Origin of the sequence: Aequorivita sinensis (assembly GCF_006346335.1) — a bacterium.
GTDB lineage: Bacteria > Bacteroidota > Bacteroidia > Flavobacteriales > Flavobacteriaceae > Aequorivita > Aequorivita sinensis.
Genome location: NZ_VDMC01000001.1, coordinates 634,385 through 675,784, shown reverse-complemented (window position 1 = coordinate 675,784; position 41,400 = coordinate 634,385). Strand labels below are relative to the sequence as shown.

Annotated in this window: 34 protein-coding genes and 1 tRNA gene (1 of these 35 running past the window's edge); 14 read left to right on the top strand and 21 right to left on the bottom strand. The window is 34.9% G+C overall.

From position 1 onward, the window contains the following. Positions 1–208 precede the first annotated feature (208 nt). The 3 genes from FHP04_RS03010 to FHP04_RS03000 form a co-directional block, all read right to left on the bottom strand. Positions 209–282: transfer RNA gene (locus FHP04_RS03010), tRNA-Asn, on the bottom strand. A 161-nt stretch (positions 283–443) separates the two neighbouring features. Then, positions 444–1,775 carry an RIP metalloprotease RseP gene (rseP, locus tag FHP04_RS03005; RefSeq protein WP_139854394.1) on the bottom strand — a complete coding sequence of 444 codons (1,332 nt, stop codon included), beginning with the start codon at positions 1,773–1,775 and terminating at the stop codon, positions 444–446. 228 nt (positions 1,776–2,003) lie between these two features. Then, positions 2,004–3,935, bottom strand: a complete 1,932-nt coding sequence (locus tag FHP04_RS03000; RefSeq protein WP_139854392.1) for a M1 family aminopeptidase — start codon at positions 3,933–3,935, stop codon at positions 2,004–2,006. 123 nt (positions 3,936–4,058) lie between these two features. Here FHP04_RS03000 and FHP04_RS02995 point away from each other — a divergent pair, with 123 nt between their 5' ends. From FHP04_RS02995 to FHP04_RS14495, 4 genes are all read left to right on the top strand, one after another. Further along, positions 4,059–4,733, top strand: coding sequence for an SCO family protein (locus tag FHP04_RS02995; protein ID WP_139854390.1), 675 nt, complete (start codon positions 4,059–4,061; stop codon positions 4,731–4,733). A gap of 174 nt (positions 4,734–4,907) precedes the next feature. Next, a complete protein-coding gene (locus FHP04_RS02990) occupies positions 4,908–5,132 on the top strand; it encodes a FeoA family protein (RefSeq protein WP_139854388.1) in 225 nt (74 codons plus the stop codon). Positions 5,133–5,172: 40 nt separating this feature from the next. Next, positions 5,173–7,272 (top strand): ferrous iron transport protein B, encoded by a 2,100-nt coding sequence (gene feoB / locus FHP04_RS02985; RefSeq protein WP_139854386.1) that lies wholly within the window; start codon positions 5,173–5,175, stop codon positions 7,270–7,272. Positions 7,273–7,379: 107 nt separating this feature from the next. Continuing rightward, a complete protein-coding gene (locus tag FHP04_RS14495; protein WP_158319109.1) occupies positions 7,380–7,526 on the top strand; it encodes a hypothetical protein in 147 nt (48 codons plus the stop codon). A 215-nt stretch (positions 7,527–7,741) separates the two neighbouring features. Here the strand turns inward: FHP04_RS14495 and FHP04_RS02980 are convergent, their stop codons facing one another. The 7 genes from FHP04_RS02980 to FHP04_RS02950 all read right to left on the bottom strand — a co-directional run bounded on the left by FHP04_RS02980 (position 7,742) and on the right by FHP04_RS02950 (position 13,581). Continuing rightward, positions 7,742–8,155 (bottom strand): hypothetical protein, encoded by a 414-nt coding sequence (locus tag FHP04_RS02980; RefSeq protein WP_139854384.1) that lies wholly within the window; start codon positions 8,153–8,155, stop codon positions 7,742–7,744. Positions 8,156–8,294: 139 nt separating this feature from the next. Then, positions 8,295–9,455, bottom strand: coding sequence for a metal ABC transporter permease (locus FHP04_RS02975; RefSeq protein ID WP_139854382.1), 1,161 nt, complete (start codon positions 9,453–9,455; stop codon positions 8,295–8,297). Then, positions 9,448–10,572 carry a metal ABC transporter permease gene (locus FHP04_RS02970; protein WP_139854380.1) on the bottom strand — a complete coding sequence of 375 codons (1,125 nt, stop codon included), beginning with the start codon at positions 10,570–10,572 and terminating at the stop codon, positions 9,448–9,450. Before FHP04_RS02970 ends, FHP04_RS02975 begins: the two co-directional genes overlap by 8 nt. 48 nt (positions 10,573–10,620) lie before the next feature. Then, positions 10,621–10,980, bottom strand: coding sequence for a four helix bundle protein (locus tag FHP04_RS02965; RefSeq protein ID WP_139854378.1), 360 nt, complete (start codon positions 10,978–10,980; stop codon positions 10,621–10,623). A 116-nt stretch (positions 10,981–11,096) separates the two neighbouring features. Further along, a complete protein-coding gene (locus tag FHP04_RS02960; RefSeq protein ID WP_139854376.1) occupies positions 11,097–11,834 on the bottom strand; it encodes a metal ABC transporter ATP-binding protein in 738 nt (245 codons plus the stop codon). Positions 11,835–11,975: 141 nt separating this feature from the next. Continuing rightward, the gene (locus FHP04_RS02955) at positions 11,976–12,884 is read right to left on the bottom strand and encodes a metal ABC transporter solute-binding protein, Zn/Mn family (RefSeq protein ID WP_139854374.1); all 909 of its coding nucleotides are present in this window, start codon (positions 12,882–12,884) and stop codon (positions 11,976–11,978) included. 43 nt (positions 12,885–12,927) lie between these two features. Continuing rightward, complete coding sequence (locus tag FHP04_RS02950; RefSeq protein WP_139854442.1) at positions 12,928–13,581, bottom strand: metal-dependent transcriptional regulator; 654 nt, start codon at positions 13,579–13,581, stop codon at positions 12,928–12,930. A 196-nt stretch (positions 13,582–13,777) separates the two neighbouring features. Between FHP04_RS02950 and FHP04_RS02945 the strand changes: the two genes are divergently transcribed. Together FHP04_RS02945 and FHP04_RS02940 are read left to right on the top strand one after the other, a co-directional pair. Beyond that, positions 13,778–15,223 (top strand): leucyl aminopeptidase family protein, encoded by a 1,446-nt coding sequence (locus tag FHP04_RS02945; protein WP_139854372.1) that lies wholly within the window; start codon positions 13,778–13,780, stop codon positions 15,221–15,223. Positions 15,224–15,279: 56 nt separating this feature from the next. Beyond that, positions 15,280–15,597: a hypothetical protein gene (locus tag FHP04_RS02940; protein WP_139854370.1), complete on the top strand. Its 318-nt coding sequence runs from the start codon at positions 15,280–15,282 to the stop codon at positions 15,595–15,597. Between the two features lie 17 nt (positions 15,598–15,614). Here the strand turns inward: FHP04_RS02940 and FHP04_RS02935 are convergent, their stop codons facing one another. From FHP04_RS02935 to FHP04_RS02920, 4 genes are all read right to left on the bottom strand, one after another. Then, entirely contained in the window at positions 15,615–18,293 is a 2,679-nt protein-coding gene (locus tag FHP04_RS02935) for a carboxypeptidase-like regulatory domain-containing protein (RefSeq protein ID WP_158319108.1), read from the bottom strand. Next, positions 18,278–19,063: a GLPGLI family protein gene (locus tag FHP04_RS02930; protein WP_139854366.1), complete on the bottom strand. Its 786-nt coding sequence runs from the start codon at positions 19,061–19,063 to the stop codon at positions 18,278–18,280. The genes FHP04_RS02935 and FHP04_RS02930 overlap by 16 nt, the downstream gene beginning before the upstream one ends. A 9-nt stretch (positions 19,064–19,072) precedes the next feature. Next, the gene (locus FHP04_RS02925) at positions 19,073–19,300 is read right to left on the bottom strand and encodes a hypothetical protein (protein ID WP_139854364.1); all 228 of its coding nucleotides are present in this window, start codon (positions 19,298–19,300) and stop codon (positions 19,073–19,075) included. Between the two features lie 105 nt (positions 19,301–19,405). After that, a complete protein-coding gene (locus tag FHP04_RS02920; RefSeq protein ID WP_139854362.1) occupies positions 19,406–20,137 on the bottom strand; it encodes a TerB family tellurite resistance protein in 732 nt (243 codons plus the stop codon). 275 nt (positions 20,138–20,412) lie between these two features. Between FHP04_RS02920 and FHP04_RS02915 the strand changes: the two genes are divergently transcribed. The 3 genes from FHP04_RS02915 to FHP04_RS02905 all read left to right on the top strand — a co-directional run bounded on the left by FHP04_RS02915 (position 20,413) and on the right by FHP04_RS02905 (position 22,738). Then, on the top strand, positions 20,413–20,823 hold the full coding sequence (locus tag FHP04_RS02915; protein WP_139854360.1) for a BrxA/BrxB family bacilliredoxin: 411 nt from the start codon (positions 20,413–20,415) through the stop codon (positions 20,821–20,823). 321 nt (positions 20,824–21,144) lie between these two features. Then, positions 21,145–21,888 (top strand): lysophospholipid acyltransferase family protein, encoded by a 744-nt coding sequence (locus FHP04_RS02910; RefSeq protein ID WP_139854358.1) that lies wholly within the window; start codon positions 21,145–21,147, stop codon positions 21,886–21,888. A 169-nt stretch (positions 21,889–22,057) separates the two neighbouring features. After that, the gene (locus tag FHP04_RS02905) at positions 22,058–22,738 is read left to right on the top strand and encodes an HD domain-containing protein (RefSeq protein ID WP_139854356.1); all 681 of its coding nucleotides are present in this window, start codon (positions 22,058–22,060) and stop codon (positions 22,736–22,738) included. A gap of 162 nt (positions 22,739–22,900) precedes the next feature. Here FHP04_RS02905 and FHP04_RS02900 read toward each other — a convergent pair whose 3' ends face one another. The 3 genes from FHP04_RS02900 to FHP04_RS02890 form a co-directional block, all read right to left on the bottom strand. Next, entirely contained in the window at positions 22,901–25,171 is a 2,271-nt protein-coding gene (locus tag FHP04_RS02900; protein WP_139854354.1) for a S9 family peptidase, read from the bottom strand. A gap of 440 nt (positions 25,172–25,611) precedes the next feature. After that, a complete protein-coding gene (locus tag FHP04_RS02895; RefSeq protein ID WP_139854352.1) occupies positions 25,612–27,327 on the bottom strand; it encodes a helix-turn-helix domain-containing protein in 1,716 nt (571 codons plus the stop codon). 142 nt (positions 27,328–27,469) lie between these two features. Continuing rightward, entirely contained in the window at positions 27,470–28,540 is a 1,071-nt protein-coding gene (locus FHP04_RS02890) for a PA0069 family radical SAM protein (RefSeq protein WP_139854350.1), read from the bottom strand. Positions 28,541–28,851: 311 nt separating this feature from the next. Between FHP04_RS02890 and FHP04_RS02885 the strand changes: the two genes are divergently transcribed. From FHP04_RS02885 to FHP04_RS02875, 3 genes are all read left to right on the top strand, one after another. Then, positions 28,852–30,018 carry a T9SS type A sorting domain-containing protein gene (locus FHP04_RS02885; RefSeq protein ID WP_139854348.1) on the top strand — a complete coding sequence of 389 codons (1,167 nt, stop codon included), beginning with the start codon at positions 28,852–28,854 and terminating at the stop codon, positions 30,016–30,018. A gap of 335 nt (positions 30,019–30,353) precedes the next feature. Then, complete coding sequence (locus FHP04_RS02880; protein WP_139854346.1) at positions 30,354–31,628, top strand: ribonucleotide-diphosphate reductase subunit beta; 1,275 nt, start codon at positions 30,354–30,356, stop codon at positions 31,626–31,628. Next, a complete protein-coding gene (locus FHP04_RS02875) occupies positions 31,629–33,416 on the top strand; it encodes a ribonucleoside-diphosphate reductase subunit alpha (RefSeq protein WP_139854345.1) in 1,788 nt (595 codons plus the stop codon). It begins immediately after the preceding gene. Positions 33,417–33,519: 103 nt separating this feature from the next. Here FHP04_RS02875 and FHP04_RS02870 read toward each other — a convergent pair whose 3' ends face one another. Continuing rightward, positions 33,520–34,467, bottom strand: coding sequence for an NAD-dependent epimerase/dehydratase family protein (locus tag FHP04_RS02870; RefSeq protein ID WP_139854343.1), 948 nt, complete (start codon positions 34,465–34,467; stop codon positions 33,520–33,522). 117 nt (positions 34,468–34,584) lie between these two features. On the opposite strand from FHP04_RS02870, the gene FHP04_RS02865 reads away from it, so the two are divergent. Further along, complete coding sequence (locus FHP04_RS02865; protein ID WP_139854341.1) at positions 34,585–35,166, top strand: hypothetical protein; 582 nt, start codon at positions 34,585–34,587, stop codon at positions 35,164–35,166. A 151-nt stretch (positions 35,167–35,317) separates the two neighbouring features. Continuing rightward, positions 35,318–37,384, top strand: a complete 2,067-nt coding sequence (locus FHP04_RS02860; protein WP_139854339.1) for a M13 family metallopeptidase — start codon at positions 35,318–35,320, stop codon at positions 37,382–37,384. A 72-nt stretch (positions 37,385–37,456) separates the two neighbouring features. On the opposite strand, the gene FHP04_RS02855 is transcribed toward FHP04_RS02860, so the two are convergent. The 3 genes from FHP04_RS02855 to FHP04_RS02845 all read right to left on the bottom strand — a co-directional run. Further along, positions 37,457–38,263 carry an NAD(P)H-binding protein gene (locus FHP04_RS02855; RefSeq protein WP_139854337.1) on the bottom strand — a complete coding sequence of 269 codons (807 nt, stop codon included), beginning with the start codon at positions 38,261–38,263 and terminating at the stop codon, positions 37,457–37,459. Further along, positions 38,256–40,625: a M20/M25/M40 family metallo-hydrolase gene (locus FHP04_RS02850; protein WP_139854335.1), complete on the bottom strand. Its 2,370-nt coding sequence runs from the start codon at positions 40,623–40,625 to the stop codon at positions 38,256–38,258. The genes FHP04_RS02855 and FHP04_RS02850 overlap by 8 nt, the downstream gene beginning before the upstream one ends. A 197-nt stretch (positions 40,626–40,822) precedes the next feature. Next, positions 40,823–41,400 carry the final stretch of an outer membrane beta-barrel protein gene (locus FHP04_RS02845; RefSeq protein WP_246051384.1) on the bottom strand. 601 nt of this gene lie beyond the right edge of the window, so only the last 578 of its 1,179 coding nucleotides appear in the window; its start codon lies beyond the right edge, outside the window; its stop codon occupies positions 40,823–40,825.

The window sequence follows — 41,400 nt, the reverse complement described above, 5'->3', positions numbered from 1 at the left end:
ATGCAAAGATAAAAGCATTTAGGGCACAATTTAGAGGAGTGAAAAACGTAGAATTCTTTCTGTATAGATTAACAACGATTTTTGCATAAACACAACAATTGTTCTTGATCCCGTAAAACCTTGAAAAACTATCTGAATGCAAGATGTAAACACAATATTCCATAATACTATAAAACAAAAAACCCAGACGGTTGTCTGGGTTTGTTTGCTCCTCTTCTTGGGCTCGAACCAAGGACCCTCTGATTAACAGTCAGATGCTCTAACCAACTGAGCTAAAGAGGAATTTATGTCTTGCCTTTGCTAGCTTTTGCTTGCTATTACAATCTCTTAGATTGCGTAGGCGGGTGCAAATATAAGCCTTTTTTACATTCATCAAAATAAAAAATATAAAAATTTAAAAATTTTAACTTTTTTATCTTTCTGTTTAAACTTGCAGATTTCTATTATTCAAATAACCAGCGATATATGTCATTTCCATTGGCGAAAAGAACCAAAGCAATTAATATGAAAAATCCAACCATTTGAGCATACTCCATAAACTTATCGTTAGGTTTTCTGCCTGAAATCATTTCATATAATAAAAACATTACGTGACCTCCATCCAAAGCAGGAATAGGCAGAATGTTCATGAAAGCTAATATAATAGATATAAGCGCGGTTGTTTCCCAAAACCTCACCCAATCCCAAGCTTCTGGGAAAAGGTTACCAATGGCTCCAAAACCTCCAACCTTAGTAGCTCCTTTCTTAGTGAATACATATTTAAATTGCGATGCATAATCCTTCAGCGTATTGTAACCATAACCAAAACCGCCAACAATACTTTCACCTAGAGTATATTCCACCTTAGTCTGTCCCACTTGTGAAATAACTTCTTTCCTAGAAAACGTTACGCCAAAAGTCCCTTTGTCATTAGGTATAACTCTTAAAGTGTCTAACTTATTAGCTCGTTCTACAACCAATATGTTTTCATTTCCTTTGTTGGCTTCAGCTAAACGCTCAAATTCATCGTGATAAACAATATCTTGACCGTTAAGTGAAATAATTTTATCAGAGGTAAGTAAACCTGCATTTTGAGCTGGATAACCATCCCAAATTGAATCTAAAACAATTTTTTGTCTTGGTAAAAACGGAAAGTGCGTGTCATTCTGAAACATTTTTGTTCCAGCGTCATCAGGTACTGATATTGTTTCAATAGTTCCATCTGCATGTTTTACCTCAACCGAGGAAACATCGCGTAAAAACATATACTTGTTGATTTTCATTACATCTTCAAACGGCTCTCCATTCACTTTTAAGATATGATCTCCATTTCGGAAACCGTATTCTTCAAATTGCTCTGTAACTGCAAAACCTTGAGGAATATCTTCGTTGGTAGTAATACTACTTCCGTTGAAATACAGAAGACTCATATAAATAACAAAACCAACAATAATATTAACTGTAACCCCACCAAGCATAATAATTAGTCGCTGCCAAGTTGGTTTACTTCGAAACTCCCATGGTTGTGGCGGTTGTGCCATCTGTTCCTTGTCCATACTCTCGTCAATCATTCCGGATATTTTCACATAACCTCCTAAGGGCAACCAACCGATTCCGTAAACGGTTTCGCCTATTTTCTTTTTGAAAAGTGAAAATTTCACATCAAAGAAAAGATAGAATTTTTCAACTCTAGTTTTAAAAAGTTTTGCGGGAATAAAATGCCCTAACTCGTGAAGGACAATTAACAATGAAAGACTTAAAAGTAATTGTATAGCTTTAACAGCAAATGGACTCATAATTTCTTGAATAGATATTTATATAAAATAGTCGCGATTTTAAATAGGACACTTAGTCAAAAATCGAACCAATTCTTCAATTTTTCTAAGCAGTACAAATATAGCTCCATTGAAAAATCGCACAAAAGTAATCTTTTAGAGCTTGCAAAAAAAATAAGCGGATGTGTTACTTCTTATTAATTAATGAAATATACCTGTATAACTTCAATCGCTTTTGGAAGAAACAAACTACTCTTTTACTATGGTTTTATTGATAACCCCTTCGGATGTTTCTATCTGAAAAAATAAAATTCCACTTGATAAGTCTGAAACATTGATACTTTCTGAAAAAGCTTCAGCATAAAGTAATTGACCTAAGGCGCTAAATATTCTAACTTGAGAAACATTTAATGATTCAGATTTACTCAATTTGATTTCGATTGATGTGGGGTTTGGATACAATACAATTTGATTTTCTAAATTGAATTCATTAATCCCTAAAATTACTTGGTCATTTCTTGAAATAATATCATTTTCAGGATCGAATTGAACGTTTTGTACGGTAAAATTTACAGCCGGCTGAAAGTTTTGCCCATTAAAAGTATTATCAAGAACAATGTCTAATGTTTCACCTTGCGTCCCTGTCAATCGCAAAGGCACAGGTACTTCAAAATAAGATACTGAGGAATGACTTTGCGACTGATTTATTCTCACATTAATACTCCCTGTAGTTGTTTGATTCCAACTGATATTGAAACTTGGATACCCTTCGCCATAAACCCAATCATTAAAAAATTCGGAAAGGTTTTCACCACTTGCATTTTCTAAGTTTCTAATTAAATCAGGCGTTTTTGCGTATCCATAAGAAAGTAATGGATCTGACAAATAATCTTGTAAGCCTTGAAAAAATACTGCATCTCCTAATTTCTTCCGAAGCATATGAATTACCATTGCCCCCTTACTATAAGAAAGCCTGCTGTTAAAAATTCGCCCCACAGTAGTGGTGTCTTGAGCAGGAATGTAAACCGACCCATTTGGAGCATCGGTAATGTAGGAGGTTTGGTCTTGTTTCCAACTATTAAAAGCACCTGAGCCGTCAAGACTTTCTACAACCATTCCCGACATATATGTAGCAAAACCTTCATTTAACCAGATATCCTGCCAGCTTCCACAAGTAACTTTATTTCCAAACCATTGATGACCTAATTCGTGAGCTATCAATCCACGAGAAAATCCACCCATAAAAGAAACAGTGGTATGTTCCATACCTCCGCCCCAACCAAATTGAGCGTGACCATATTTTTCTTCAGCATATGGATACGGCTCAAACTTGTCGGCAAAAAGATTCATGATATCAACCGTTACAGGAGTTTGGGTTTGCACATAACTTAAATCTTCTGGATAAACATAATTGACTATTTCAAATGGATTTCCATTGTTATCAACAGTATGCGAATACACCGAGTAGTTTGTTACTGCAATGGCAACCAAATATGCTGGAATTGGATATTGATGACGAAAATGAGTGGTTTTATTATTTCCATTTACCGTCTGATTTATTTCTAAACCATTGGAAACAGCAATATATTCCTCATTTGAAGGATTATATCGTGGTGTAGTGAGATATACATCAAGTAATTCTATTTTGTCTATTAAGTCTTGCTTACAAGGCCACCAAGCTTTTGCTCCAAAAGGTTCCGATAAAGTCCATAAAACAGGATCGCCTTGATGAGTTGCTATCTCAAAAGATCCAAAGCCAGAACTTATCGGGTTACCAGAATAACTTATAGACAGTGAATCTAAAACACCTTGATTTTGAATCTGTGGTAGTGTAATTACAACCTCATCATTACTGTTTTGGGTGAATGAAAGCGAAACTCCTCTTTGTTTTACTTCTGAAACGGTCATATTATCGACCAATTCAAAAACAATAGAACTCATATTTTCTTTTGCTTCAAAATGTGAAGTTACTTTTCCACTTATATAAGCTTGAGTAGGATTTACATTTAATTCTAAGCGCGCGTATTTTAAATCGTAATTGCCTGTATTCATATTGCGTTGTGGAGCAAAATGACCACTTGCCGATTTTGCTTCAGCTTCACTAATTTCGTCCAAATAATGATTTTGTGAAAATGCGATGAAGGATATAAATAGGAAAAACGGAAGAACTAAATGTTTCATTTCTGTGATATTAAAAGCGGTGACTGAATACCGCTAAATTAAGGTGTTAAATGTATTCATTTTGATAGTTTTAGGGCTTATTTTTGCGGTTTAATATAAATCATCAGTCTAAAATCTTACAATATGCTTACTTTTTTTAAGAAGTATAAATTCTTTGGAATTGTTTTTCTTATCATTTCAATTATCATAATTACCATTATATATTCTGTAATGAAACCGAAAGAAGTGCTACGCGTTTATCAACCTGCCGATGTAACAGCAGAATTAGTAGACACGACAATGCAATACGTAAAAAAATACCACACTATCGCCGATTTTAGCCTTCTAAACCAAAATGGAAAAACGGTAACACAAGATGATTATGCCGATAAAATTTATGTGGCCGATTTCTTTTTTACTACGTGCCAAACCATCTGCCCTATTATGACAGACCATATGGTAAAAATTCAAGAGGAATTAAAAGACGACGATGAAATTTTACTACTATCTCACACCGTTACTCCCGAAATAGATAGCGTGCCTCAACTTAAAAAATATGCCGTTGAAAAAGGGGTTAATGATGCTAAGTGGAATTTGGTTACAGGGGATAAAAAAGAAATTTACGACCTCGCTCGAAAATCATACCTCGCTGCAAAAGACGTTCCTTATGAGGAGTACGATTTAATTCACACCGAAAACTTCGTACTTGTTGATAAAAAGAAACGCATTCGTGGGTTTTATGACGGTACAGACCCGCAAGCTATCGAAACACTTCTTCACGATATTGAAGTTCTAAAAAAGGAAGATTCAGAAAGATAGTATTGTAGCTTTTCAATTGAATAATCTAAAAGCTTTCCCTTTCTGGGTGCAAGTGAATACAATAAAGGAGAGAAATCTTAAAAAAGAGGTCAAAATTTTCTGATTCGTGAGTTCTGAATTCTGAATTAAAAAACTTACTTTTGCCTTGTTTAAATTCAATCTAAATAAATAGAAGTGCTAACAATCGCATCTTTAAAGAAAGGACAACGCGGAATTATCAAAGAATTTTCTGTTGATGTAGTTCCGTTGAAGCTACTAGAAATGGGCTGCCTTCCGGGCAATGAAGTCACTTTGGTTCAAATTGCTCCATTTAGAGATCCATTGTATTTAAACATAAATGGAAGTCATTTAGCTATCCGTTTAGAAATGGCTTCTAAAATTGAGATTGACCTGATATAACAACAAAACTGCATTCGCACCAAGTTAATGGAGCTGAAATATGGCAAAACAAATTAACGTAGCACTTATTGGAAACCCAAATACCGGAAAAACCTCTGTTTTTAATAGGTTGACTGGAATGAACCAAAAAGTGGGAAACTACCCTGGAATTACTGTTGAAAAGAAAGAAGGTACATGCAAATTTGGACGTAATTGTAAAGTTCATATTCTAGATTTGCCCGGAACTTACAGCTTAAACGCTTCTTCTTTAGATGAAAATGTTGTTATTGAGCTTCTTTTAAACAAAAATGATAAAGATTTCCCTGATGTAGCTGTGGTAGTTGCCGATGTTGAAAACCTGAAGCGAAACCTTTTACTTTTCACCCAGATAAAAGACTTAGGAATCCCTACCATTCTAGCCATTAATATGTCGGATAGGATGAAACGTAAAGCAATTACGCTTGATGTTCCCTTACTTGAGAAGAAACTAAACACTAAAATTGCACTTATCAGTTCAAGAAAAAACCTTGGATTTGATTACTTAAAAGAACTGATTGAAAACTACAATCAGCTTCCTACTAAACCTTGCTTGAATGCATCTAATATTGCCCCTGAGTATTTCGATAGATTGCAAAAAGCTTTTCCTAATCAGGACCTTTACAAACTGTGGCTTGTAATTACGCAAGATGTAAACTTTGGAAAATTAGACCGAAACGAGCTGCAAGGGGTAGCATCCTTTAAAACAGAATCAACAAGTAATCTTAAACGCCTTCAGCAAAAAGAAACTATCGCGCGGTATAAGTTTATTAATGAAACTTTAAAAGAAACGCTACATGTAGACACTGCTAAAGCGAAGGATTTAAGAAGTAGATTAGACCGAGTTTTAACCCATAAAGTTTGGGGATATGTCATTTTCTTCGGAATTCTTCTGCTCATTTTTCAAGCAATTTTTGATTGGAGTGCGTACCCAATGGACTTTATAGACAGTTCGTTTGCTTCGTTAAGTGAGTGGGCAAAAAACACATTACCTCCGGGCGATTTTTCAAGTTTAATTGCAGAAGGAATTATCCCTGGCTTGGGAGGAATTGTAATATTTATCCCACAGATAGCCTTTCTTTTTCTGTTTATTTCAATTTTAGAAGAAACAGGATATATGAGTCGTGTGGTTTTTCTTATGGACAAACTTATGCGACGTTTTGGTCTTAGCGGGAAAAGTGTGGTACCCCTAGTAGCTGGTACTGCTTGTGCTATTCCTGCAATAATGGCCACGCGAAATATTGAAAATTGGAAGGAACGACTAATCACTATTTTAGTTACGCCTTTTACAACTTGTTCTGCTCGACTTCCTGTTTATTTAATAATCATCTCTTTGGTGATTCCCGATACAAGGGTTCTCGGTATTTTCAGCTTACAAGGTCTAACCTTAATGTTTATGTATATTTTAGGGTTTGGCGCGGCAATTTTATCGGCCTATATCCTAGATAAAATTTTGAAAGTTAGAAGCAAGAGTTTCTTTGTAGTAGAAATGCCTAACTATAAAGTGCCATTAGCGAAAAATGTAATAATCACAGTAATTGAAAAAACCAAAGCTTTTGTTTTTGGAGCTGGTAAAATTATTTTGGCTATCTCCATTATTCTTTGGGTTTTAGCTTCATATGGCCCAGGAGATTTTAACGATGCAGAGGAAATTGTAAAAAGTGAATACGCTTCTCAAAATCTATCGGATGATGATTTAGAAATGCATATAAATTCTTTCAAACTTGAGCATTCCTATATCGGTCATGTTGGCCAATTTATAGAACCAGCCGTAAGGCCTTTAGGCTACGATTGGAAAATAGGGATTGCCTTAGTGAGCTCATTTGCTGCAAGAGAAGTATTTGTAGGAACGCTAGCTACAATTTACAGCGTGGGTAGTGATGACGAACAAACTATAAAAAGCAGAATGGCAGCCGAAGTAAACCCAGTATTAGGCGGGCCATTATTCAATTTTGCTAGCGGAATTTCGTTGCTTTTATTTTATGCTTTTGCAATGCAATGTATGAGTACACTTGCCATTGTAAAAAAAGAAACTAACAGTTGGAAATGGCCTATGTGGCAGTTAGTTGTAATGACCGTTATTGCTTATGTGGTGTCTCTAGCTGCTTACCAGTTCTTGAGGTAATTTCCCTGCTAGCACCTTCCCCTATTTCAGGGGAAGGTGGCATCTATTCTGCGAAGCAGAAATAGATGGTGGAAGGGGTAAAGTAATAATTTTAAAAATAAAATATTATGCAAACAATACTAGTAATAATAGCATTTTTACTTGCAGTTGGATTTTTAATTACAACATTCATCTGGAATCCTTTTAAAACAAGTAAAACTTCAAAAAATAAAATTGGAGATCATTCCGACTGCAGTAAATGTAGTTTTCATTAATTTTTATTGAACAAGTGCTATTATGATACTTATAGGACTTTCCGTATCTTTGTACTATGCAAACAATCTTAGTTTTAATCACCTTTTCTTTAGCCGCAGGCTTTTTACTTAAAAAGTTTGTCTGGAACCCTATTTTTGAATCCCGCCAAAACTCTAGCAACACCTTAGATGGAGGAAAAATTAAGTGTGGAAAGAAGGACTGTGGGTGCCACTAATTAGCTATTTTTCTCCTCACAAATCAACAATACATAACCAGTATCTTTTCCAGTACTTTCAGATGTTGGATAAGGATTTAGCGTTAAACCATTAATTACAAATTTATCTGAAGTAAAGAGATTTGTGTTCTTTTCTTCTCCAGGTCTTGTTTCACCAAAAATCAAGGTTACTTCCTCGGTTTTCCCATTTGAAGTTACTTCAGCTTTTACAATAGCTCTTCCTGCCCACATACAGTTCACACCTTCAGGACAACGAGAATCTTCAATCACTTCTAGAAATTTTACTGAAACACCTTTTAAAACTACCGTTTCACCTTCTGGTATCTTTACCCCTATTTTAGGAGTTTTAGGTGAATCTTGTCCAAAAGAAAGACTTGAAATAAGAATTAATATAGCAAATAGTGAGTTTTTCATAGTTGTGAAATTTATAATTTTTAAAGATAATTAAAAATATTCTACTTTTTGTTTTTAAAAGAATACCAATAATTACGAAGTTTTATCAACTTCCAGCCTTTTCCTATAGCCATTGAAAGCACTCGTACTTTCAAAATGCTTAGCCTCTAAACAAAAAGAAATCATCCTTTATGTTTTCAATTTTATCGTCTCTGTTAGTAAGGATATAATCTAAGGCCTTACCGGTAAACTCCTTTCCTTTTTCAGTAAGGGAAACAATGTGGTTGTCAATGGTGATCATATTATTTTTTAACGCCAGATCCACCACAGATTTCGATCTAACTTTTTGCCAATTTATGTGCTCTTGCAAGTGATTTATATGACGTTCGCTCTTTTCTGTATGATTATTTAAATGCAGTAAAAAAGTAATTAACGAAACTTCTGTTCGCTGTTGTTTTTGTCTGTATAAAACTGAAATCAAACCTTTTTTAGGTGCGAATAAATAAACAAGTAGGAAAACAATTCCTAATACAGTTGTCATAGAACCCGATATAGAAGCATCCAATAAATGTGCCAACCAATATCCAGCTATTGCAGAAAACACTCCAAACACAACAGATAAAACCAACATTCTTTTTAAATCGTTGGTAAGTAAATAGGCAGTTGCTGCGGGTGCAATCATTAAGGCTACTACCAAAATAGCTCCTACTGCATCAAAGGCACCAACTATGGTTACTGAAGAAACAGACATAAGTCCATAGTGCAATACAACCGGTGAAAACCCTAAGGCTGACGACAATCCTACGTCAAAAGTGCTCACTTTTAATTCTTTAAAAAACAGAATTAGAAGTGTTATAGAAACTAGTAAAACTCCGCCCATCACCCAAAGTGATTTTGGCCCCATATCCATTCCTGAAATAAACATTCTATCGAAAGGCGCAAAGGCAAGTTCTCCTAATAGAACAGCATCTACATCTAAGTGTATATCGTTGGCGTTCTTGGCGATTAAAATAACCCCAATACTAAACATAGTAGGAAAAACTAAGCCTATGGCCGTATCTTCCTTCACTAAGCCCGTTTTTTGAATTACCTCAACAAGAATCACAGTTATGACTCCTGTAAGCGCAGCGAATAATATAAGTAAAGGCGAGTTTAAATCTTGAGTGATGAAAAATCCAATTACAATTCCAGGTAAAATTGAGTGACTAATAGCATCGCTTATTAATGCCATTTTCCTAAGAACTAGAAAAACTCCAGGTATAGCACATGCAACTGCGACAATAGCTGCGATTAGTTGTATTTCCAGCTGTGGATTACTCATCTTTTAATTGTTGGTTATATAAGTTTTTAGCTTCTTCAAATCCAATATTGGTCAAAGACCACTCTTGGCCTTTTAATGTTATCCATTCTTTTTCTTCCATTTTACGAAGGGAATTTTTAGAAAATCCTTGGAAATTATTTAAAATACGAATGGCGTGTGGATGTGAAATATTTTGATGCGTTTTTGCAATATCGTACATAAACTGAAGTGTTTTCTTCAATTGTAAGTCATTTCTGTTTTGTCTAAATCGGATTTCTCTAAATACAATTCCTCTACCTGGTGAGAAGATAAATGAAAACAATACGAATACTGCGGCTACTAATACAATTACTGGTCCTGTGGATAGGTTGTTTTGAGTTGCGCTAATTGCAGTTCCGAATATCCCTGCTAAAGCGCCAATTATAGCCGCTAAAATTACCATAGTGCCTAGACTATTTGTCCATTGTCTAGCAGCAGCAGCAGGCGCCAATAGCATTGCGCTCATTAATACCACTCCTACTGTTTGAAGTCCGAGAACAATAGCCAAAACAATGAAAAACGTAATAAGTGAATCGATAAATCGCACATTAAACCCTAGGGTTTTAGTGTAATCCATATCAAAAAGCATTATTTTAAATTCTTTCCAGAAAAGCAGAAGTATTATTAAACACACTCCTGTAACACCAATCATTATGAACACATCACTTTCAACTAGTGTAGCTGCTTGTCCAAATAAATATTTATCTAATCCTGCTTGATTGGCATTAGATTGTTTTTGAATATAAGTAAGCAACAACATTCCAAAACCAAAAAACAACGACAACACCAATCCCAGGGCAGTATCACTCTTTAAGTGGGTTTTTGTTGTGATACCTCGTATCCAGAAAGCTCCAATCAACCCACAAATTAATGCTCCCATTAATAAAATGTAAGTGTCCTTTGAACCCGTAATTAAAAAAGCAATTGCGATTCCTGGTAAGGCTGCGTGCGAAATTGCATCTCCTAACAGACTTTGCTTTCGAAGCACTGCAAAACTCCCTAACATCCCGCAAATAGCCCCCAACACCGCAGTCCCCAACGTAATAGTTCGCAGGGTATAATCGGTCCAGAGTAGATTAAAATATTCACTTATTGACATTGGTCTTTGGTCTTTGGTCTTTGGTCTTGTAATTTGAAAAATTAAAATTTACTTCAAATATTTTTGAAGATTTGTAGTCATTTTTGCTATTTGCGAAAGTGTTAATCGAGTCTCATTATTAGTTTCAGTAGTAATAAATTTTTGTCTGGTTGCAATTGTTGAACATACAACACATTCTTTAATGGAGCCTTGAGCGACATTTAAAAACCTATTAAACTGTGCATCTGTATCTCCTGCTCCTTCTGCAATATTTAACGCAATAGACTGTGCTGCTCTTCGATATTGAGTTGTTAAACCAAAACGTTCGTCGTTAGGAAATTCCTTGGTAATTTTATAAACTTCATCAACAAAATCTAATGACTTTTGATAAACTCGCAATTCCTCAAAACTAAATTTTACTTCTTCCATAGTGAATTAATTAAAATTATCCTGATCACTAATATACATTCAACATTAAACTAACGACTAAAGACTAACGACTAAAGACTAACGACTAAAGACTACCGACTAAAGACCCTTATCCTCTATTTATTAACCGCCACCTTGTAATTAATCCCGTAGGTTTTTGTCAGGTTATCATCATTAAAAATATCTTTCACGGGGCCTGTTGCAATTTTCTTCACGTTTAAAAAAGTCACCCAATCAAAATATTCTGGAACGGTCTGGAGATCGTGATGAACTACAACGAGAGTTTTACCGGCTTTTCGTAATTCTTTTAAAATATTGATAATTGCAATTTCCGTTGTGGCATCCACACCTTGAAAAGGTTCGTCCATAAAGTATATAGAAGCGTTTTGAACTAAAGCTCGTGCCAAGAATATTCGCTGTTGCTGTCCTCCACTTAACTGACTAATTTGCCTACTTTTAAATGAAAGCATGCCCACCTTTTCCAAGGCTTCCAGAGCAGCTTTCTTTTCTTTTTGTCCAGGGCGTTTTATCCAACCTAAACTGCCATAGGTACCCATTAGCACTACATCTAAGGCTGTTGTAGGAAAATCCCAATCTACACTTCCTTTTTGAGGCACATAAGCTACAAGCTTACGTTGCTTATCGTAAGGTTTTCCAAAAATTGAAATACTCCCTGCAATGGGCTTTATTATCCCTAAAATAGATTTAATTAAAGTGGATTTTCCCGCACCATTAGGGCCTACTATAGCCATTAGCACACCTTCGGGTACCTCCAGATCTATATCCCATAGTACAGGTTTATAGTTGTAAGCAACCGTGAGGTCGTCAACACTTATCGCTAATTTTTCATTCATATTATTTAAATATTTAGGCCAATTCTTCAGCAAGATCAGAACATCGCAAGAAGGCCCGCGACGAAGTCTTGAACTACTTTTCTATACTTAAAGAATCCATTTTCATTGATTTCGTTTTCGTTTTCGATTTCGATTTCAAAACTATCGCAGCGCTTCCACTATTGTATTCACATTGTACTTAAACATTCCAATATAAGTTCCTTCTTCGGTCCCTGGATTTCCAAGAGCATCACTATATAAAGACCCTCCAATAGTGACATCGTGATTTTTTGAAAGAACGGCTTCACGAAGGGCTTCTATAGTACGACGCGGAACAGAACTTTCTATGAAAATCGCTTTAACTTTATTGTTGATAATAAAATCTGATAGTCTTTGAACATCTTGCACTCCAGCTTCTGTAGCTGTAGAAAGTCCTTGAAGACCTACCACTTCAAAGCCGTATTTATTTCCGAAGTAATTAAAAGCGTCGTGAGCCGTCACTAATATTCTTTTCTCCTTCGGAAGGGTTTCAATCTTGTCTTTGACTTCAATTTCTAACGCATCGAGTTTTTCTTGATAAACCCGATTGTTTTCACTGAAATAATCTAATTTTTCTGGATGTGCTTCAGATAATACGTCAGTTACTTTATTCGCAAACTGCTTAAAAAACTGAATATTAAACCAAACGTGTGGATCGTAATTGGAAGCAAATAATTTGGAGGAAATCAATTCGTCTTTATTAATGAACTCCCCCAACCCGATAGTTTTTTTACCACTAGCTTCCATTCGCTCAAATACATCTACTAGTTTTCCTTCTAAATGCAAACCGCTGTAAAATATTATCTCGGCATTGTAGAGTTTTGAAACATCGCCTTCACTTGCTTTATATAAATGCGGATCTACTCCAGCGCCCATCAAACCCTCCACCTGAACGGCATCACCACCAATATTTTTCACTAAATCGGTAAGCATAGTTGTAGTAGTTACCACTTTAATTTTACCATTATCCTCCGCAGCATTTTTGCAGCCAAAGAGAAGTATAGCTAAACCGATTATTAAAATTTTCTTCATTATTTATAATATTTTTTGAGCTATTTTATATAGTAAACAAACCTTAACTTGTCTGTACGTACAGGTTATCGGCAATTGTTTTTGATATAAAGAAGTTTTCATTTTGAACTTCAATAACCATTGAGCCATCAAAAAATTCTTTCCCCATTACCGTAATTCTTGTGCCTATACTGATATTTTTTTTATCTAAGTATTGCAAAAACTCCCCTGAGCTTTCTTTAACACCAACACAAATACCTATTTGATTTTTCTTTAATTCGGAAAGCAGCTTTTTCTCTGTTCGCTTCATTACTCCCTGCTCGTTTGGAATAGGATCCCCGTGAGGATCGAAGTCTGGGTTCCCCAAAAAATCGTCTAAACGATTAATTAATTCCTCACTTTTAATATGCTCTAATTGTTCAGCAATGTCGTGAACTTCATCCCAATGAAAATTGAGCTTTTCAACTAAAAAAACCTCCCAAAGTCGATGTTTTCTAATTACATCTGCAGCAATTTTTCTACCTTTTTCAGTTAGCTGAGCTCCTTTATATCGTTTGTAAACAAGCATTTTCTTTTCAGCCAGTTTTTGAACCATATCAGTCACCGACGAAGGTTTTGTTTCCATACTCTCTGCAATAGCATTAGTACTAACTTCTCCTTGGCTTTCTAGTTCTAAATGAAAAATCGCCTTTAAATAGTTTTCTTCCGCAAAAGTCATAACAAAATTAAGTTTATGCAAAGATATAATTTTTTTGGTTTAAAAAATATATTTAGATTAATCTAAAAGTTGTAGTCTAATGATGCTCATTTGCTTCTATTACACAGTAAATTCAAGTTCAAAATACTCACTGTATTCACTATCCAAAACATCAAAAATGTGTATATTGATTTTTTAATTTAAAAACTTGATCGACTTGAAAAACTCTTATTTAAACCTTGAATTAATCTCTTATAATTCAACTAATAATACCTCTAAGGACGCAGCAAAGGTTGTTTTCATTTCTGAAGAAAAACAATTGGAGAAGCACAATCTAAATTCTTCGTTATCGAAAAAGATTACTTCAATTTTCAAAAATGAAAAAGATGAAATTATTACCACATTTGAAGATTCACAAAGCTTTTGGGTGATTGCTACCACTGACGATGCTGAAAAAAATAGAAAACTCGGAATTTCTCTTTACAAAGCATTAGCAAAAGAAAATTCTGAAATTTCTATTCTGGAAGGCTTAAACAGTTTGACAGATAAGTCAAAAAACTCCTTTTTAGAAGGTCTACTTATGGGGAGTTATAAATTCAACCCTTACCTTAAAAAGAAAGAAAACAAAGAATTGAAAGTTTATGTTTCAAATGACGAATTTTCCGAAACCTCTCTCACTCAAGTAACTAATTTAATTAACGGGGTTGCATTAACTCGAACATTAGTAAATGAGCCGCCAAATAAATTGGATTCGGTTATGTTTTCTGAAAGAATAGCTGAAGCAGGAAAAAAGTACGGTTTTGACGTTGAAGTTCTTCAAAAGGATAAAATAGTGGAATTAGGTATGGGCGGACTTTTGGGTGTAAACCAAGGTTCGGAAGTTCCTCCTACTTTTAACATTATGACCTATAAACCTAAGAATGCAAGTAATAAGCAACCGCTTGTTCTGGTAGGTAAAGGTGTGACTTTCGACACTGGAGGGTATTCCTTAAAAACGGGAGGACATATGTCTACTATGAAATCGGATATGGGTGGAGCAGCAACTGTGGCTGGAATAATGGCAGCTGTAGCTAAAAATGAACTTCCATATTATGTAATTGGACTTGTACCTGCTACTGATAATAAAATCGATGGAAAAGCGCTTTTAGTGGATGATGTTATCACAATGATGGATGGCACCACGGTAGAAATTCAAAACACAGATGCTGAAGGTAGACTTATTTTAGCAGACGCTTTATCTTATGCCAAACAATATAAACCTGAACTTGTAGTGGATATGGCAACCTTAACCGGTGCAGCTGCGGCCATTACTGGACCTTTTGGAATAGCCATGGCTGGAAATAAGCAGGAGAAAATGGATGAATTAAAACAAGCCGGAGAAAACACCTACGAACGTCTTATTCAGCTACCGTTTTGGAAAGAGTTTGAAGAACTTCTTAAGAGTGATGTTGCCGATTTAAAAAACATTGGAGGTCCAGTAGGGGGTGCTAGTACAGCGGGGAAATTTCTAGAGCACTTTACTGATTACGATTGGATACACTTAGACATCGCTGGTCCTGCATTCTTAAAAGATGCGCAAGGTTCTAATCCTTCGGGAGGAACTGGAGTTGGTGTTCGACTTTTATACGATTTTATAAAGTTGAGAGCTAAAGAAGGTAATTAAGATGAAGTTTTAATTTTTGATTTCTGACTCTTTAGGAATTATAAAACTTTGGTGGTTTGAAAAAAGATGATGATAAAATAAAAGCTTTGCGATGGAGCTATGAAATAGTTGCCTCAGAGAAACTTGGTTCCATTAAAGATCGATCGTATGAAGAGCTAAAAGAAAAATTAGCTGGTTATTTGAACTCTTTAATGTTAAGCGATTATAATAAACTAATAGCTATTTTATATCGAATTGATATTTCACAAGAAAAAGCTGTGGCCGCACTTGCCGAAAATGCAGAAAAAGAATCTGCCGGAGAAACTTTGGCGCGTTTGATAATTGAAAGACAACTGGAAAAAGAAAAAACGAGGAGGAAATATAGAAGTTTTTAATTGTAGAGAATTAATTTCTATAAGCGAATGTTCGCTTTTAATAGAAGAAATCTCGGCAAAAGTTGATATTCGGATTTAAAAATTCCTGTATCGTCAATATTGATGTTTCTAAAAGTTTTGGTGTTCAACAGGTTTTTTCCAACCAATGATAAAGAAAGTCTGTTTTTTATGATTTGATACTTCCCTTCAAAGTCCATAAAGTAATAGGTATTATTATCTTTATCCAAATTTGAAAAATAATTCCTAGACGAATTCAAAGAGAGATTTAGCTTTTCCAATGGCTGGTACACTATATCCAAAAAGGTTCGGTTTGTAATATTTTTCTGTTTTATGGTGGTTTTGTATTCGCTATTAAACCATTCTGTTCCAATATGGAAATTGAGTGGCCCTATAAAAGCAGATCTTAATTCGCCGCCATAATTAAAGGTTGAAGAGCTTACCTTTCGCAAATTACCATTTACGCTATTCTGAAAATTCTGTTTGTTATATCCCAATTTCAGTTTTATGTTTGAAGCTAACCACTGGAGATAAATATTGGAATCTGTCTGGAAACTTATAAAATCCTTATCCTTTAAACGTATTAATTCATTTAAAGTGTAGTCTGGCGTAATCACCGATTTAGAACCGAGGTAATCATAATTTTTCACATAGATAAATGAAGTGTTCGCATAAAAAACACTTAATATAGTGCCTAAGGTATAATTTAAATAGAAGGTACTGGATCTTAAAGGTTCAATATTTTCCAAGCCCTTTGAAAATCGATTGTATTGGATAAGTACATATCCATTCTGAACACTTCTTAAGGAGGGGTTTTTGCTTTCATATTTAAAAAAGGAAAGAATGCGGTTGGTTTTGTTCAATTCCCAGTCTACAGTTATTTTTGGATTGATAAAGAATGGTGATGAATCAAGGTTTTGATCCTCAGCTTCTAGATGGTTAAAGTGCTTTGCGAAATGTACATTCCCCGTAAGCGCCACCGAACCCAATTTTAATCGATACGACGGTTCAAAAAAGATATTGAATTCTTTATATTTTGAATTATTCTGAAACTCTTCGGGTTTTTTATCAATACCGTCAAGCTTAAAAACAGAGTTATAGTCGTTATAAGTATAATCCAAGCCAACTTTTGCTTCCCACAAATCATTATTTGTTCTTCTAGTAAATAAACCGGCATCAAAACCGGCAGTATTTAAAGCCTGCCTACTTTCTTGGAAAACGCCGATAATTTGATTGTCATTCTGAAATAAATCCTCAAACAAAAATCGATTGTTCCCATAGTTTTGCGGATTATCCGAATGAACATAATATCCATTTATAAGCAGGGCTTGATTCGCTTTTAATTTGTTGATGTATTTAAATCTTTGATCTATTGTAAATGGATCTTCGTTTAAGTTTTCATTGGAAAGATCTGAGTTAAACTGGAGCGAAGTATTGGTTCGAGTACGATTGCCACTGTATTTTCCAGAATATTCTATTATTTCGGTTTTGGATTTGTCATAGGTTAATTGTGTGTTTGCAAATCCTGAGAATGTTTTTCCGTAAAGTCTATAATCTTCTGTGGTAGTAAAATCTCCTGTCGGTAAAAAATAGGTATCCGTAGATTTTCGGAAGAAATCGTTTTCGTCCCAATTTAAGAACCCGATGGTCTTTAATTTTAATTTTGGGCTTATGGTATAAATATCGCTTAGGGAGGCCATTTCGGCATTGTTGAAATTGGTACGCTCCTCGCCAACATCTGGTTTGTGATTTATCAAGTTAATAAATGATGCTGCTGTTTGAGTCTTCGCTGTACTGCCAAGTTCATTTCCTTCTCCCGAATCCATCATTTCCGAAAGGGCTGCCGTGGTCTCTAAACCAACATTGTTGAAATTGGTAAAGCCATAAAATTTATCTTTTTTTCTAAAGGAAATAATATTTGCACTGGCATCATACCTATTTTCGGAAGCAAGACCATAACCAGGTTTTAAGGAACCGAACAACTTATTTTTCACATTGTTCTTTAAGGTAAGATTAAGCGCCACTCGGTCGCTATCCTCAATCCCTTTTAATAATCGGTTATTAGAATATTTTTCATAAACCTCAACTTTATTAATTACCGTCGCATCTAGGTTTTTGGTAAGCAGTTTATATCCTTTTTCAAAAAGATCGTCGCCCTCAATCATCACTTTTTCAACTTCCTTGCCTCCTATTTTTATTTTACCATCACCATCCACATTAATTCCAGGGATGTTTTTTAGTAAATCTTCCACCGTTTCTTCATTTCCTTTTTTAAAGGCGTCTGCCTTAAAAATAATAGTGTCTTTTTTTATGGTTATTGCCTTTTCAGAATTTATTATTACCTCGTCCAGTGAAAAGGTCTCTTCTTTTAAAACCACGTTGAGATTGTAGTTTTTACCTTTTTCTAAGGAGAGCACTTCTGTCTTTTTTTGAAACGAAATGGAACTAAATGTCAGTTCAAAATTGCCAACTTTATCCGTTATTAGTTCATAGCTACCATTTTCTTGTGTAGTGGTAAAAGCAATTATGCCATCCTCATTTTGAGCTTTTAAAAAAACATTTACATAGGGAATGGGTTTTTGTAAAGTATCTGAAACCGTTCCAGAAACAAGGCTTTGGGAATAAGCAAAATTGCCCGATAACGAAAGTACCAGGCAATTTATAATCAATATGAAATATTTCTTTATTCTGTGTCCCACTCGTATTCTAATTCAATACCATTTCTTTTGATTTCAGATGAAACAAGTTTTGCACCTTTAGGTAAGCGTGCACGCATCGCCTGTATAACAGTAGATGATGCCTTGTTAGATTTTTCAATAAACTCTCGATGTTCAAGAATAGTATCAACAGAAGGTTTTTGAACTTTACTCTCTGCATTTTTAAATGGTATTTGTATATGTTCTGAGCTAAAATATACTTCGCCTGTTAAATCATAAACTTCCAGAATCAAGCCTGGTAACCCACTAAATTTCCACGGACCGAAAGAGAGCGGTATTTCACTTGTAAACCAAGCTTCATAATTTCTGCCTCTGAAAGTTGTAGTAGCTTTTTGACAATTATAGCCAGATATACCTTTAAATTCATCGAGCAATACCCACTTTATAGAAGCGTTGTCATCATAAAGATAGTACTTTAGAACACTGTTATTATATATTGGTTCTCTACATGTTATTGTACGACTATGTAAATTATTATAATATAAATTTCCAATTTCATCCGTCCCTACTTTAATGTTTATTTCAACATTTCTATTATTTCCTGCATCTTCTTTTGTATTTTGATCTTTCTCGGTTTTATTATTACGTTTTAGCTGAGGTTGATAAATAGAAGCATCTTTAGTAAAAAAAAGATTATTCTTAGTTTTGTTAACTTGACCTCCACCAAAATTCAATACCGATGAATAGACAATTTTTCCTGTTTGTGCATAAGAAACCGAAACGATTAAAAAAAATAATAAAAAATATTTCATACTAGATATTTAGCATGGAAGTGTAAAAGTTTCTACAATCACTTCTATCCAAGTACCGTGATTAATTGTCGTAATAACGGTTACTAAAATTTCACAATTATCGGAAATTAAATTTTCTGTTTCTGTAATTAATTCAATCCGATCAGTTTTTTCATTGTTTTCTATTAAAGTACTATTTGCTGCAAATGCTCCCAATGAAAACAAACAAAATGCTAATGTAAAAAATAATTTTTTCATAATGTTTAAAACTAAAGATTTATATTCAGTTATGTTGCAACTGTGTAAACATATCCTTTTTTTTTTACAAAAACAAAAATTTTTAACACTTTTTTATGATTTATTTTAAAACCCGCGCTCCTTCTGAATCTGCTCGTAAGCCTCCTGCACTTTCCTAAATTTTTCTTCACCCCCTTTTCGGTGGGCTTCATCCAAATGTGTAAGTTTATCGGGATGATATTTTTTCACCATGGTGCGGTAGGCCGTTTTAATTTCGGCAGCGGTTGCATTTCGGTCTATTTCTAGAATTTTATAGGCGCTGTCCGGATTTTTAAAGAACATCGCTTTTATACTTTCAAAATCACGTGCATGGACTCCTAAAAAACCAGCAATCCTATTTATTTCATTAACCTCAGCAGTAGAAACAGTGCCGTCTGCATTGGCAATACTGAACAAAAAATGAAGAATCTGCAATCTACTTTCATAACGCGTCCGTTGGCGTAGAAGCGTGCCGATAGTTTGGGCAGAAATCTCTCTGTTTTTAATTACTTCGTTAAAAACTCTAAAAGTGGCATTTGCCCGATCTTTCCCGTAAGCTTGAACAAAATACTGCCTTACAAAGTCTAACTCTGTCTGACTCACTTTCCCGTCGGCCTTAATCACTAATGAAGCTAAGGAAAGTAAGTTTAACTCAAAATCGGCTGGCGTAACTTGTTGGCGTGTAGATCCAAAAGAAGTTTGAAAAGTTTTACCTCTTACGCTTATGTTATCCAAGAGACTTCCAATAAAAAATCCTGCAATTGCACCTGGAAAACGGTATAAAAAATAACCTAAAACGGCTAATAACCAACGAAGCATAAACGTGAATTTTGTTTTTTTGAAGCGACAAAAGTACTGAATTAAAAAAACAAAACTCAAATTTCAAATAAAGGAAAACCACCAAACTTCAAAACCCAAAATCTAAATAAGTATAAGATTCTAAAAATATCACTATTTAAGATTTTCTAGACCTTTAAAGTTTCGAGCTTACAATTTGGGATTTTTTGGGATTTGGATTTTGTTATTTGGAACTTTTCTAGATAAGAATTAGTATCTTTGCATCAAAAATTTAATACACTTAAAAAAGAAATATTATGTACCCAGCAGAACTAGTAAAACCAATGCGTGAGGACCTAACTAAAGTAGGTTTTTCCGAATTATATACAGCAAACGACGTTGAAGAAGCACTAAAAAAAGAAGGAACTACTTTAGTAGTTGTTAACTCTGTTTGCGGATGTGCAGCTGCTAATGCTCGTCCAGGTGCTGCTATGTCTCTTCAAAACGATAAAAAACCAGATAACCTTGTAACTGTATTTGCAGGAGTTGACCGTGAAGCTGTAGATGCTGCAAGAGCACAAATGGTTCCTTTCCCTCCTAGCTCACCATCTATGGCATTATTCAAAAATGGTGAATTAGTACATATGTTAGAGCGTCATCACATTGAAGGGAGACCAGCTGATATGATTGCTGAAAACCTTAAAAATGCATATAACGAATATTGCTAAACAGAAATACATCCGGTGATTAAGCTGAACAAACCCTTAACCATAGTTATAGGCATTTTAGCTTTGGGAGCAATAGCTTACAACTTGTATGAAAACCCTAGTGTTTCGTATTTGTTAGGGAAGGAAGTAAATAACTGGCTTTATAGAGGCTTTTGGCTACTAATTGTTATCGTTAGCGTTTATAATTATATTTATATAGACCGAAATACACTAAAGAACAAGTCGAAGTCCAAAAAATAAAGTTTTTCAAAAAGGAGAACTGAAAATAAGCGAATACAAAAACCGTCTTAATTAAGGCGGTTTTCTTACTTTTGACAACCAATGAAAACACTTTTAAAAATTATTAGTTATCCTTTTACAGTATTGTTTTACCTGCTTTTCGGCATTACAATATTGATTTTTCACCCTATTCAATGGGTTGCTTTTAATTGGTTTGGATACTCAGCACATAAAAAAACTGTCGATATTTTTAACTGGACAATCCTGCGTTGTCTGCACGCTGTTGGAACTAGATTTCACGTTGAGATAAGTAATAATATTCCTATTAACGTACCTATTATAATTGTTTCCAATCATCAAAGTATGTGGGATATTTCGCCGATAAGTTGGTACTTGCGAAGGTATCACCCTAAGTTTATTTCAAAAATAGAATTGGGTAAAGGAATCCCTTCTATTTCCTACAATTTGCGTCATGGGGGCTCGATTTTAATTGACAGAAAAAATCCGAGACAAGCTATTGTTGAAATGGTTAAGTTTTCAAAATATCTTCAACAGCACAATAGAAGTGGAGTTATATTTCCTGAAGGAACACGAAGTAAAACCGGAGTTCCAAAGCCATTTAGAAGAACTGGATTGCAAACCCTTTTCAAAAAAATCCCTGAAGGATATGTAGTTCCCGTTACTATCAATAATTCTTGGAAATTACAGCGCAACGGGATGTTCCCAATTCAAATGGGGGTTTGTTTAGAGCTAATTGCCCACCCAGCATTAAAAATTTCGGATTATGAAGTTGAGGCCCTAATCGACCAGGTGGAAGAGACTGTGGTGTCAAAGATTCATAAATAAATGCTAGTGTTTTTTGAAAAGAAGCTAGACTCGCTCTGCCGCTAGAGCCTAGAAATTAAACTTAGAAACACTTAAATTATCGTATTTAAATGATGAATACGAAGAAAACCTACAAACTCCTTCCCAAGATTGCTACCTATTGTTTACACTTTGATTAATTCTTAAAATAATGACTTCAACATCCATTTTCGACGACGCTTCAGTAGAAGAAATAATCCGCAATACAATTGCATTTGTTAAGGATGAATTGAAAGATGCAGAAGGCGGACACGATTGGTTTCATATTGAAAGGGTTTACAAAAATTCAATACATATTTCCGAAGGCGAAAAAGTTGATAAAATTGTAGTTGCCTTAGGAGCTTTGCTTCACGATATAGCCGACTCAAAATTTCACAATGGAGATGATACTGTTGGGCCAAAAAAAGCGAGAGAGTTTTTAAAAACCCAAAACGTTGGCGAAGAAATCATCGAGCACGTGGTGAAAATCATAGAAAATGTTTCATTTAGTGGAGGTAATAAAACTCAGAAATTCACTTCCCTAGAACTCGAAGTTGTACAAGATGCAGATAGATTAGACGCCCTAGGAGCAATTGGAATCGCTCGTACTTTTAATTACGGAGGTTTCAAGAATAGAAAACTCTACGACCCCGAAATAACACCAAAATTAAATATGTCTCCTTCGGAATACAAAGCCTCTAACGCTCCCACTATTAACCATTTCTACGAAAAACTTTTGCTTCTAAAAGATAGAATGAACACCGAAACCGGACGTAAAATTGCGATAGAAAGACATGTGTTTATGGAAACATTTCTGGCACAATTCTACGCAGAATGGAATGGTAAAAAATAAAACTATGCGTCCTCTGTGTCTCTGCGGTGAAATAATTACCGCAAAGGCGTGAAGAGCGCAAACAAATGAAAAAACCTATCAAACTTGACGTCCAATAGGTTTTATAATTTCAGGATTTTTTTAGTCTTAAGTCCTACGTCTTATAGCGCAGCGGTCTTAAGTCTACTTCAAGTGCTGAGCAAAAAAGCCCATCATCGCCTTATAAAAATCCAAGCGGTTCTCTTCTTTAGCAAAACCATGTCCCTCATCGTATTTTACCATATAAGGCACTTCCACACCTTTACTGCGTAAACTCTCAACAATTTGGTCGGCTTCATCGATGTTTACTCTTGGGTCGTTAGCTCCTTGGACAACGAAAAGTGGTTTCGTAATTTTATCTACGTGCAAAGCTGGAGAGATTTCATCCATAATAGCTTTTTCTTCTGGGATTTCTGGGTTGTACCAGATTTTGTATAACAACTCGCGATATTTTTCCCAGTATGGAGGGATAGTGCCCATAAAAGTATGAAGGTTACTAACTCCAACATAGTCAACTCCACAAGCATATTTTTCTGGAGTTTTTGTCATTCCTCTTAATACTGCATACCCACCGTGACTTCCGCCGTAAATTGCAACGCGATCTTTATCTACCCAGCCTTGAGCAATTGCGTAATCTACACCGTCTTCTACATCGTCCATTGCCTTACGTCCTATCTGACCAAAACCAGCTTTTAGGAATTCTTTTCCATATCCACCCGAAACTCTAAAATTAACGTGTAATGTGGCATAACCCCTGCTTGCAAATAATTGTGCTTCTGGATTAAAGCCCCAGTAATCTCTAATGCCTTGTGGTCCGCCGTGAGGATTTACTATTAATGGCAATTTTTGACCTTTTTTATAATCTGCAGGTAAAGTGATGTAGCCATACAAAGTAAGTCCATCGCGACTTTGAAATTTAATTGGCTTCATAGTAGCCATATCTTCAGCTTTAAGATGTGGTAAAAGCTTGTATAATAGTGTTACTGTATCCTTTTCAACATCATAAATATAGTACTCCCCTACAATTTTATCACTTGTTACAGCAATCATATATTGAGATTCATCATCTGTTTTTCCTATGGTGAAAAATTGCTTTTCTCCAAATTCCTTTTTTAAACGAGCATATATCTTTTTATAGGTTTCGCTCACTGGTTTAACAACTGTTTTCTCCCCCGTGTAGCTGAAGTAATCTATTTCATAGTTTCTCTTTCTTGAAAGTGAAACACCCGAAACATCAAATGTATCGTTACTGAAAAGTGTTTTAAGCTTCTTATTTGCTTTTAAGTCGTAAAGTTGGATTTCAATTTTATCGCCATCTAGGTTTGAAATTACATAAGCGTCATCAGGATTTTCGGTAGCTGGGTTAAATGAGATAATTCCAAATGTATCTCCAAACTCTGTAAGCTTTACACGTTTAAATTCTCCGTCAATTTTATAAAGTAATTCCATATTAATACCATCTACAATTCTATTGATGGCGCGTAGGTTTCCTTTTCTATCAAAATCGTAAGAACTTACAGGTGGATCACCGGCTTTTACGGTATATAGCTTCGTAACTTCACCTGTATTAATATTAAGACGGTAAGGCTCCTCTTGCTGCGGATTGTCTTTATTCATCTGAACAATCACGTGATCTTCATCTTCTTTCAAGGATTCAATAATATTTACCTTTACCCCTTCAAAAGGTGTTAATTCACTTTTATTCTCTCCCGTTACATCCACTCCATAAACGTGGTGGTTTTCATCTCCACCTTTATCCTGCATGTATAGAATTCTGTTATTATTTGCCCAGAAAAAGCCACGAATTACATCTTCATCTTGCTTAATAAGTAACGTTTCTTTTTGGGTAGCGGTTTCTTTTAAATACAAATCTCGTTCTCCAGTTTCTCTTCGCTTTAAGTAGCTAATAAACTTGCCGTCTGGTGAAAGTTGAAAAGAATAAGCTTCAGGAGTTTTAAAATAATCTTCAACAGAATATTTAAAATTTCCTTTAGACTTTGCCGCTAGTTTCGCCAATTCCTCATCGGTTGATGGGAGCGCTGTATTTCCTGGTTTTGTTTTTACTGTTTTCTTCAAGGTTAATGGATATTTTTGTCCCATTTGTTCAAAAGTTCCTTCAATAGTTTCTCCAGAAACTGCACCAGTATAGGTCAGACCCATTTTGGCGGAAGTAATGGTAACATTTTCGTCTTGCAAAACTACAGAATCAAGTTCTATTCCGCTTGCTCCTTGCATAGGAACATCCAGGGTTGCCCTATGCCCATCATCTGTAGGAGAAATGTTGAAAATAAGCTCCATCTGCATTCCCTGAACTTCAAGAGTTCCGCTGTATGCTCCGTCTAATTTTTGCGCATTTACAGTTCCTACTAAAAATAGCATTGTAAGTGCGATTGAAAACTTCAATATTGTTGTCATAAGTGTTTGGTTTAAAATATTAGTTTGATTGAAAGGTAAATAGTTACGCCTAGTATGACGCCAATGGCAAATTTTATTATTTGAATTCGCCTTGCGGTCTTGTTCTTCATCATAATTTATTTTTAATGATATAGTCGCCTTGCCAATGCTTCACAATCGAAATTGACCTACCATTGGTTTTAATTATTACTTGTGATGAGATTTCAGTTTTAGGGTTTTGTGAGTTCATATTACGAAGTTTTAATTGTGGATTTCTAAAACAAAGCTGCATCACAAAACACTATAATAAAAGAGAAGCATCCCGAGATTTAGGAAAATAGGGATACACTTAAAACGTGGGAGACACTTAAAATACTAGCGCCACGGTTTATTTCTGTTATTCTGAAGTGATAGGAATTCCCCAACCCTATATTTATAAATTTCGGGTTGAAATGGGGTTTTTAGGCGATATTCTTGATTTCTTTAATATAAAAAGAAGGGTTTAATCCTGTATCTTTTTTGAAGTATTTAGTAAATGAGTCTGCCGATTTATAACCTACTTCTTCAGCGATAGATTGAATAGAATACGACCTGAAAATTACATCATTTTTAAGACGAAGTATGGCGTAATTGATACGAAGATCATTGATATATGTATTGAAGTTTTTTCCGTAGTGCGAATTGATAACCTTGGAAAGATAAGAAGTATTTGTGCCTATTTTCTTGGCAACATTATAGGAGCTACATTCTTGCTTTAAGAAATATTCCTGCTTTTCAAGTTTTTTAAGACCATCTAAAATTTGTTGCTTAATGTCTTCGGGTACATCATTACTGTTTTTTTCTTCTAAATCCTCATCCTTCGTATCTATAATTTCATCTGATTGCTTGGCAGCTTCAATTTTGGCCAGTAATTGCTCGAATTTAAACTCATTTGCCTTTTTGTTTTTATAAAAGCGAAGTAAAACGAATAGTAGAATTAGGATTACAAGGGATGCGCTTAACATTAAATAGTTAAGGTAAGATTGCTTCTTTTCTTTTTCGGTTACAAGCGAATTGACTTCATTTCTAAAAGCTTCTCTTTCATTCTCTAATAGTGATTTTTTGGCACTGTCCTTGAGTTCAGTCTGTTTTTCTTTTGAAGTAAGGTATTTTTCAAAATAGAAACTCGCTCTTTCAAAATTTCCTGTTTGTTTATAGGCTTCCGCAAGTTTCTCATAATAATCTTTCATAAAGCCTTCTTCAACAGAAGTAACATTATAATCATCTAAACCTTTCTGTAAAATTTCGCTAGCTAAGTGATAATTACCTTCTGCCAATTCAATTTTACCTATAAGATAGGCGTAGTTTATTTTTATAAGATCGTATTCGGTTGGGCAAACATCAAAATATTTGTGATAGAGTTTTTTAGCCTCTTTAAAACGTTTTTCTGTATAAGCAATCTCAGCTTCTGCAGCATACGAAAAAGCCATATAGCATGTATCTAAATCCTTTTCAGAAAATTGTTTTATTTTATCGACATATAATTTTGCCGAATCTACTTTTTCCAGCTCGAGGTAAGAATTTGATAAGTAAAAACTTATCATGGCTATTTTGGAGTTTATAGATTTTTGTGTGAAAGTTGAATCTACCGTTTTATTTTCAAAGAAATCAAGCGATTTTTTACGAATATTTATTGCCTTTCTAGTATCGCCACTAACATCAAGAACGGAAGCAATTTTATTATAGGCTATCTGTTTATAAAAATCACTCTTATACGTTTCAGCCAACTGAAGAAGATCTTCATAATACTCCAATTGTGTTGAGACATCACTAACTACCAATTGCAAATCCGACAAATATGCCAGTGACTCCATTTCTTGTTCACGCAAGTTATGTTTTTGGGCAAAATGCATATTTTTTTCAGACTGTTCGCTAGACTCTTTAAACATCCTATTATGGTAATAGGAAACGGCAATAGCGTTTAGACCAACCCATTCATTTATTAAGTCATTCTCTCGTTGACTTTTTAAAATATAAGCATTTGCAGCAGTGATGGTTCTATCTACGTCGGTATATGAATATTTCTGTATTGTATCGTTAATACCATCGAAAGATAGATGTGAAAATTCACCTTCCGATTGAGAAAGTGAAGTTGATATTGAAAGTACTATTAAAATAGCAGAACAGAAAAATTTCATTTTTGCTGAAAGTAAGTCGTAAATATACTAAAGCAAACAGAAAACATTTGTAATAATGTTACGGATTACACAGTTTATAAAATAACAATTAAAGAATATTGTAATAAAACGTTTATCTATTAAGATTAAGATGAACACAAAATTAGAACAATTTCAACTGTGGATTTTTAAGTTCTAAAAAGTGAGATGTATCTAACTTCTTTTTCGATTTACCTTTTAGATATCGATTTTTAGCTATTGCCATAGTGTTTTTAACTTGTTCGCTAATAGTTCCTTCTCCTTTAATACGTCTTCCCCAATTACTGTCGTTTAGACTTCCTCCGTGACATTCAGCAATTTGATTCAAAATGCGTTCTGCTTTATCGGGGATAGTTTTATACGCCCAGTCTTTAAAAATTTCAGCAATTTGTCCGTTCAATCTTACAATAGTATAATTCACATCAACCGCTCCAAGTTCTGCTACTTTCTTAACTAGTGGTAGAATTTCATGACTGTTTAATGAAGGGATTATCGGGGCCATCATTACCCTTACTGGAATGCCATTTTCAGATAAAACTTTAACTGCTTTTAACCGTTGTTTGATACAGGCCGTGCGAGGTTCCAATAATCTTCTAGTGTCTTCGGAAAGCGACGTAATAGAAATATTAACTTGAATTATATTCAGTTTTGCCATTTCCTTCAGTATGTCTAAATCACGAAGAATCAATGAATTTTTAGTGATTATTCCTGTAGGATGTTTCCATTTCAACATTATTTCTAAACACTTTCTTGTTATTTCGAGTTTGCGTTCAAGAGGCTGATAACAATCGGTATTTCCAGAGAAAACAATAGTATCACCTTCCCAATTTTTGGAAGTTATTTTCTCTTCTAAAAGTTGCGGTGCATTTTTTTTAAAAAGAATTTTTCGTTCAAAATCCAACCCAGCACCATAACCCCAATATTCGTGACTATTTCTTGCATAGCAATAAACACAACCGTGTTCGCAACCTTGGTAAGGGTTTGCAGAAAACCCCATTCCAACATCGGGACTATTTACTTTGTTAACAAACGTCTTTGGGAATACCCCAATATAGTTAGTTTTATTTCTATCGGCCTCCTCTCCTTCTACTTCACAGAAATTTAAATATTCATCTAAAATTTCGTGCTTATTTTCGAAAAATCTATTTTGAATATTTTTCTGAGCTCCGCGACCATTTAAAGTTTTTTTAGACATACTGAAGTTGAATTATTAATTTCAAAGTTAAACACTATGTTGGAATTTATCCTTTTTATCTTGGATTATTTCCATAGATATATTTATTCAAATTCCAATAACTAGCAGTTTATTCTTGAATATTCAACCTTAGAAACAACAGAGTTACATTGATATCCAAGGCTTTAATAGTAAAAAGGAAATTCAGTTAATGTCAATTATTACAAGGGTTTAGCTCAATTTTAAATTTTATGAAATCCATTTGCGTTTTATTAAAATCGATGTAAGTTTGTTAGCAAAACCCTAATTCTCTAATTAAATAAACATCTTTTATGAAAAAAATTTTACTTGTTTGCATGTCTTTTGCTTGCACAGCAATAGGTTTTACTCAGAACATCGAAAAGGAATTCTTACTTTCTGAATATCGATCTTCAGACGGATTTGAGTATGAAAAATACACTTATAACTCAGATATGTTATTGAGTTCTACAGACGCACTTCTTATAGATGACAACGTTAGATATAGAGATACTTTAACTTACGATGTAGCAAACAATGTGATTAAACTAGATGGATATCAACAAATAAACGGCAACTGGACCCACGTTTATTATTTGGACTACGAATACGACCAAGATGGAAATCTTACCACCCGAAAAAATTACAATAGTTTTGGAGGCTCGACTTTTGAGCTAGGAGGAATTTATAAATATTTTTATAACAGCAACAACCAACTTGAGTCTTGGGAGCTATACTTTAATGAAACAGATTTGATTGAAGTTGGCACCGTTACCTATAATGCCGAGGGTAAAAAATTAGAAGAATTTGTAAAAGACACTTGGCAAACGGGAACTTTGAGCGACTCTTGGAAAATCGAATACACTTACAATTCTGATGGTACATTATTAAGCTCAAAACCGTCAATTTGGGATGGAACAGCGTGGTATGTTCCTGGAGTAGAATGGTTTTACTACGACGACAATAAAAACTGCATTAAGTGGGAACACAAAACCCCAAGCGGAAGTAGAGTTACAAATAAACATTTATATGAATACGACACCGATTACATAGTTGAACAACTAGTGTTACCTGTAAATCCAGAGGACGGTGCAAAAACAAAAAGTTTAGTTGAAATGGTTAACAAACCAATACTTGAACACTGGTACACCGAGAATGATTTAGGTGAGTTAATTTATGTTTGTGATTATATCTATGATTATGAAGAACTTGGAACAATGGGCGTTTCAAATCAAAATTTATTTGCAAACAATTTACGTATGTTCCCTAATCCTGCTACAGACCAATTTACAATTTCAAGCGATAAAAATATAATTACCGCCATTGACATTGTAGACACAACTGGAAAAGTGATTTTAAAAGAAACTAATTTAAATAAGAAGGAAGCAAATTTGAACATCGCTAATCTTCAGTCTGGTGTTTACTACATTAGATCAACAACTACAAAAGGAATTAACACTCAAAAATTAGTAGTTCAATAAGTTAGAAACATTAACAAATGTTATTTATAAGTTGGGTTTTGCTTTGTGCATTTCCCAACTTATTTTTTTATTTCGAAACCAGATTGTTGTTATTTAAATCACTCCAGCATGCTTTTTGAAAATAGGATTTCATTAAAATCTAACACAAATTCAAACAACATTCATTACCATTTTCACGCTAAGCTTTGAAATGTTCAGGCTCCAAAAGATTTCCTCAACTTTAAATAATTGTTAATAACCATTTGACAACAAATTGACGAATCAATCAAATCACATCGATATAATTTTCATCTTTATACTTTGAATACTATTTATAATTTTTAGTACGCATTCTTATGGAAATTACCCACGTTATTAAAAGAGATTTTACCACCAAACTCTTTCATTTACAAAAGATTACAGATGCAATTTTAAAAGCAATGACCGCTGCAAATCACGGTGGACCTGAGGATGCAAAGCGCATATCTGAGATGGTTTATGAAGCTTTGCTAGAAAGAAAAAGCATGGATGGGAAATATATCCCAACTGTAGAAGAAGTTCAAGATTTTGTGGAAACGAAATTGATGGAAAGTGGATTTTTCGATCTAGCAAAAGGGTATATCCTTTACAGAAATCAACAGACCCAAAAACGAAAGCTAAACATATTCGAGAAACGAATAAATTTAAAGCCATACGAATATCCAGCGCTTTATGAATATGTTCCAGCTATTCGTCATTCATATTGGATTCACACCGAATTCAACTTTACTAGCGACATCCAAGATTTTAAAACTCGTCTTACCGACGTAGAACGCAACGCTATTAAAAATACAATGCTGGCTATTTCTCAAATTGAAGTAGCAGTGAAAAACTTCTGGGGCGATTTATACCATAGAATGCCAAAACCAGAAATCGGATCGGTAGGATCGACCTTCGCAGAAAGTGAAGTTAGACACCACGATGCATATTCACACCTTCTTGAAATATTAGGCTTAAACGAGGAGTTTAAAAACCTAAAGAAGAAGCCAGTAATTATGATGCGTGTTCACTATTTAGAAACCGCACTTAAAAATGCAAAAAGTGAAGATAATAAGGACTACGCCGAATCTGTTTTACTTTTCTCCCTCTTTATCGAGCACGTTTCATTGTTTTCGCAATTCTTGATTATCATGGCTTTTAACAAGCATAAAAACATGTTGAAAGGTATTTCAAACGTGGTCGAGGCTACTTCAAAAGAAGAGCAAATTCACGGCGACTTTGGAATTGACTTAATAAAAATCATTAAAGAAGAGAATCCAGATTGGTTTGACGAAGGCTATCACAATATGATTCAAGAAATGTGTAGAGAAGCTTTTATCGCCGAGAGCAGAATAATCGATTGGATTTTTGAAGATGGCGAATTAGACTTCTTGCCAAAAAATGTTGTAAACGAGTTTATCAAAAATCGTTTCAACAAGTCGCTTGAAAGTATCGGAATTGAAAAAATATTTGACATAGACGAAAGTTTATTAGCGGAAACTGAATGGTTTGACGATGAGATTATCGGTACCAAGCACGGAGATTTCTTCGTAAAACGCTCAATAAACTACAGCAAAAGAACCCAAAGTATAACCAGTGATGACCTTTTTTAAATGAACGAACTAAACACCAACCTCGACACACAGACCACAACGTCAAATTCAGAAACTGACCACTTAGTAAACGCTAGAAAAGAAGCACTACACAATACAAGTGAAGAAAAACAAGGCTTTGAATGGCTTACAGAACACAGTCGTAACTTTTTAGCTTCTGGCTACCTTACACCAGGGGTAACTCCAGAAGAACGCATTAGAGAAATTGCAGATAGAGCGGAACAAATTTTAGAAATACCAGGTTATGCTGATAAATTTTACCATTATATGTCTGAAGGGTTTTTCTCTTTAGCATCACCTGTTTGGTCTAACTTTGGAAAAGAACGAGGACTTCCTATCAGCTGTTTTGGATCGCACGTTAGCGATGATATGGGGAATATACTTTACACCCAATCTGAAGTTGGTATGATGTCTAAACTTGGAGGAGGAACTTCAGGGTACTTTGGAAAAATTCGTCATCGTGGAGCTGAAGTAAAAAATAATGGTCAAGCCTCAGGCGCTGTTCATATTATGCAGCTTTTTGAATCTATGGTTGATGTTGTAAGCCAAGGTTCGGTTAGAAGAGGTCGTTTTTCACCATACCTACCAGTTGAGCATCCAGACATTATGGAGTTCTTAGAAATTGGTACTGAAGGGAATCCTATACAAGAATTAACGCACGGTGTGACTGTAACCAACCAATGGATGCAGGAAATGATTGATGGAGACGAAGCTAAGCGTACTATTTGGGCAAAAGTATTGCAAAGAAGAGGTGAAATGGGCTACCCTTATATCTTCTTTAAAGACAACGCAAACAATTCGGCTGCAGATGTTTATAAAGATAAAAACCTACCTATTTACGCTAGTAATTTGTGTACTGAAATAATGCTACCATCTAACGATAATTGGTCGTTTGTATGTGTACTATCTTCAGTAAACTTATTACACTACGACAAATGGAAAGATACCGATGCCGTTGAAACTATGGTATATTTCTTAGATGCTGTAATTACCGAATTCATTGAAAAACTAGAAGTTTACCGTGACTCTGATAGTCGCGAAGACAAACAAACCTTCCTATTTATGGAGCGCGCGTATAATTTCGCTAAGGATAACCGCTCTTTAGGACTTGGAGTTTTAGGATGGCACTCGTTATTACAATCTAAAATGCTTCCGTTAAATAGCCAAGAAACTTATAACTTAAACAGTGAGATATTTAGAGTTATTAAAGAGAAGTCGTACAAAGCTTCGGAAGAATTAGCTGAAAAATTTGGGGAACCAGAAGTACTTAAAGGTTACGGAAGACGTAATGCTACTTTAAATGCTATTGCACCAACAACTTCCTCCGCCTTTATTTTAGGACAAGTGTCACAAGGTATCGAACCTATCTGGTCTAATATTTATGTAAAAGATATCGCCAAGATAAAAACTACAATTAAAAATCCATTCTTAGAGAAATTACTAGAAGAGAAAGGTATGAATACTCTTGAAGTTTGGAGGAATATTCGCGATTACGACGGTTCTGTACAGCACTTAGACTTTCTAACCGATGAAGAAAAAGATGTGTTTAAAACTTATTCTGAAATCGATCAAATGGATTTAATTTATCAAGCTGCTAACCGTCAAAACCACATTGACCAAGGTCAGTCTTTAAACATTATTATTCATCCAGAAATGCCAGTTAAGGAGATTAATAAAATTCACGTAACTGCTTGGAAACTTGGTTTGAAATCACTGTACTACCAACACAGTATGAATGCTGCACAAAAGTTTGCTCAGAAAAAAGATTGCGCAAGTTGTGAAGCGTAAACTTCTTGATTAGCCAACTATTTTATATAAAAAAACAGGTTCAATTAATTTTGAACCTGTTTTTGTTTTTATTGATAACTTCAGCAAATGCCGATTAAAGGCATTAGTACTTATCCTTCAAATTTGTAAGCATAATCTCTGTCATTTCATCCAATGAAATTTTGCTTTCCCAACCCCAATCTTTTCTAGCTTCGCTATCGTCTATACTTTGTGGCCAACTATCGGCAATATCTTGTCTAAAATCTGGTTCGTAAGAAATTTTAAATTCTGGAATGTACTTTTTGATACTTGCAGTAACATCCTCAGGATCAAAACTCATCCCAGCAAGATTATACGAACTTCTAATTTTAATATCTTCCTTATCGGCTTCCATAATGTTCACAGTCGCTCGAATAGCGTCATCCATAAACATCATTGGTAACGTTGTTTCAGCATTTAAAAAGCAAACATACTGTTTGTGCTTAAGTGCCTTGTGGTAAATATCTACTGCATAATCGGTAGTACCACCACCAGGTAAGGTCTTGTAGCTAATTAAACCGGGGTAACGGATACTTCTAACATCTACCCCATAACGCTTATTGTAATATTCGCACCAGCGCTCGCCAGTTTGTTTACTAATTCCATAAACCGTACTTGGCTCCATAATAGTGTGCTGTGGGGTATCATTTTTTGGAGTTGTAGGTCCAAAAACAGCAATACTAGATGGCCAAAATACCTTTTCTACTTTTTTATCTTTAGCTAAGTTTAAAACGTGAAAAAGTGAATCCATATTTAAGTTCCACCCACGCATAGGGAATTTCTCTGCAGTAGCCGAAAGCATAGCTGCCATTAAATAAACTTCAGTTATTTCGTAACGAATTACAACCTCTTGTATGGCTTCATAATTGGTAGCGTCCAATATTTCGAATGGACCACTATTCATAAGCTCTTCATCGCCTTCACGGATATCACTTGCAATAACTTTATGTGACCCAAATTTCTGTCTTAAATACATTGTTAGCTCTGTTCCTATTTGTCCACAGGCCCCAATAATCAGAATCCTCTTTTTCATCAATTTTCTTTTTATCAAAATGAGGTGCAAATATACGGATAATCAACTCTTTCCCTTTAAAAAAATTAACGTGTCATTTCGTTAATAACCAGTATATTTGTGGTTCTTTAATTTTTTATGAAGTTTATAATTCCTATTTTAATAGCTATTAGTTTCTTTTTTTCCTGTGGAAATAATTCTGAAGAACAAAAAGTAGAATTGCCAAATACCAATATGTCTATAATTTTTGGCGATACAACCTATACATATCCTCAACTTTCAGAACCTGCAAAAGAACAAGCTGTAAAATGGGGAGTTTTGGAAGATCTTATTCAAGAAGCAAAAAGCGCTAACGGAAGTAACTACCGCGACTTACGAGAACATGCAGTGAGGCTTAGAGAAATTTCAGATTCTCTATTTAAAAAAATTCCAGATACGCTTAATACAAATCCTATAAACAGCAGGTTGTTAGTTCTAAAAACTAGATCAGAATTATTATACCAAACATCACATCAAGACAATATAGACTCTTTAAATATCCAAGAATCTGTAAAAGAACTAAACATTGCAGTGGAGAATTTAATCATTCACTTAAATGAGAAGTTTTTAAAAGACAAAATAGATTATCAAAGAAAAGAAGACGAAGAAAATGAATTAAAAAAGCAAGAGCGTTTTCGAGATTCTATATTTGAACTAGAGTTACAAGATAAAAAGAACTAGAAGTGTAACAATAATTCCGAATGAGCAACTTATTGCTTAGAAAAAATAAAATAGCCCAATACTAATAATTTCAATTGAAGATGAAAACAATGGGCAGTTCTTGCTTAACATGCAAGTAAGCATCTTCCGCTAAAAACAAAAATCAATATAAATGAAAACAAAATTTTTAAAACCCGTTGTAGCTTTCGCGGTAATCGCAGCTGCTACAACCGCTTGTAAAGAAAAAACCGAAGTGGCGGTAACTGATACTGAGCCACACGGAATTATCTTAGCAAACATGGACACTACCGTGAACCCAAAAGATGATTTTTACAACTACGTGAACGGAAACTGGATGAAGAACAACGAAATTCCAGACGATGAAACTAGTTGGGCTGGATTTACAATTCTTCGTAAAAAGACAAGTAAAGACATGCTTAACATCTTGGAAAAAGCAAGAAAGAGCGGAAAATATGCTCCAAAAACCGACCAAGCAAAAGCTTTAATGATTTACGAAACAAAGCTTGACACTGTGGCAAGAGACAAAGCTGGAATCGAACCATTAAAACCGGCACTTGAAAAAATTGCTTCTATAAATACTATTGAAGACTTTCAAAGAGTAATGAGTGAAAATGCTGTAGAAGTTTCACAACCATTTTTAGGACTTGCAGCTTTTTCAAACCCAAGCAACAGTTCGATGAACTCTGCATATATCACTCCAGGTAGTTTAGGGCTTCCAGATCGTGATTTCTACACCAATACCGATCCTGCTTCTGTAAAAATTAGAGAGCAGTATGTAGATCACATTACAAGAATGCTTCAGTTTTTAGGTGATTCAGAAGAATCTGCCCGTAAACAAGCCGAAACTATTCTTGCTTTTGAAACAAAACTTGCTACGCCAAGATTGGATAAAGTTGCAAGCCGTGATTTTAGAAATTTCAACAATCCACGTAGTATAGACGAACTTCAAAAAATGCTTCCGCAGCTTCAGTGGAAAGAAGCCTTTAAAGGAATGGGCATTACAAAGGAAATGGATACTGTTATCGTAATGCAACCGAAGTATATGGAAACATTGAAACAAATGTTTGCTAAACCAGACTTTGATACTTGGAAAACGGTAATGCGTTGGTCTACTTTAAACAACGCTACAGGAATGTTAACCACAGAAATTGAAAAAGCTAACTTCGATTTCTATGCTACTACTTTAAACGGAACTAAAACACAAAAGCCAGCAGATGAACGTGCACTTTCAACTGTTAATGGAAGTGTTGGAGAAGCTTTAGGAAAGCTTTACGTAGATGAAATGTTTCCACCGGAAGCTAAAGAGAAAGCTGAAAAAATGATTGCAAATGTAATTGCAGCGTATAAAGACCGTATTAATGCTTTAACTTGGATGAGCGATAGCACTAAGGTAAAAGCAAACGAAAAGCTTGACAAATTCACTGTAAAAGTTGGATATCCAGACAAATGGAAGGATTATTCAGACATGCAAGTAAAAGAAGGCAATACCTATTACGACAATATGATTGCAGTACAAGCTTGGGGATTAAAAGATAATCTTTCTAAAATTGACGAGCCTGTAGATCGTACCGAATGGGGAATGAGCCCGCAAACTGTAAATGCTTATTTCAATCCATTCAACAACGAAATCGTTTTCCCAGCTGCAATCCTTCAGCCACCTTTCTACGATTACAAGGCAGATGAAGCTGTTAATTACGGTGGAATTGGTGCCGTAATTGGTCACGAAATTTCCCACGCTTTTGACGATAGCGGATCGCGATTTGATGCTAATGGAAACTTAGCAAACTGGTGGACAGAAACAGATCTTAAAAACTTTACTGAGCGCGGCGATAAACTTGCTGAGCAGTACAGTAAAATTGAAGTTCTTGACAGTGTTTACATCAACGGAAAGTTTACCTTAGGCGAAAACATTGGGGATTTAGGAGGTGTGTTAGGCGCTTACGACGGATTACAGCGTTTCTTTAAAGAAAATGGACGTCCTGATAACATCGACGGATTTACTCCAGAACAACGTTTCTTTATGAGTTGGGCTACTGTTTGGCGCACCATGTCTCGAGACGAGGCGCTACGCAACCAAGTAAAAACAGATCCACACTCTCCAGGAATGGTAAGAGCTACACAACCTTTATTAAACATCGATGCTTTTTACGAAGCCTTTGATATTAAAGAAGGAGATGGCATGTACCTTGCACCAGAAGATAGAGTGCGTATTTGGTAGTTAATAAACTGTCTCATTGAGCGCAGTCGAAATATTTTGAATTGAAAAAAGGAGCTTTAATGGCTCCTTTTTTTATATGGAAGTTTTAAAAGCATAATCCAAAACTTTTTTCAAATTCTCAGAATCGACCTGTTTAAATTTTTCATCCACATTGCTTTCGGCAAATGTAGGTGGCTCCAAACTTAGCTCTTTTGCTTTCTGTATATAATATTCAGATTTTTTGGGATGGTATGGATTTACAGCATTAAAAACAGTTCCAAAAGCGTCTTGCTTAATAATGTTTACTAAGATATTAATGCAGTCGTCACGATGAATTAAATTAACCGGGGCATCTCCATCATTCAAATCTTTACGACCTGCCAGATATTTTGCGGGCTGTCTACTACCACCTATCAAACCACCAAAACGAACAATAGTAGTTTTTAATCCCTTAGAATTTGCAAATAATTGCTCCACCTGCCTTAATTGCTTGCCCGATATAGTTTCTGGTTGTGGCTCGTCCTTTTCAGTTACTTTTCCTTGGCTATCATCATAAACCGAAGTACTACTCACCAAGATTATTTTTTCAACCTCAGTTTGTTTTATCTCTTCTAGAAAATGCACCATTTTAAGTACATAGTCGGCGCCAGTGTTGCGTCTTAATCCAGGAGGTATCATAATTATTAAATAATCGGAATTCTTCAGTAATGCTTTAACAGACCCCTGCACTCCTCTATCTGTAATTTCAACAGGATAGGCCTCTACTCCATTCTTCTGTAATAAAGTAGCTTTTTCCATAGTTGTAACAGAGCCTTTCACCTTATAACCTAATAAGTGTAAACGATAAGCTAAAGGCTGACCTAACCAACCAAGACCCGCTATGGCAATTGTCTTACTCATTATTTAAAATAATTTCAGGATTTATAAAAAGCGAATCTACAGTTTTCTTTTTTAATGAATCTACATTAAAAGTTCGCTTTACCACAACCGCATCTGTAATCACGAAAGGTTTAGGCATAGCATAATCAGGACGTTTGGTTATGTCGAATTTTGGGTTATCCATTAAATCGAATGAATATTCCATTACCTTAAAACCAACAGAAACATCCTTTTCAACAGAAAATTCAACTTTTAATGAATCATTTGGAGAAACATAGTAATTGATAAGGGCAGGGTTTTTGGTTCCTCTATAGTCTTTTGATAAACTAGATACAGGCATTTCTTTTCCATTAAATTCTAGTGAATTAAATGATGTACTTTCTTCACTATACAAATCTATTTTATTGACATTTCGTTTAGGGACAATTACGAGCGTAACATTTCTAAGGTTATTTATTAAAGTGTCATTTTCTAAAACAACCTCAAAATCTGCAATATTTTTCTTTGGAGCTTCAGCTGCGTAACTGTAATTAAAACCATATTTACTATAGGGAACCTCAGCTAAATTTAAAGTATTATTACTAGGATTTTTACCAAGATATTGTTCAGTCCATTCGTCAATTTCTTTGTCGTAAGTAAGCCAGAAAGTTTTTTCATTATCTGCATCTTTATAGTAAACAAGACTGGTTGGCTTTCTCCTTTCTTCAGTAAAGTCACTTTTTGAATGCGCAACGATAAAGAAAGAAATAGCCAGTATAAAGCACAGTGCCGATACTATGTTCTTCCATTTGTAATACGCAAAAACTGGAAGCATCAACCCGAAGAGTAATACAGTGAACACACAACTAATAACAAGCATTTTTAAGCCTAAACCAACTGGAAAAAACTGAATAAGAGGTGCAAAAATAAAGATAGCAGGCACCGCTAAAAATGCCATTGCTAAAAGATTTGGTCGTTCTTGACGTATCATTACAAAAAACGAAAGAAGTCCAAAAAAAACAGGAATAATAAAAAATGCGGCTCCCTTTAAGATGATAAAAACCGCCAAATTAATCAAGAGCCAGAAAAATAACGGAGCCACATAAATTGAAGGTTCATTGAACTTAATAATATACCTTTTATAGACTGAAAATACGATTGCCAATGACAGCAATACAAAAAATGCAATATACCAATGCCCGTTATATGTAAATCCTTGTTGAATTTCGGCATATTGTGGATAGAGTGCTAGTATTAATTTCCATCCAAAAAACCCAATGAGGCCGCAACTAATTAATGATATTAAAAAGGGAACAAATCCTTTGGCAATTGCTCTTCCTGAAATTCTTCCCCTTTTAACACCATAAAAAATTAAGAATACAAATATCAAAAAAGCTAAAATTAGCATCGGTAATATCCATGAAAATGGATAATTAATCATTTTCACCAAAGGGAAATTTAAATAAACATCATCCGTTTCAGACTTTATATTTGAAAGATCGGCATCGGCGAAATAATGGATTAACGGCAGTAAATAACTGCCTTGATGCATCAAACTATTCCAATCTAGGTGATACATATTGTCATTTGCCGTGTGATAGTTAAAGTGGCTATCTATAAAAGCGAAAAAGAAACTATCAATATCCCCATCTTCCCTAAAGATGGTGGAGTCGGTATCATTTGGCAACATTTTATAAACGCTATACATTAAGGAAGAGGCAACAGGAAACTCTGGATTCGCTTTGATAAATTCTTTTACGAGTTGAGAATTTCCTCCATTTGTTTCCAAAATCATATTACTCGGACCACTCGTGCCACGCGCTTCAAAATTCAATATTAAACCTACATTTTTAGCCCAGGGATGTCCGTTTACAAAGAGTTTGGCACCGTCCAAACCAATTTCTTCAGCATCTGTAAAAAGAATAATTATATCGTTTTTTGGTGTTTTTCCAGAAGCAAGGTAAGCGCGTACGCTCTCTAAGATAGCAACTAAACCCGTACCAGCATCGCTAGCACCAAATGATGGCACAAGCGCGCTGTCGTAATGCGAAAGCAGCAAAAGTGCCTTTCCGTCTTCAGCGCCCTTAATGCGAGCAGCAATATTAGTGGGCTTATTAAGTGTTTTTGATTGTGGATTTAAACTAAACCCTTCTTGAATATGAGGTTCCATCCCCAACTTTCGCAATTCAGACAATAAAAACTTTCGAACGTCTGCATGACCTTGTGAACCTAAATAATGAGGGGTTTTGGCGATTTTTTCAAGAGGTATCAGCGCTCTATCTACTGAAAATTCGGTAGCCGATTTTACTTCATCTCCATCATACTTCGGCATTAATCCATAAAAACTGTAAAAAACCAATGCTGTGATAAGAAGCAAGGATAAAAAAGCATTGAAGTGTTTCATAAATTTAGTTTTTGGAATTTAATCAGTGATGCCCGATACTACTTGGGAAATGAGGTGCTGAAAATTCTATTAAAATATTAAATTCACTTACCGTAGATAAATTTAATACTAACAAAAATAAGAACTTTAATGAATTAACAACTTACCTAATAACCAATAAACCACAACCCAATTAAGTAATACCGGCCACCTGCTGACTAAAAGTAACTACTAAACCCCATATACCATGTAGCAGCCCTTTCGGCAGGATTGTTAATAATATCCTTTTGCCACTGGTAACGATAGTTTATTCTAAAAACTGTTTTAGGCGTTGGTCTAAAGCTAATTCCTGGAGTTACAGCTAAAAGTTGATCCCCAATATTAGTGTCTGTTTCTTTAAATTTACCGACATTCCAATCTACATAATCAAATCTCGCAGCAAGATTAAATGTGGCATCTTCCCACTCGAATATTTTATTTTTATAAACTGCTTGGACTACATCTATAAAAAAACCATGCTGTTTATTGCCATATTGTGGCGTATAAGATTCTGGTGTTTCAACTTTTACGAAAGCTGCTTCTCCAACTATATACGTATTGGTAGCTTGAATTGACGTATTCCAATCTATCGCAAAAACATTAACCCGAGCTTTGTCTTCTACTGATAAACCATCCTCTTCAAATTTGTTGTATGCTCCCCCCATATACGAGAGACCAAGTTCTCCAATCTTTCTGTTTTTAATTGCCAATTTTCCTGAAAACATTGCTTTTCCGCTAAAATTTTCTTCGAATAAAT

Coding starts and splice junctions, on each gene's coding strand:
- rseP (WP_139854394.1), bottom strand. CDS start 1,775: ATGAGTCCATTTGCTGTTAAAGCTATACAATTACTTTTAAGTCTTTCA.
- FHP04_RS03000 (WP_139854392.1), bottom strand. CDS start 3,935: ATGAAACATTTAGTTCTTCCGTTTTTCCTATTTATATCCTTCATCGCA.
- FHP04_RS02995 (WP_139854390.1), top strand. CDS start 4,059: ATGCTTACTTTTTTTAAGAAGTATAAATTCTTTGGAATTGTTTTTCTT.
- feoB (WP_139854386.1), top strand. CDS start 5,173: ATGGCAAAACAAATTAACGTAGCACTTATTGGAAACCCAAATACCGGA.
- FHP04_RS14495 (WP_158319109.1), top strand. CDS start 7,380: ATGCAAACAATACTAGTAATAATAGCATTTTTACTTGCAGTTGGATTT.
- FHP04_RS02980 (WP_139854384.1), bottom strand. CDS start 8,155: ATGAAAAACTCACTATTTGCTATATTAATTCTTATTTCAAGTCTTTCT.
- FHP04_RS02975 (WP_139854382.1), bottom strand. CDS start 9,455: ATGAGTAATCCACAGCTGGAAATACAACTAATCGCAGCTATTGTCGCA.
- FHP04_RS02970 (WP_139854380.1), bottom strand. CDS start 10,572: ATGTCAATAAGTGAATATTTTAATCTACTCTGGACCGATTATACCCTG.
- FHP04_RS02965 (WP_139854378.1), bottom strand. CDS start 10,980: ATGGAAGAAGTAAAATTTAGTTTTGAGGAATTGCGAGTTTATCAAAAG.
- FHP04_RS02960 (WP_139854376.1), bottom strand. CDS start 11,834: ATGAATGAAAAATTAGCGATAAGTGTTGACGACCTCACGGTTGCTTAC.
- FHP04_RS02955 (WP_139854374.1), bottom strand. CDS start 12,884: ATGAAGAAAATTTTAATAATCGGTTTAGCTATACTTCTCTTTGGCTGC.
- FHP04_RS02950 (WP_139854442.1), bottom strand. CDS start 13,581: ATGACTTTTGCGGAAGAAAACTATTTAAAGGCGATTTTTCATTTAGAA.
- FHP04_RS02930 (WP_139854366.1), bottom strand. CDS start 19,063: ATGAAATATTTTTTATTATTTTTTTTAATCGTTTCGGTTTCTTATGCA.
- FHP04_RS02925 (WP_139854364.1), bottom strand. CDS start 19,300: ATGAAAAAATTATTTTTTACATTAGCATTTTGTTTGTTTTCATTGGGA.
- FHP04_RS02920 (WP_139854362.1), bottom strand. CDS start 20,137: ATGCTTCGTTGGTTATTAGCCGTTTTAGGTTATTTTTTATACCGTTTT.
- FHP04_RS02915 (WP_139854360.1), top strand. CDS start 20,413: ATGTACCCAGCAGAACTAGTAAAACCAATGCGTGAGGACCTAACTAAA.
- FHP04_RS02910 (WP_139854358.1), top strand. CDS start 21,145: ATGAAAACACTTTTAAAAATTATTAGTTATCCTTTTACAGTATTGTTT.
- FHP04_RS02905 (WP_139854356.1), top strand. CDS start 22,058: ATGACTTCAACATCCATTTTCGACGACGCTTCAGTAGAAGAAATAATC.
- FHP04_RS02900 (WP_139854354.1), bottom strand. CDS start 25,171: ATGACAACAATATTGAAGTTTTCAATCGCACTTACAATGCTATTTTTA.
- FHP04_RS02895 (WP_139854352.1), bottom strand. CDS start 27,327: ATGAAATTTTTCTGTTCTGCTATTTTAATAGTACTTTCAATATCAACT.
- FHP04_RS02890 (WP_139854350.1), bottom strand. CDS start 28,540: ATGTCTAAAAAAACTTTAAATGGTCGCGGAGCTCAGAAAAATATTCAA.
- FHP04_RS02885 (WP_139854348.1), top strand. CDS start 28,852: ATGAAAAAAATTTTACTTGTTTGCATGTCTTTTGCTTGCACAGCAATA.
- FHP04_RS02880 (WP_139854346.1), top strand. CDS start 30,354: ATGGAAATTACCCACGTTATTAAAAGAGATTTTACCACCAAACTCTTT.
- FHP04_RS02875 (WP_139854345.1), top strand. CDS start 31,629: ATGAACGAACTAAACACCAACCTCGACACACAGACCACAACGTCAAAT.
- FHP04_RS02870 (WP_139854343.1), bottom strand. CDS start 34,467: ATGAAAAAGAGGATTCTGATTATTGGGGCCTGTGGACAAATAGGAACA.
- FHP04_RS02865 (WP_139854341.1), top strand. CDS start 34,585: ATGAAGTTTATAATTCCTATTTTAATAGCTATTAGTTTCTTTTTTTCC.
- FHP04_RS02860 (WP_139854339.1), top strand. CDS start 35,318: ATGAAAACAAAATTTTTAAAACCCGTTGTAGCTTTCGCGGTAATCGCA.
- FHP04_RS02855 (WP_139854337.1), bottom strand. CDS start 38,263: ATGAGTAAGACAATTGCCATAGCGGGTCTTGGTTGGTTAGGTCAGCCT.
- FHP04_RS02850 (WP_139854335.1), bottom strand. CDS start 40,625: ATGAAACACTTCAATGCTTTTTTATCCTTGCTTCTTATCACAGCATTG.